Source organism: Devosia sp. MDV22-iso42, from assembly GCF_058629155.1.
Window position 1 is genome coordinate 7,559 of record NZ_JBZVWR010000014.1, and the last position, 55,804, is coordinate 63,362.

Consider the following 55,804-nt stretch of genomic DNA (forward strand, 5'->3'; position numbering starts at 1 on the left):
GTGGTGATACTGGCGGCGACACCGGTGGTGATACTGGCGGCGACACCGGTGGTGATACTGGCGGCGACACCGGTGGTGACACTGGCGATGATGCCGTTGGCTTTACCCCGCCAGGACAGGGCGGCTCTACCGACGGCGAGACCAACCCCAACCCGGGGCATGGCGGGACACCTCCTGGCCAGTCTGAAACTGACGCACCCGGCGGCGGCAATGGTGGCGGCAACGGCGGCGGCAACGGCGGCGGCAAGAAATAGCACCCACCGACTACGCCTGCGATTTGTGCCGGACCGGAAGGTCCGGCACATCCATGATTTATCACAATAATAAACCGGCGCCGACGCCCGACATCCATCGGGTCAGTCACGCTAAACAGTGAAGGGCATGGTTCATTGAGTCCAAAGCCCTGAACAAACAGGGAATATCAGAAAATGATCAAGTCTTTCGTCAAAACTGGTCTTTATGCCATCATGGCTTCGGCCCTGATCGCCAGTAGCGTCGTCCCAACCTATGCTGCCCCCGCCGCCAAGCCGCTCAACGCCGGCAAGAACGGTATCAAGTCAAATGCCGGTGCTGGCGACGGCGTCGAGCAAGGTGCGTTGCTCACAACGGCACCCACAACTACCACAACCTACAGCGACCCCTATACCGTCTATGGTCCAACCTCGACGGAGTACCTGCCCCTACCGCCAACGACGACCACCGTCACCAAGGTGGCGACCGGGACGCCCTACAGCGCGGGCGGCAACGGCAACAGTGCGCTCAAGCAGAACTATCTGGTGACCACAACGACGACAACGTGGAACGGTGAAAAGTACGTCGAGACCACCCAGACCGAAATCTGGCAGGAAAAGGTGACGTCGACCGTCATCACCTCCACCTACGCCGAAATCGATCCGGGTCAGTCGGGCGCGCACAATCAGTCACCTGAGGGTTCCACTGTCGTCGAAAGCAGCGCACCGGTCATCGAGACCGTCGACGAATTCGTCAGCGTGGGCGCTCCCGAAGTAAACACGGTTGACACCTCGGTTTCGACTGACGTTGACGTCACAAAAACGGTTACCGAGAACTACTCGCCCAACAGCCAGGGCGGCAGCACCCCCTAAGGCGACCGCTCCTGCGTCCGCCAGCCTCACAGCAGGCTGGCGTGTTCGCGCGGGGCCGTCAGACGCATGCGTCCATCCATACGCGTTCGCCTGGCGGAACCGGTCGTCACGAGGGTGCTCGACTAAACCGGCCGCGCTTGAGGTGCCGGGATGACGGGCGGCAACGGCGCGCCTCTTGATGTGCAGTTGATTGTGTTCCGGAGTGTAGAATGTACATGAAGATTGGGGGGCTTATCCCCCGAAAGATGCGCAGCGGTTCCGGGCCTGCGGCTTCGAGAGGCCTCACGATACTGTCGCTTGCGGCCGCCTCCTGGATCGTCTTCATCCTCGCTAGCTACGCCCTCTGGACGCTCTGGAAATTGCTGGCCGGCTGAAAACCGCAGACTCGAACACGCTCATTGTTCGCGTGGAAGGGAGGCTTCGGGACCGGCTGGAATGCCTGGTTTGCGGATTTGACTGTCGGCTCTCGGCGGTCCGAGCCTGAACAGCGCTCGCTCAATGCGACACCAGGACCGGTAGCCGCAGGTCGTCGAGGACGCCTTTTGTCACCCCGCCGAGAACGCAGCCGCTAATGGCCGTAGCCACCCAGGACCAGAAGTACGGCATTGGCGGACAGCGCCTCATCCTGAAGGGTCTGGCCGATCATTCGCCCATTGCTCGCAACTGCCCGAGCCTCAGAGCGGTTTTGACGGATGCGCCGATGGGCCGGATCGAAGCGTCACAGGTGCTGCCATTGCATTTGAAGTCGGCGCCTTGCTCGGGCTCAACGCGGCGCGGGCCACCCTTGTCATGCAGGCCGTTTTCACCGTCATCGCCAAGACGGTATCTGCTGGTCAGATCAGTGAAGTCCGCGGACAATTGCCAGACGACATGAAGCAGCTTTTCCCTGAGGACCTCAGGAGATAGCTCGCCAGATCAGGCGCCCGCGTCGTCGGGGTTGGGAATGCTGGTGCGGCGAGACGCCAGCCCACCGCATAGCAGGTAAACTGCCTGGTCGGCGGCGTCCTGGAACGGCTCGAGCACCATGTCGGCACCCGCGGCCAGCAGCGACGCGGTTTCGTGTGAGGCGTGGGAGGTGACGGCGATCTTTCCGCCAAAGCCCGCGGTGCGCAGCAGCTGCAGCAGGGTGCCGCGCGCGTCTTCATGGCTCAGGCCCATGGCCTGCTGGGGCACGGTCAACACGATCCAGGCGGCATGGTGCAGCGGCAGGTCGCGCACGAATTCAGGATCGGTGGCATCGCCGAATTGTGCCTCGAGGCCCAGTTCCTGCCAGCGCCGGACGGCAAGCGGGTTGAAATCGAGACCCAGAACCTTGACCCCGCGATCCTTGAGGCGCAGGCCGATGGCAGTGCCAAAGCGCCCCAGGCCGAACAGGATGATCTGCTCGGACAGGTCCGGATGGGCCCCGGCCTCGTTGGCCTCGCGCGGCGTGCCCTTGCGCTCGAACATGCCCAGCCAGGGTTCGCAGAACGCATAGAGCTGGTGTGACCAGGTGATCATGTAGGTGGAGGCGGCAATCGTCACCAGGCCCACCATGGTGACCAGACCCAGGGCATTCTCCTGCAGGTGGCCAAGGCTGATGCCCATAGCCACAAAGATCAGGGAAAACTCGCTGATCTGGGCGACGGTCAGGCCGGCCAGGAAGCCGGTCCGCTTGCGGTAGCCCATGGCCCCCATAATGGCCATGACGATCAGCGGATTGCCGATCAGCACGAAGAGCGACAGCACGATGGCGGCGGTCACATTCGCCCCCAGCAGGGACAGGTCCAGCGTCGCCCCCAGCGCGATGAAGAAGAACAGCAGCAGGAAATCCCGCAAGGGCGCCAGGCGCGCCGAGATGGTTTCGCGATAGGGGGTGGATGCCAGCGAGATACCGGCCAGCAGTCCGCCCACCTCCTTGCCGAGCCCGACATATTCGCCCAAAGCGGCAAACATGGTGGCCTGGGCAATGGCAAAGATCACCAGCAGTTCGGGCGCGAAAGCCAGCCGCGCGGTGAGTGGGGTGGCGATGAAGCGCACGAAGACCACTACCAGCGCCACCATGGCCAGCCCGGAGGCAAGCACCGTCACCGCAGAGGCGCCGGCCTGGCCATCGGCCGCGGCGCCAATGCCGATGGCCGACAATACGATCATGGCCAGCACCACGACGAGATCCTGCACGATCAGGAAGCCGAGCGCGATCTGGCCATGCAGCGCGTCGATCTCGCGCTTGTCGGACAGCAGCTTGACGATGATGATGGTGGAGGAAAAGGTCAGCGCCACGGCGACATAGAGGCTGGTGACGTGATCGAGCCCCAGCGCCAGGCCGATCAGGTATCCAAAGGCGGAGGTAAAGGCGACCTGCCCCAGGCCGGTCAGCAGAGACACGGCACCCAGGGAGCGGATCAGTTTGACGTCCAACTTGATGCCGACGAGGAACAGCAGAACCGCGATCCCCAGCTCGGCCAGCAGGTCGATCTGCGCATCGGAATGCACCACATCAAGCGCCGAGGGGCCGGCCAGCAGGCCGACGGCGATGAAGCTGACAATCAGCGGCTGGCGCAGCAGGATGCCGATCAGGCCGATCATCGCGGCCATAGCCAGCAGCAGGGCTATTTCGGCAAAGGGGGTGAGTACGGGCAGGGCCATCGCGTTTCCTAAGGAATGTCCAGATCGGTCTTGAATATCGACGCGACCGTCGGTGCGCTGAGTTGAGCTATTGCTGGATGCGCGTCTTTCTCCGGCATTTGGCGACATAGCGCTGATGTTGGGATCGCACGGACTGTTCCCCAGCAAGAGGGTAGCGAACGCTTCTTTGTCATTGGTTGATTAAGGTCAATTCGGCAGGGCATTGAGATGCCTATTTTGCTCCAAGCACAGAGGAGGCACGAATGATCAGGCACATCATGTTGGCGACCGACTTCTCGGAGCGGTCGGACCGCGCATTGCGCAGGGCGACACTGTTGGCGCGCGAGACGGGCGCCGCCCTGACCTTGGTTCATGCCGTCGATGATGACAAGCCAAGGCGCAGTGTCGACCGTGAGCAGCAAGATGCCGAGGGGCTGCTGAGCCAGTTGGTGGCCACCTTGCAGGGTGTCGACGGGGTGAAGAGCGAGATGCAGATGATGCTGGGAGAGCCATCTGAGGCTATCCTGCTGGCCGCCCGGCAGGCAACGCCCGACCTGCTGGTCATCGGCCCCCATCGCCGGCAGATATTCCGCGATGTCTTCATGGGAACAACAGCCGAGCGAACATTACGGGCCGCCGGATGTCCGGTCCTGATGGCCAACGCGGCCCCGGTGGGGGCCTATCGGCACGTGCTCCTGACCACCGACCTCAGTGATCAATCCAAGGAATCAATAGCCGCCTACCTTGAGCTTGAGCTGGCCAAATCGGCGCGGCACTCGATCCTGCATGTTTTCGACGCCCCCATGCTGCGGCTCATGATGTCCCACGAAATCCCAGAGGACGAAAAAAGGGCGCATCTGTCTGACCAACGGGCGGAAGCCATGCGCCTGCTCAAGGCTTTCCTGGACTCCATACAGGCAACGGCGTTCGCCCCAATCCTGCGCCAAGAAGCCACCAATGCCAGTCGCGAGATCCTGACGGCGGCCGAAGAGGCGGGCGCAGACCTTGTCGTTCTCGGCACCCAGAGCAAACACGGCATTGAGCGCTATCTGCTCGGCAGCGTGGCAGAACATGTGCTGCGGGATTCTCCGGTCGATGTGCTGGCCATCCCTCCCGCCCGGTGATGGGGCGCGACCACAAGCCGGTGGTCGGACTTGCTTTAGCGCGCAAATCGGCAATCGTCCTGGTGTCCCGGAAGCGAAGCTGGTGCCATCGGCTTGTACCGCTTAGCCCCGGCCGCCAGGTGGCTGCGGGCCCGAGGGGTATTCGCCCGCATCGTGGGTCCGCGGAAGGTATCGGCTACGGTTGCCACCAAGGGCCCGCCCACCAGAAATCCCGGCGCATGCGGCAAGGCCTGACCTCGTTACTTATCATCATGGGCAAGGTCTCGCCGTGTGTATCGCTGTCCATCAACTGCGAGGCGACACGCTCGGGCGGCACCTGCGCTTGTCGAGAATCCCCCCGCCCCCGCACTGACTCCGCCATCATGGCGGGTGGACAGCATGCCGCACCCCGGCGACACCGCGATTTATGACGTTATAACAATGGGTTATAGCCGGTAAGGTTGTCTTGACACTCTCGGACCCCACTACTATGTTGCGCGCGACTAAAAAGGGCGTCCCGAAAAGCACGGGGCAAAGCCGACCGAGGAGCGAGCGGATGGCAAAACCGCAAGATACCAAAGGTCGGCCTGACAACGTCCAAGGGGTGACGCACGATCTCGCATCGCGCATCGCCTCAGCCAAGCGGGACCGCGATATCGAGGACAACAGAGCCTCGAGAGAAGCTTCCCCGGAGATGAGCGGTATGGCGCGCGGCATGCGCATCGGTACCGAGTTCATCGCCGCGATCCTGGTGGGTGCCGTTATCGGCTACCTCATCGATCTTGGCCTGGGAACCAGCCCCTGGGGCTTGCTCATCATGCTACTGGTGGGCTTTGCTGCTGGAATACTCAATGTCACCCGCGTGGTGGCGCAAATGAATGCCGCTTCGCCTCCCCCGCCGGGGTCCGATCTCGGGCCAGACGTGGAAGACGAGACAGACAAATGATGACGCTTAGAGGGCTCTATCTTGGCCGGTACTGATCCGATCCACCAATTCGTCATCCAGGACATGTTCCCGCTGTTCACCCTGGGCGGTGACGGCACCGAAGGCAGCGGGATGAGCTTTGCCTTCACCAATTCGGCCCTGTTCATGGTCGCCACGGTGGCCATTATCGGGCTCTATCTGATCCTGTCGACAGGATCCAAGAGCGTGATCCCGGGCCGGGCGCAATTGCTGAGCGAACTGGTCTACGGCTTTGTCGCCAATATGGTGCGAAGTGCCGCCGGCACGGCCGGCATGACCTTCTTCCCGCTGGTGTTCAGCCTGTTCACCTTCATCTTCGTGGCCAATATGCTGGGCATGGTGCCGTATTTCTTCACCGTCACCAGCCACATCATCGTCACCTTCGCGCTGTCGATGCTGGTCTTCCTGACCGTGGTGATCTACGGCTTTGCCAAGAACGGCCCGAAATTCCTCAAGCTGTTCGTCCCCGCCGGCGTGCCCGGCTACATCCTTCCCATCGTGGCGCCCATCGAGTTCATCTCGTTCATGAGCCGCCCGATCTCGCTTTCCGTGCGTCTGTTCGGCAATATCCTGGCCGGTCACATCACGCTCAAAGTCTTCACCGGCTTCATCGTCACCATGGGCAGCCTGGGTTTCCTGGGCATCCTTGGTTCGGCGCTGCCGCTGATCATGGCCGTCGCGCTGACCGGTCTCGAATTTCTCGTCGGTGCGGTTCAGGCCTATGTCTTCGCGGTCCTGACCTGCATGTATCTCAACGACGCGATCCACCCGTCTCACTAACTACCAGTCACGGCGGGCTGTTCCGCCAGAACCCCCGCTTAAAAGTCGCTTGAAAGGACTAATATTATGGAAGCTGAAGCCGCAAAGTACATCGGTGCCGGTATTGCTTGTTTCGGTATGGCTGGTGCCGCCATTGGCGTGGCCAACATTTTCGGCAACTTCCTGTCGGGCGCCCTGCGCAACCCGTCGGCAGCACCGAGCCAGTTCTCGAACCTGATCTTCGGCTTCGCCGTGACCGAAGCCCTGGGCATCTTCTCGTTCCTGGTCGCCCTGATCCTGCTGTTCGTGGTCTAAGACCCAAAGCAGCGACCCAATCTTCCGCAGCCGGGCTCGGTCCGGCTGCGTGCTCTTTTCCGGCCTCGTGCCGGCTGACCGGATTTAACGGGACCTGACCTGATGGCAACGCAAGCCTACGCCCAAGAAGCGGTTGTACCGGCCGAAGAACCCGTCGCGGCACCTGCCGTTGACGCAATTCACGCCGATCCCACTGCCGATACCCATGCCACGACCGAAGCCCATGGCGGCGAGCATGATACTGGCGTGTTCCCGCCGTTCGACCCCGCAACATTTCCATCGCAGCTGCTGTGGCTCGCCATTACCTTTGGTGCCCTCTACCTGGTGATGAGCCGGATTGCCCTGCCCCGCATTGGCGGCATCCTGGAAAACCGCAAATCCATCATCGATGCCGATCTGGCCGCTGCCGACGCCTCGCGTCAGCAGACCGATGCCGCCATCGCTGCCTATGAAGCCGCGCTGGCAGCCGCCAAGGCCAAGGCCCAGGGCATTGCCAATGAGAGCCGCGAAGCCATCCAGGCCGACCTGGCTGCCAAGCGCAGCGCCGTCGAGGCCGACCTGACCGCCAAGGTCAGCGCCGCCGAGGCCCGCATCATGGCGACCAAGACCGAAGCGTTGACCCATGTCGACGAGATCGCCACCGAAACCGCCCAGACCGTTGTCACGCAGCTGGTTGGCGACGTGTCGGCTGACAGCGTGCGCGCTGCGGTCGCCAAGACCAAGGAGTAAGCGAGATGGAATTCGACAACAGCTTTTTTGCCTTTGTAGCGCTGGTCATCTTCCTCGGCCTGGCGATGTATTTCGGCATTCACACGATCATCGCCAAGATGCTCGACGCGCAGATCAAGAAGATCGCCGACGACCTGGCCGAAGCCAAGAAGCTGCGCGAAGAAGCCGCCGCCCTGCTCGTCGAGTATGAGCAGAAGCGCGTTGCTGCCGAGAGCGAAGCCGAGGGCATCATCGCTGCCGCCAAGGAAGAGGCCACCCGCCTCACCGCCGAGGCACAGACCTCGCTGGCCGAGCTGATCACCCGCCGCACCAAGTCGGTGGAAGACAAGATCGCCCAGGCCGAATCGCAGGCCGTCGCCGAAGTGCGCGCCCGCTCAGCCGATATCGCCATCGAAGCGGCCCGTCTGGTGCTGACCGACGAAATGAACCGCAAGGGCGGCCAGGTCGTCGACAAGGCCATAGCCGATGTCGGCAATCGCCTGAACTAGGCGTCGCGTCGATTTAGGATTTAAGGGCGGGCATTTATGCCCGCCCTTTTCGTTTGGGTTAAGCGCGTCTGGCACAAATCACTGTGGCCATGCGCGCGGCGCAATTGACGCCTCCCGCTTTCTCCACCATGGTGCCGCCACTGCGGGAGAGACTGGTTCTTTCCAGCGCCGAAGGAGCAACCGCCCCGGAAACTCTCAGGCAAAAGGACCGCAGCAGGCTACAACTCTGGAAAGCGGACCGCCCTCATGGGCTGGGTCCCACCGAAGGAGCAACCGGCGCTCAGCCGGGAAATCTCTCAGGTGATCAGGACAGAGGGGGCACGGAATTCGCCGCAGGGCGAGTATAGTCGTGTCACCGTGTTCATTTCCGGGAAGTGTTGATGGCCCAGAGCCCAGCCGAAACTCTCAAGACAACGCCGCTGATCGCGCGCCATATCGCTGCCGGCGGCCGCATGGTCCCCTTTGGCGGCTATAACCTGCCGGTGCAATATCCATCCGGCATCATGGCCGAGCACAAGTGGACGCGCGAACATGCGGGCCTGTTCGATGTCAGCCATATGGGCCCGAGCTTTCTCACCCTCAACAATCCCAGCGGCGATGCCGAGGCCGATCATGCCGCCGTCGCCGCGCTCATAGAGCCGCTGATCTGCGGCGACATTGCCGGCCTCAAGCCGGGCCAGATCCGCTACACCATGCTGCTCAACGACCAGGGCGGCGTCATCGATGACCTGATGGTGGCGCGCTCGCCGAAAATGGCCGGCTCGCTCTATGTAGTGGTCAATGCCGGCACCAAGGACAATGACTTTGCGCTGATCGCTGCGGCCGCCGGCGACAAGGCCATGCTGACCCGCGCCGATAATGGTGCGCTGCTGGCATTGCAGGGCCCCGAAGCCGTGCTGGCCATCGCCGCTCTGGCGCCGGGCGCTGCCGAACTCGGCTTCATGAATTACGGCGCCTTCGACTGGCAGGGCACAACCCTGGTCATTGGCCGCTGCGGCTATACCGGCGAGGATGGCTTCGAGATACTCTGCGACGCGGACAGGGCCGAAGCGGTCTGGGATGCGCTGGTCGCCGACGAGCGCGTCAAGCCGATCGGCCTGGGCGCGCGTGACAGCCTGCGCCTCGAGGCCGGCCTGCCGCTTTATGGCCATGACCTGGATGAAACGGTTTCCCCGATCGAGGCCGGCCTGGGCTCTGCTCTCTCCAAGCGCCGCCGCGAGGCCGGTGATTTCCCGGGCGCCGCCCGTATCCTGGCCGAACGCGATGGCGCGCCGAGCCGGGTGCGCGTCGGGCTGATCGTCGAGGGGGCTCCGGCCCGCGAAGGCGCCGAGATCCTCGATGCGTCCGGCAAGGCCATTGGCGTGGTCACCAGCGGCGGCTTCGCGCCAACGCTGGGCAAAGCCATTGCCCTGGGCTTCGTGCCGCCAGCACATGCCGCCGTGGGCAGCAGCCTACAGGTGAGCGTGCGCGGCCGGGCCCAGGCCGCCGCGGTCGTCGAGACCCCCTTCGTACCCCACAATTATTTCCGCAAGCCCAAAGCCAGTTGAGAGATCAGCCATGACCACCAAGTTCACCCCTGACCACGAATATATCCGCGTCGAGGGTTCGACCGGCATTGTCGGCATCACCCCCTATGCCCAGGAAGCCCTGGGCGACATCGTCTTTGTCGAGCTGCCGGCCGTCGGCAAGGTGCTCAAGAAGGGCGACGAAGCCGCCGTCGTTGAATCGGTCAAGGCCGCCTCGGAAATCTATGCGCCGGTGTCGGGCACCGTCACCGAGGTCAATGACGCCCTCTCCGGCGAGCCCGGCCTGATCAATGCCGATCCCGAGGCCAAGGGCTGGATCTACAAGATCGCCATCGCCGATGCCGGCGAGCTCGACGGTCTGCTCGATTCCGACGCCTATGCCGAACTGACCCTTTAAGAGTACCCCATGCGCTATCTCCCCCATTCCGAACACGAACGCGCCGAAATGCTGGGCGTCATCGGTGCGACCCATATCGACGAGCTGTTCAGCGCCGTCCCGGCGAGCGCGCTCAACAGCTTCGATCTGGGCCTGCCCGCCCATAGCCCAGAATTCCTGGTGGAAGCGCATATGAAGGCGCTGGCCGGGCAGAACCATGCGGGGGCCGACGGCCCGTTCTTTGTCGGCGCCGGCGCCTATCGCCACCATGTGCCGGCGACGGTGGATCACCTGATCCAGCGCTCGGAATTTTTGACCGCCTATACGCCCTACCAGCCGGAAATCTCGCAGGGCACGCTGCAGATGCTGTTCGAGTTCCAGACCCAGGTGGCCAAGCTCACCGGCATGGATGTGGCCAATGCGAGCCTCTATGACGGCTCGACCGGCACGGCCGAAGCGGTGCTGATGGCGCGGCGGCTGACCAAGCGCAACAAGATCGTGCTGTCAGGCGGGCTACATCCCCACTACCGCGACGTGGTGAAGGCCTATCTCAAGGACGATGCCGATCTCGAATGCCTCTCGGCGTCGCCCGAAGGCCAGGGCGACATTCTCGATCATATCGACGAGCAGACCGCCGCCATCGTGGTGCAGACGCCGGATTTCTACGGCCATCTGCGCAATATCAAGAAGGCCGCCGACGCGGCCCATGCCAAGGGCGCGCTGCTAATCGTGGTGATCACCGAGGTGGTGTCGCTCGGCCTGCTCGAAGCCCCCGGCGCCCTGGGTGCCGATATCGTGGTGGCCGAGGGCCAGTCGATCGGCAATGCACTCAATTTTGGCGGGCCTTATCTGGGGCTCCTCGCCACGCGCAAGGAATTCATCCGGCAGATGCCCGGCCGCATCTGCGGCGAGACTGTGGATGCCGAGGGCCAGCGCGGGTTCGTTTTGACGCTCTCCACCCGCGAGCAGCATATCCGCCGCGAGAAGGCGACCAGCAATATCTGCACCAATTCAGGGCTCTGTGCGCTGGCCTTCTCGATCCATATGGCGCTGCTGGGCGAGGCCGGGTTCACCCGGCTGGCCCGGCTCAACCACGCCAATGCCTGCACGCTGGCCGACGCGCTGGCAGCGGTGCCCGGGGTCGAGGTGCTCAACAAGACCTTCTTCAACGAGATGACCATCCGTACCGGCAAGCCGGCTGCGGCGCTGATCGAGGCCCTGGCCAGGCGCGGCATCCTGGGCGGCGTTCCGGTCAGTCGGCTGGAGCCGACCGATGCCAGCGTCAACAACCTGATCGTTCTGGCGGCCACTGAACTAACGACCGAGACTGACATCGCCGCGCTCTGCGCCGCCCTGACAGAGGAACTGGCATGAGCATGAACAATCAAGGCCGCCCCACCGGCACCGGCACATCGGGCTTTGCCTCCACCTCCGGCTCGGCGCTGCTGCCCAATGAACCGCTGCTGTTCGAGATCGGCGATACCGAGCATTCGGGCGTCGATCTGCCGGATGCAGAGATTTCCAATGCCCGCCTCGGCGGCTTCGAGCGCAAGTTGCCGCTCGATCTGGCCGGGCTGACTGAGCCGGAGGCGATGCGCCACTATGTGCGCCTCAGCCGTCTCAACCACTCGATTGACAGCGGCATGTATCCGCTGGGTTCGTGCACGATGAAGCACAATCCGCGGCTCAACGAAAAGATGGCCCGCCTGCCCGGCTTTGCCGATATCCATCCGCTGCAGCCGGTCTCGACCGTGCAGGGCGCGCTCAAGCTGATGAACGAGCTCAGTCACTGGCTGATGACGCTGACCAATACCTCGGCCGTGGCGCTGACGCCCAAGGCCGGCGCGCATGGCGAACTGCTCGGCATGATGGCGATCAAGGCGGCGCAGGAAGCTGCCGGCCAGGGTCATCGCACGATCGTGCTGGTGCCCGAAAGCGCGCATGGCACCAATCCGGCAACGGCGGCATTCCTGGGCTATTCGGTCAAGTCGATCCCGGCCCGGGCCGATGGCACGGTGGACGTGCAGGCAGTCAAGGATGCGCTGTCGCCTGAAGTCGCGGCGATCATGCTGACCAATCCCAATACCTGCGGCCTGTTTGAACCCCAAGTGATCGAGATCGCCAAGGCGATCCACGACGCCGGGGCGTTCTTTTACTGCGATGGCGCCAATTTCAACGCCATCATGGGCGTGGTGCGGCCAGGGGATTTGGGCATCGACGCCATGCATATCAACCTGCACAAGACCTTCTCGACGCCGCATGGCGGCGGGGGGCCGGGTGCCGGTCCGGTTGTGCTGTCGGCAGCGCTGGCGCCGTTCGCACCGGTGCCCTTCGTCCGCAAGGGCGCGGACGGGCTGGAACTGGTCGAGCATACCGAAGCGGGTGCGCTGGGGCGCATCACCGCCTTCCAGGGCCAGATGGGCATGTATGTCCGCGCGCTGACCTATATGCTCAGCCATGGCGGTGACGGCCTGGCCCAGGCGGCGCAGGATGCGGTGCTCAATGCCAACTATATCAAGGCGCGGCTGGGCCATGTGTTCTCGGTGCCGTTCCCCGATTACCCGACCATGCACGAGGCGCTGTTCGATGACAGCTTCCTTGCCGGCACCGGCGTCACCACGCTCGATTTCGCCAAGGCGCTGATCGACGAGGGCTTCCACCCGATGACCATGTATTTCCCGCTGGTGGTGCATGGGGCCATGCTGATCGAGCCGACCGAGAGCGAGAGCAAGCAGACGCTGGACCGCTTCTGCGACGTGATGGAAGAGCTGGCACTTGACGCCAAGGCGGGCAATGCGGCGCGCTTCACCGCCGCCCCGTTCAACGCGCCGCGCCGACGTCTCGACGAAACGCGGGCAGCCCGCTCGCCGATCCTGAAATGGGAACGGCCGGCCGAAGCTCTGAAGGCCGCGGAATAAAGCAGAGGGCCCGTGGAGTGATCCACGGGCCCTTGATCAAACTGAAATCGCGCAGAGTTAGTTGCGGGTGTCGAAGCCGACCCAGATGACGATGTCTTCGCCGCCCAGATAGGGGATGGCGACATTGTCGACCACCTGGACGAATTCGGCCGAGCGGGCCGGTGCCACGACCGGGACGGCTACGGTATATTTTTCGGAATAGACGGCCTGGCCGTCACGCTCCACCGCAAAGCGGATCGGGGCATTGACGGAGCTCTGGTTGCCCTGGGGGCCGAGTAGCACCCGGCCGGTGACGCCCATATTGACGGTGATCAGCCCGTTGGAGACCACGCAATTGCGCGTCGTCTCGTCGATCACGCCCTGATATTGCAGCGCGCGGGCATCGCCCGTTTTGCCGCTACCATAGTAGAACATGGCCTCGCTGCCCGGACGCACGCGGATCGGCGGGCACTGGGTGGCGATGGCCGGCAGGGCATTGCTCTGGGCCGCGGCGACCGCAGCGGGCGTCGGGGTAGCATTCTGCAGGGTCTGTGTCTGGGTGGCATTGCCGCCGCCAAACATGCCGCCCATCGAGCAGCCGGCCAGAACGGTCACAGCAGCGGCGGCGGCGGACAAGCGCAGGGCCAGGGGCGTGAAAAAGGTCATCGACAAGTCTCCTGACGCAATACTAGCTGTTGGCGGCTTCAAGGGCCATCAGAATAGCGGGTGCCCCGCTGGCGCCGACGCCCGGACCATCCTCGACAAACACGTCCTGCACTACGCCATCGCGGATCAGTATAGCCGAGCGCGCAAAGCGCGGCCCCATGCCGGCGACCGTCAGGTCCAGCTGCAGGCCGAACGCCTTGGCCATGGCGCCATTGCCATCGGCAAGAAAATCGATGTGGCCCAGGGCGCCAGTATTCTCCGCCCACGCCTTCATGACGTGATGATCGTTGACCGAAGCGCAGACGATGCGCGTCACGCCGGCAGTCCTGAGCTTGGCCTCATTCGCCAGAAAGCCGGGCAAATGGTTGACGTGGCAGGTGGGGGTAAAGGCGCCCGGCACGGTGAACAGCACGACCAGCCCCTGCCCCAGCACGTCGGTCGTAGTGGTGTCGGCAATGCCGTCGGTGGTGACGAGCTTGGTGGGCACGGACGGAAGTGCACTGCCGCGTTCAATCATAGTTCGATAGCCCCGTGGATTGGGCCGCCCGCAGGCAGCGCTTCGCCTTGCTCAACATATGTCCGGAATATGCGGCTTTGCCTCCGCAGACAAGGCCCTGCGGGCCTTTCCAGTGCACTCTCTAGTCGGTCGGGGTCACCGTGACGGGACGGTCGATTTCAAAGGCGCCCTGGTCCGTCATGAAGGTGAGTTCAACCGGCTGGTCCGCCAGATCGGTCTCGTCAACCTTCCCCAGAACCGGAATGAGTACTAGGTTTGGTTCCGGGCTTTTTTGCGGCGCGCCAAACAGGGGCAGTCCGCTGGCCGTGGCGGCAATCAGCGAGGTTGGATCGAGGGAAGGATCGCTCAGCGGAACCTCGAGCATGCCGGAGGCGGCATCATAGACGACAGTGCCGATGGGTGTCGTGGCATGGTCCCAGTCGATGGGGGTCAGTGCCATGGCCTGACGCAGGCGCAGGCCATTGGCACGGTCCGGCGTGGCTTCTGCCAAAGCCAGCGAGAATTGCACCTGGGCGGGCACGCAGATGTCCGAGCAGATGCCTAGCACCGCCGTCATGTCGGCATGCGGGGCATGGGGCGACACCGTCACCGCGATGGGCAGGACGGTGGGACCATAATAGACGTAGTCGGCATAGCCATTGCTGGTGTCCAGCGTGGGAAAGGGCCAGAGAATCTCGTGTGCGGTGACCGCCGACGAGCCGCCGAAATCGAGTTCGGTGGGCAGCCCAGTTTCGCCGGGCACGCGCCAATAGGTCTTGGTGCCAGCCGGCATGTCGATCTCGAGGCCCAGCAGCGTCGTGCCATCGGGCTTGACCTCGCCGGTACTGATCAACCGCAGCTTCACACCGGGGGCAACTTCCTGCCACGGCGTTTCGCCCGCAAAAGCAGGCTGGGCGAATAGCACTAGGGCAAGGGCAGGCAAAATGGGACGCATGGCACTGCCAATAGCGCAGGACAAGGTGAAGAAACAGCTGCGCCGCCATCATGCCTTCGTGAAGCCAGCATGGCGCGATCGGCCAATGAGGAACTTGGCAGCGCCGGCACAAGTGCTAAACTACCCCTATGAACACGCTCGAAGGACAATTCCTGGTCGCCATGCCCGACATGGATGATGAACGCTTCGCGCAAAGCGTCATCCTGGTGGTTGGCCATGGCGGTGAAGGCGCGGTGGGCCTAGTGGTCAACCATGAGCTCGAAGAATTGCGCTTTGCCGACATCATCGACGAGCTTGACCTGGGCGACCCGGACAGCGTCATTCGCCTGCCCGACGCCATCCGTCAACGCGCCGTGATGCGGGGCGGCCCGGTCGAGCGGGGCCGCGGCTTCGTGCTGCATTCGCAGGATTATCACAGTTGCAACAGCTATCGCGTGGCCGAAGGCACCAGCCTGACGGCAACGCTGGATGTGCTCAAGGCCATGGCCTTCGGTCCGGCCCCCAAGGCGGCGCTGTTCGCGCTGGGCTGCTGCGGCTGGGGCGCCGGCCAGCTGGAAGACGAGATCGCCCGCAATGGCTGGCTCACGGCCCCGTTCTCGCGCGCCCTGCTGTTCGATACGCCGGTCAAGGATCGCTACGCCGCCGCCCTGGCCAGCCTGCATATCACGCGGGCAACGCTCAGCCCGGATGCCGGGCACGCCTAGCGCGCTTTGCGTAGGATGGCTTAGCGCTTGAGCTGGAAGGCCAGCTGCTTGCCGAATTCGGTGCCCGTCATGGCCGCGCCGAAGACAAAGCCCTGGGCATAGCGACAATTCAGCGTGCGCAACCGCTCCAGCTCGTCCTGGTTTTCCACACCCTCGGCAATCACCATCAGATCGAGATCGCTGGCCAGCGTGACGATCGACTTGATGATCGGCACCTGGGTATGGGCGATGCCATGGCCTTCGCTCAGCCGCACGAAAGGCTGGGGAATCTTGATGGTGTCGAAGGGGAAGCGGTGCAGGTAGCTCAGTGAAGAATGGCCGGTGCCGAAGTCGTCGAGCGCCAGCCCGAGGCCGAGATTGCGCAGTGCCTGCAGCATATAGGCGGAATGCTCGGGATTGGTCATCACCTGGCTCTCGGTGATTTCGAGTTTGAGATGGCGCGCCAGTTCCTTGTCCTGGCTGACCAGGCTGCGCATGTCGTTGAGCAGGGTCTCGGTGGCCAGCTGGGTGGGCGACAGATTGACCGAGATGAAGAAGTCCTCGGGCAAGCCAAAGGCGGTCATCCAGTCCTTGGCCTGGGCGGCCGACTGCTCGAAAGCCAAGCGGCCGAGCTTTTCGATCTGGCCGGAGCGCTCGGCCAAAGGCACGAACTCATCAGGGCTGACGGTGCCGCGGGTGGGATGGGTCCAGCGCATCAGCGCCTCGGCCCCGACCATCTGGTTGGTCTGGATATCCATCACAGGCTGGAACTGCACATGCAGCTCGCCATGCTTCATGCCGCGTTCGAGATCTTCCTCGCTGGCGCGGTTATAGGCGGCAATCGAGCGCGCCGAGGCGCGATAGGCCTCGATGCGGTCGCCGCCCAGGCGCTTGGCGTAATACATGGCCAGCTCGGCATCGCGCAGCACGTCGACGGCCTCGGCGGGGTTGCTGTCATAGATGGTGACGCCGATCGAGGCGGTCAGCGTCAGGTCGCGATCGCCGAAGTTGAACGGGGCCTTGAGCGCCTTGCGGATCTGCTCGGCGGTCTCGGCAATCTTGCCCGCGGCCTGCTCGGAGGCGAGGATGACGGCGAACTGGTCGCCGGTGATGCGCGCCACGGTGTCGAGCGGGCGCATGATGCGGGCAATGCGCCGGGAGATGGCCAGCAGCACGGAATCGGCTGCGGCGTGGCCGATGCGCTCCTCGAGCTCCATGAAGCGGTCGATATCGATGAGGAAGACAGCCGGCTTGGTGCCGCCCGGCAGCCGGGCGCGCAGCAAAGCCCGCTCCAGCCGGTCGAGGAACAGCTGGCGATTGGGCAGGCCAGTCAGGCTGTCATGGACTGCATCGTGCAGCAGGCGCTCGCGCGCAGCGCGGTCCTCGGTGACATCCTGCAGGGTGCCGACGATGCGGTTGACCTGGCCGTCGCCGCCCAACACCGGCTTCACCCGCATGCGGAAGGCGCGGTAATTGCCGTCATGGCTGGCAATGCGCATGTCGGCGGAAACCTTGCCGCGGCGCAGCTCGACCAGGGTATCGAAGGCGGTGCGGAAGCGATCACGATCATCGGGATGCACCCGATCGAGCCAGAGCTTGATGGCGCCGCGCAGGGCGCCGCGCCGTTCACCCAGGCGCACGGCCAATTCGTCGCTGACGGCGACGCGGTCGCGCTCGATATTCCAGTCAAAGACGAAATCGCCCGAACCGGTCAGCGCCAGCGCGCGGCGCTCGACTTCGCTCAGCGTGCCGATGCTGACCTGGCCCTCGGAGAAGGCGTGCTGGACGGCGGTGAAGCCGAGCAGCATGACGATCAGCACCAGGCCGCCGCCAACCGCCGGCTGGGCTACATCGTTGGAGACCTGACCGGATACGACGAGCCAGGAATAGAACAGCCAGGCGATGACGATGATCCAGGTGGGCACCAGCAGCACGGCGCGGTCATAGCCGCGCAAGGCCAGCAGCAGGATCAGGAAGAAGCCCGACAGACCGAGCAGCGCCAGCACCAGCCGCGCAATGGTGGCGGCGATGGCGGGTTCGAAAAAGGCAAAGCCGAACAGCGCCAGGAACAAAGCCGCCAGCCCGAGCGCCAGGTGGACAAAGCGCAGATGCCAGCGGTGCAGGTTGAGATAGATGAAGAGAAAGCCAGCCAGAGTTGTGGCTATGCCCGCCTCGGCCGCAGCGCGCAGCGGCGGCACCCCAGAGGCCGAAAGCCCCAGCAGGCGGCCCAGCACGCCGAAATCGATCAGCAGGTAGATCAGCACGGCCCAGGCTACGGCAGCGGTGGCGGGGAAAACGCCGCGGCCCTTGACCACGAACATGATGGACAGGAAGACCGCCGCCAGCGAGGCGACGCCCAGCACTACGCCACGGAACAGGGTGAAGGAGTTGACATAGTCGCGATAGGCATTGGGCTGCCACAGATAGAGCTCGGGCAGGCCGGCGCCGGTCAGTTCGGCGACAAAGGTGACGGTGGCGCCCGGATCGAGGGTGACCTCGAAGACGTCTGCCTCGGAATCGGTCAGCCTTACCGGGCGAATACCGGCGCTGGGGGTGAGCGCGGTTATGCGATCGCTGCCCAGATCGGGCTGCACGATGCCCGAGCCCGGCAGGCGATAGAAGGGCGCCACCAGAAGACGCTCGATCTGCTGATCGCTGTCATTGCGCAGGGCAAACAGGGCAAAGCCGGGATCGGTACCCTTTTCGGAGGCCAGCACCTCGATGCGGCGGATAATGCCGTCTGCGCCGGGGGCGGTGGACAGTTCGACGCGACCGCCGTCGCCGGGCCGGATCTCCAGCACCTGGGACAGGTTGACCGCGTTGACATCGTCGGGGACCGAGATGACTTCCAGGGCTTGGGCGGGAGCGAGGGATGCCAGCGCTAAGGCAAGACACATCGCGAGTGCATAAAAGTGACGCATCAGGGGCGAGTATATCCTGCGGTAGGCTTCATTGTGGCAGCGATCCGGCGACACGCCGAATAATGGCGGGGCACGGAACGGCGTCCTCTTGAGGGGAGCGCCCTTTGGTAGCGGGGATTGGCGCGAGCGACAAGCTTGGCGGACTGTGGCTAAAACGCCACACCGCTAGACCAGCCGTCTGGCGAAGCAGGCCAGTTCGTAGCGTTCGCGATTGAGGCCGAACAGCACATGGTCTTCCCAGCGACCATTGATCTGCAGATATTTCTCCGCGAAGCCCTCTTCAACGAAGCCATTCTTTTCCAGCACCCGGCGCGAGGCCATGTTTCCGGGCAGGAAGGCGGCGTGGATCCGGTGCAGGTCCAGCGTATCGAAGACGAAGGGCAGAGAAGCCGCCACGGCCTCGGTCATCAGGCCCTTGCCGGCATATTGCTGGCCCATCCAGTAGCCCAGATTGACGAACTGGGCGGCGCGCCGACGGACATTGGAGAGCGTTATGCCCCCCACAAGCGTTTCTTCCTGCCCATTGGGCAGGAAAATGAACAGGGCGTAGTCACTCCCCTCCTCCGCCTCTTCGCGGGCGCGCTTGACCCGGCTGACGAAGACGCGGCGCGCCAGGTCCGCCTCGGTCCAGCGCGGCTCGAAGGGCATGAGGAATTCGCGGCTCGACCGGCGCAGGGTCTGCCATTGCTCATAGTCCGACAGTTGCGGCAGGCGCAGGTGCACGCTGGGGCCGCGCAGGCTGATCAGCGATGGCGGCGACGACCAGGGCCAGAGGACGGCTTTGGCCATTCAGCGCTTGAGATGGTCGCCAATGGCCTGGACGTCCGCCAGATTGCCGATGGGGCCGATGCCAGCCAGGGTGGGTGTGCCCTGGGTGAAAATCTGCTCGGCAATGTCCTGCACGCGGCGGGCGGTGATAGCATTGATGCGATCCACCGTCTCCTGCATGGGAATGGGTCGTCCCCACAGAATCTGTTGGCGCGCCAGCTGGCCGGCGCGGGCCGAGGGGCTTTCGAGCGACATCAGCAGGCCGGCGCGGATCTGGTTACGCACGCGGATCACCTCTTCGTCGGTGATGTTCTCGGTGGCGCGCTTGAGCTCGTCGAGCACGACGGGGACGAGGTCGGCGACTTCGTCGGCGCCGGTGGCCGCCGCGACGCCGAAGACGCCGCTATCGGCGAAGGCCCAGTGGAAGGAATAGACCGAGTAGCAGAGGCCGCGCTTTTCGCGAATTTCCTGGAACAGGCGCGAGCTCATGCCACCACCCAAAATGGAGGCCAGTACCTGGGCGGCATAGAACCCGTCGGCATTGTAGGCCCGGCCCTCGAAGCCGACCACGATATGGGCCTGCTCATGGTCGGAAACCAGGCGCTCCTGACCGCCCTGGTATTCGGCGCGCTGCGGCGCCGGGGCGCCATTGGGCTTTAGGGTGGCAAAGCGCTCGCGCGCCACGTCGACCAGGTTGTCGTGGCTGACATTGCCCGCCGCAGCCAGCACCATGTGGTCGCCGACATAGTTGCGGTTCATATATTTGCGAATGGTGTCGGAGTTGACCGCGCGCACCGAATCCACCGTGCCCAGAATGGTGCGGCCGATCGGCTGGCTGGGAAAGGCCGCTTCCTGGAACAGGTCGAATACCTGATCATCGGGATTGTCGCGGGCCGCGCCGATTTCCTGGACGATGACCTGCTTTTCGCGGGTCAGCTCGTCCTCGTCGAACAGCGAATTCTGCAGGATGTCGGAGAGGATATCGGCGGCCAGCACGACATCTTCCTTGAGCACGCGGGCGAAATAACCGGTGTGCTCTATGGAGGTCGCGGCATTGAGATCGCCGCCGACATTCTCGATGGCTTCGGCGATCTGCAGGGCATTGCGTGAGCTGGTGCCCTTGAACGCCATGTGCTCGAGCAGGTGGGAAATGCCGTGTTCGGTCTTGCGCTCGGAGCGGGCGCCTGCCTTGACCCAGACCCCCAGAGAGGCACTTTCGAGATGGGACATGTGATCGGTCAGGATCACCATGCCATTGTCCAGGGTCGTCGTTTCTACGCTCACTCGGGATTCTCCTCAGGCCCAGCGATCCGGTGACCGCTGGCCCCTCTTGTCGCTAGGCAGCGCGCGTGCGCGCTGAAATGAAATCTTCGACCGCCTGCGGGTCATTGGCAAGCACGCTGAGGCGTTCGGGCCGATCATAAAGGTCCGCCAGCCAGCTCGGCAGCGCCGGATCGACGCCCGAGGCGGCCTTGACGGCAGCGGGAAATTTGGCGGGATGGGCTGTCGCCAGGGTGACCATGGGGATGGTCCCCGGCGGCTGCAGTTTTGCGACATGCAGGCCCACGGCGGTATGGGGATCGAGCAGGTAGCCGGTGGCCTGCAACGTCTCGGCAATGGTGGCGCGGGTGGCCGCCTCGTCGGTCGTGGCGGCGGCAAAGCCGGCGCGGATGGCCTTGAGCGCCGTTTCGGGCACGGCAAAGCCCCCCGACTGCTTGAGACTATCCATCATGGCCAGCACAGCCGGTGCGTTGCGCCCGGCCGCCTCGAACAGCAGACGTTCGAAATTGGATGAAATCTCGATATCCATCGACGGGCTGATAGTGGCAGACACCCCGGCCATGTCGTAGCGACCAGTCTCGATGGTGCGGCGCAGGATGTCGTTGGCATTGGTGGCAATGACCAGGGTTTCGATTGGCAGGCCCATGGCGCGCGCGCAATAGCCGGCAAAGATATCGCCGAAATTGCCTGTCGGCACGGTAAAGCTGACCTTGCGGTGCGGCGCGCCGAGGGACACCGCCGCGGTGAAGTAGTAGACGATCTGGGCGACGATGCGGCCCCAGTTGATCGAGTTCACGCCCGACAGGCGCACCCGCTCGCGGAAGGCGTGGTTGTTGAACATGGCCTTGACGATATTCTGGCAGTCGTCAAACGTGCCCTCGACCGCGATATTGTGCACATTGGCGTCGAGCACGGTGGTCATCTGCAGGCGCTGCACCGGCGAGGTGCGGCCCTGGGGATGCAGGATGAAGATGTCGGTGGTGTCGCGGCCGCGAAAAGCCTCGATGGCGGCCGAGCCGGTATCGCCCGAGGTGGCGCCGACAATGGTGGCCCGCAGGCCGCGCTCGAGCAGGATGTGATCCATTACCCGGCTGAGGAACTGCATGGCCACGTCCTTGAAGGCCAGCGTCGGCCCATGGAACAGTTCGAGCAGGAAATGACCCGGCGCCAGTTCGACCAGCGGCGCAACCGAGGGGTGGCGGAACACGGCGTAGGAATCGTCGAGGATCTGCTTGAGCTTGGCCGGCGCGATCTCGTCGCCGGTGAAGCGGCTGATGATGGCATAGGCGACATCGGCATAGGGCTTGCCGGCAAAGCCTGCGATCTCGGCAGCGCTCAGCTGCGGCCAGGACTGCGGTACATAGAGGCCGCCATCGGCCGCCAAGCCAGCCAGTACGGTGTCAGAGAAGCCGAGCACGGGTGCCTGACCGCGCGTTGAGACAAACTGCATTGGGGGGAAGCGCCCTTTTAGAATTGTTGCAACGTAGTGAAACCGTCACCGAACCGCAAGTTCGCTGGCTCAGTTGGCGTCGGGCTTCTTGGCTGCGGCCCGCTGCCGCGCCAGCCAGAAGCCCAGCATGACGACGGCGACAATGGCAAAGCCGAACCAAGTATAGGCATAGCCGAGATGGTTGTTGGGAAACTCGATCACCGTCTCGCCGCCCTGGGGCAGCTCGCCGGGCGCGCCGGCCGGCAGGTCGACATAGAAGGGCGCGATGGGCGCCAGCATGGGGTCGACCATGGCCCCCAATCGCACCGGATCACGCACCCATTCGATGCGGTTGGAGGTGTCGGGCGCCGGGGTCATGAAGCCGGCTGCTTCGCCAGGACGCAGCAGGCCGGTAATGGTCACTGGGGTGACGTCGGCTTCGGCATCGGTCACGGCGGCTTCCTGCAGCGCTGCGGGAACAAAGCCGCGATTGACGAAGACGGTGCCGCCCTGGGCCAGCACAAAGGGGGTGACCACCCAGTAACCGGGGCCGGAGGCCTGGCCGCGGGCGTCACCGAGGCTGGTGAAGACGGTGACGGTCTGGTTGTAGCGGAAGGCGCCCGTCAGCGTGACGGGGCGGAAGTTGAGATCGGCGAGATCCAGGCTCAACCACTGGTCGGCACTTGGTACCGGCACGGAGGCGGCGTCGAGACGCTGGTCGACGGCAAGGATCAGCGCCTCCTTCTCGGCCAGGCGCTCGAGCTGCCAGAAACCGAGCCAGGTGCAGGTGACGGCCAGCGCCAGCATCAGCACCACAAAGGTGGCGGTCCTGATACGACCCATGACCGGCGCCTGGCTCATTGATGCCCCTCATGGGCGTCGTGGCGATATTGCACCGCCACCAGCACGCCCTTGAAGGGCGGCAGCAAAGCCAGCGACAGTACGAGGGTAGCCGGGATCCAGAGCATCAGATGTACATAGGGGGGTGGGTTGAATGCCGCGCTGACCATGAGAGCCAGGATAATGATGATGGGCGCGACCAGAAAGATCACGAAGATGGCCGGGCCGTCGCCGCTATCGGCAAAGCCCAGATCGAGACCGCAGACGGTGCATGTCGGCGCGACCTTGAGATAGCCCTTGAACAGTTTGCCCTGACCACAGCGCGGGCAGCGGCAGAGCAGGCCAGCTACGAAGGGCGAGGGTGAGGGCTGGGCCAAAACAGGTCTCCAATAGGTTCGGGGCGCAGCATGATGCCGCGCCCCGTGCAATCATTCGGGCGAACCCTAGTGTGACAGTGGCACACCCCAGGCGCCCCAGACATAGATCGAGGCAAACAGGAACAGCCAGACCACGTCGACGAAATGCCAGTACCAGGCGGCAAACTCGAAGCCGAGATGGCGTTCCGGCGTGAAGTCGCCGCGTTCGGCCCGGATCAGGCAGACGGCGAGGAATACCGTACCGATGAAGACGTGGAAACCATGCAGGCCGGTGGCCATGAAGAAGGTGGCGCCATACATCGAACCGGCAAAGGCAAAGCCGGCCTCGGAATATTCCAGCAGTTGGGTAGCGGTGAACAGCGCGCCCAGGGCGACGGTCAGCACCAGACCCCAGCGCAGGCCCTGGCGATCATTCTCGAGCAGGGCGTGATGCGCCCAGGTCACGGTGGTGCCGGAGGTCAGCAGGATCAGCGTGTTGAACAGCGGCAGGTGGAAGGGGTCGAACAGCTCGATGCCGGTGGGCGGCCAGACGCCGCCGGTGGCGGCGACGCGGGCATATTGCTCGACGTCATCGAGGCGGAAGAAGCCGTCGAAATAGGCCCAGAAAAAGCCGAAGAACACCATCACTTCGGAGGCGATGAACAGCATCATGCCATAGCGGTGGTGCATCTGCACGACCGGCGTATGGTCAACGCCATTGGCTTCGCGGATGACGTCGCTCCACCAGGCATACATGGTGTAGAGCACGCCAATCAGGCCCACGAAGAACACCCAAGGGGTCCAGTCATGCATCCAGAAGACGCCGCCAATGGCCAGGATCAGCACGGAAACCGAGCCGACGAAGGGCCACGGGCTCGGTTCGACCATGTGATAGTCGTGGTTCTTTTCAATGGCGGACATGGTCAGCTTCCCTCGTTGTCTGAAGCGTAGAAGGTGTAAGAGAGAGTGATCTCTTTGATGGTGTCGAGTTCCTGATTGGCATCAAGCTCGGGATCGACGAAGAAGACGATCGGCATGTCCACGGTCTCGCCGGGCTGCAGCGTCTGCTCGGTGAAGCAGAAGCACTCGATTTTGTTGAAGTAGATGCCAGCCTTTTCGGGCGTCACATTGAAGATCGCCTGGCCGGTGACCGGCTTGTCCGAATAGTTGGTGGCCACGAAGTTGACCGTGTCGACGGCACCGATCCGGTCGGTGATCGGGCTGGCTGCCGTCACTTTCCAGGACAGGTCGTTGGATACGTTGGAATCAAAGCGCACCTTCATTTCCCGGGCGATGAGGCCCTTGGGATTGTCGGTGGCGGTCTGTGTCGTCCCGCCAAAGCCGGTGGCCTGGCAGAACATCTGGTAAAGCGGCACCGAGGCATAGGCTAGGCCCACCATGCCGATGGCGAGGCCGAGGCCGGCCAGGGCGGTGCGGTTGTTGCGCCGGGCGGCCGAGGCGGGGCTGTGGGAAATATCGGCCATCAGAGCGCCCGATCAAATAGAGCCGGGCCCATCTTGACGATGGTCAGCGTGTAGAAGGTGACGGCAAACAGTGCCAGCGCAATCGCCAGGGCGATGGAGCGGCGGCGGCGCACCCTGGCGCGCGCGGCAGCAATTTCGGGGGTCTCAAGTTCGACGGCCCGGACTTCGTCTGGTGCGCTCATGACAGGACTCCCGGCAGGACGCCAAATCGGGCGAGCATGTTATCGACCAGCAGGGCGAAGAACAGCACGAAGAGGTAGCCAAGCGAATAATTGAACAGCGTCCGTGCCGATTTGCGCATGGCAACATCGGCACCGGTGGCTAGCAGGCGCCAGGCCAGCAGCAGGAAGCCGGCACCGGAGAGAACGGCTACGACCGAATAGACCAGGCCGGCGAAGCCGAGCATGGTGGGCAGCATGGCGGCGGCCGCCAGCAGCACCGAATAGACAAAGATCTGCACCTTGGTATGGGGCACGCCCTTGACGTTGGGCAGCATGGGGATGCCGGCCGCGCCATAATCGCTCTGCTTGTAGAGGGCGAGCGCCCAGAAATGCGGTGGCGTCCACAGGAAGATGATGAGGAACAGCGCCAGGCTTTCCACGGTGATGGTGCCGGTCACCGCAGCCCAGCCCACCATGGGGGGAAAGGCGCCGGCGGCGCCACCAATGACGATGTTCTGCGGCGTCGAGCGCTTGAGCCAGACGGTGTAGACGACAGCATAAAAGAAGATGGTGAAGGCCAGCAGGCCGCCGGCCACCCAATTGGTGGCCAGGCCCAGCAGGGCAACGGAAAACACCGACAGCACGACACCAAAGATCAGCGCCTCGCCGCCCGAGATGCGACCGGCCGGAATCGGCCGGTTCTGGGTACGGCTCATGATGGCGTCGATATCGGCATCGTACCACATGTTGAGCGCACCCGAGGCCCCTGCCCCGATGGCGATGCAGAGCACGGCGATGAAGCCGACCAGGGGATTGATGCCGCCGGGGGCGACGAGCAGGCCGACAATGGCCGTGAACACCACCAGCTGCATGACATTGGGCTTGAGCAGCGCGAGGTAATCCTCGACGCGTGCTTCGCCCGTCATGGCGGAGAGGTGTCTGCTATCGTCAACTAAAGCCACTGGCTTTGCTTTCCTTGCGTCGTTGGACGGGCCGCGCGGACGCGGCCCGGATGCACTCAATGCGCGTTGGTCGATTCGATCTTGGGCAGCGTGGTGAACTGGTGGAACGGCGGCGGGCTGGAGAGCGTCCATTCCAGCGTCGTTGCCCCGTCGCCCCAGGGGCTGTCACCGGCGGGCCGCTTCTTCTTGAAGGCTTCCCAGGTGGCATAGAAGAAGATCGCCATGGCCACGAAGGTTATGTAGTAGCCGATCGAGGAGATGCGGTTGAAGAAGCCGAAGGCGTCCGGATAGTCGATGTAGCGGCGCGGCATGCCGGCAAGGCCGAGGAAGTGCTGGGGGAAGAAGATCAGGTTCACGCCAACGAACATCACCCAGAAGTGCCATGCTGCCAGGGCTTCGTTGTACATGTAGCCGAACATCTTGGGGTACCAGTAGTACCAGGCCGCAAAGATCGAGAACACGGCACCCAGCGACAGCACATAGTGGAAGTGGGCCACCACATAATAGGTGTCGTGCAGGGCACGGTCGGCGCCGGCATTGGCCAGCACCACGCCGGTCACACCGCCAACGGTGAACAGGAAGATGAAGCCGATGGCCCAGAGCATGGGCGACTTGAAGGTGATCGAGCCGCCCCACATGGTGGCGATCCAGCTGAAGATCTTGACGCCGGTGGGCACCGCGATGACCATGGTGGCGGCCACGAAGTAGCGCTGCACGTCAAGGCTGAGGCCGGTTGTGTACATGTGATGCGCCCACACCACGAAGCCGACAAAGCCGATGGCAACCATGGCATAGGCCATGGCCATATAGCCAAAGATCGGCTTGCGGCTGAAGGTGGAGACGATGTGGCTGATGATGCCGAAGCCCGGCAGGATCATGATGTACACTTCGGGATGGCCGAAGAACCAGAACAGGTGCTGGAACAGGATCGGATCGCCGCCCTCGGCAGGCTTGAAGAAGGCGGTACCGAAATTGCGGTCGGTCAGCAACATGGTGATGGCGCCGGCCAGCACAGGCAGAGCCAGCAGCAGCAGGAAGGCGGTCACCAGCACGGACCAGGCAAACAGCGGCATCTTGTGCAGCGTCATGCCGGGAGCGCGCATGTTGAAGATGGTGGTGATCAGGTTGATCGCGCCCAGGATCGAACTGATGCCGGCCACGTGCAGCGAAAGGATGGCAAAATCCATGGCCGGGCCGGGATGGCCGGTGGTCGAAAGCGGCGGATAGACCGTCCAGCCGCCACCAAAGCCGAGGGCGCCGGGGCCGGTGCCCTCAAAGAACAGGCTCATCAGCAGCAGGATGAAGGCCGGCGGCAGCAGCCAGAAGGCGATGTTGTTGATGCGCGGGAAGGCGGTATCGGGCGCGCCGATCATCAGCGGCGCGAAATAGTTGGCAAAGCCACCCATGGTGGCCGGCATGACCACGAAGAACACCATGATCAGGGCATGGGCGGTGGTGAACACATTGTACATGTGCTTGCCCGCGTCGATGGCGGCATCGCCGTCAACACCGTAGACCATGGCGGCAAGGCCGTGGAAAATCTGGATGCCGGGTTCCTGCAGCTCCATGCGCATGACGCCGGAAAGCAGGCCGCCGATCACGCCGGTGATGATGGCAAACACCAGGTACATCACGCCGATGTCCTTGTGATTGGTCGAGTAGACCCAGCGGCGCCAGCCGGTCGGCGTATGGTTGTCGTGGGCAGTGTCGTGTCCGGTGGCGTGGGCCTGGAGGTGAGCGGTGTCAGTCATGTGGTTATCCCCTGAGCCCTGGTCTACTGCACTGCGGCCAGCGTGGCATTGGCGGCGGCATAGTCGCCACCCTCAAACGCCGCGATGTAGGTGGCAAATTCTGCTTTGGTGACGACGCGGACGGCAATCGGCATGAAGGCATGGTCCTTGCCGCAGAGCTCGGAGCACTGGCCATAGAAAATGCCGGTTTCGCGCGAATTGAACCACGTCTCGTTGAGCCGGCCGGGAACGGCATCGATCTTGATACCGAAGGATGGAACGGCAAAGGCATGGATCACGCCCAGCGGATCGGCGGTAACCTGCAGGCGGACCGTGGTGTCGACGGGAACGACGAGCTCATTGTCGACCGCCAGCAGGCGCGGCTGGTTCGGCTTTTCGGTCTGTTCGTAGTTGTCGCCGGGCGCGCCCAGGATCAGCGAGGAGAACTCGACGCCCTGATCGACATACTGATAGTCCCAGTACCACTGCTGGCCGGTGGCCTTGATGGTGAGCTCGGGAGCCGGAACTTCGACTTCGCCGAAGGAGAAGATGTTGGAGCCAAGGTATTTGCGCTCGCCATCGGGCACGGTCAGCTGGTCGGACAGCACGCCGAAGGAGGGAATGGCGATGACGATCAGCACGACGATGGGCAGCACCGTCCAGGCAATCTCGACCATGGTATTATGGGTGAAGCCGGCCGGAACCGGGTTGCGCCTGGCATTGAAGCGGATGACGATCCACACCAGCAGTGCCAGCACAAGGACGACGATCAGGCTGATGGTCCACATCAGGATGCCATCGTGAAAGCTGACGATGGAGTCCATGATCGGGGTAACCGAGCGCTGCAGGTGATACTGCCCGGGCAGCGGATGGCCGGCGGCCTCCAGCGGCGCATCCTGGGCCACAGCAAGAGCCGGGGCCAGCGCCATTGCGGCCGCTGCTGCAGCGCCCATCTTTCTCAAGAACTGACCGGTCACCATAAACCCCTGTGTCGACTTCAATTGGTGCATCCGCACCGGGATTGAGTGGCATTACAGCGGCATAGATAACGCCGCCCCGACTCAACCTCGGAGCGAAAACTCTTCCGGTGACCTAAATCATATCGAAGCAGGCAAGTCCATTGCGGCCTGACTGTGTCATGCTGCGTCATATTGCGCCGCGCCGGGCCACAAACCGCCTCATCCCCGCCGCACTCTGCGGCGCATATCCCCGGCAGAGGGGCGGTTTGCGGGCGGTTTGGTTGACTTGAGCCACGGCGTAGCGGAAACACAGAGTGCCTGGAACAGACCCACGATTCGGCGGGAGTATTGATCGAGTGAAGCGGATTTTGAATCGTCATCTGGCCGGCCTCGGCCTGGCTGTCCTGGCCCTTGCCGCCGGCGGCAGTGCCGTGCTGGGTCAGGGCGTGGTACGCGCCCAGTATGGTGACTGGCAGATGAGCTGCGACACGCCGCCAGGCGCCAGCTTTGAACAATGCGCCATCATCCAGAACGTGCTGGCCGAAGATCAGCCCAATGTGGGCCTGTCGGTGATCATCCTGCGCACGGCCGACCGCGAGGCACGCCTGCTGCGTGTGCTGGCGCCGCTCGGCGTGCTGTTGCCCAATGGGCTCGGGCTCAATGTGGATGGCGAAGACATGGGCCGGGTGGCCTTCGTGCGCTGCCTACCCAATGGCTGCGTCGCAGAAGTCGTGCTCGACGACGCGCTGGTCGAGACGCTGACCAATGGCACCAGCGCGATCTTTGTGGTGTTCAAGACGCCTGAAGAAGGCATCGGCATTCCGGTGTCGCTGAACGGCCTCAAGGACGGCTTCGCGCAGCTTCCTTAGCGCGCTGTTCCACACGAAAAAAAGCCGGACAGGTGCAAGCACCGTCCGGCAAGTCATCAGGAAACGGGATCGGCGGCAAAACCGACCCGGGAGATGGCACGCGCTCGCAAAAGCAAAACGTACCAACCTTGGAGGTGCCGACCGCAGCTATGCGGCCGACGCAATTCATATGAACGGCCTAGAGCCTGGCGTTGCGGGCGCGGGCGGCGTTGAGCAGGTGCTCGGTGCCGCCATAGGAGCGGGTCGCCAGGGCGGCATTGATATCGGCCCGTGTGATGCCCAGATCATCGAGACGACTGGAGTCGAGCGCCAGCAAGGCGGTCAGCGCGGTCCGGCGGGTACGGGCGGCGTTGGCCTCGGCGATCCAGCGCGCAAGCGCAGCAAGGGGACTGGACGAGGCGGCCGCTGGTGACCGCTCGCCGGAAAGCGAGATAGCCATGGGAATTCTCCACTCATGGGTTGCGCCAACGGAGGTCGGCGACGCGGCGCCAGAGGTGCTGGAACCGATGAGACCAAATTACCGCTCTGGACATTCATTCGTCCAACAAATAGATTTCATCTACTTCATCAATTTGAGTGATGTGAGGAGCCATGGCCGCACCGCTTGATCTGGACCAGTTGCAGAGTTTCTGCGCCATTGCCGATTGCGGCAGCTTCACCGAGGCGGCGCGGCGGGTGAACAAGACGCAATCGGCCGTGTCGATGCAGATCAAGCGGCTCGAGGAGCGCCTGGGGCAGTCGCTATTGGCGCGCGACGGGCGCAGCGTGACGCTGACCGCCCATGGCGAGGCGCTCTATGCCCGGGCGCGCAAGATGCTGCGCACTAATGCCGAGATCATGGACCATTTTTCCGACGGCGTGCTGGCCGGCTCGATCCGCTTCGGCGTGCCGGACGATTATGCGGTGCGGCTGCTGCCCGTCATCCTGTCGAGCTTTCAGCGCACGCATCCGCGGATTGCGGTCGACGTGGCCTGCATGGCCTCGGAGGAACTGCTCAACGGCATGCGGGCGGGGCGTTATGACCTGATCGTCTTCACGCAAGGGACCGAGCAGAACTACGGCGAATTGTTCCGCACCGAGAAGATGCATTGGGTGACGTCGCATGGCGGGCGGGCGCTGGCCAGCGAGCCGGTGGCCATCGCCTGCGGCCCGTCATGCTGCATCTGGCGCAAGGATGCGCTGGCAGCCCTCGATCGCACCGGCAAGGACTATCGTGTCGCCTATACCTCGTCGAACGCCACGGCGATTTCGAGCGCGGTGCTGTCGGACCTGGCGATCGGCTTTCTGCCCGAGAGTGCGCTGCAGCCGGGCATGCGGGTGATCAGCGATGATTACGGGCTGCCGCGGCTGGGCGATGCGCAGATCGCGCTGATGCGGGCCAGCCACGCCTATGGTGGCATCTATGACGCGCTGGCCAGCCATATCGTGCAGTCGATGGGGAACCTGCAAACCGCCCTGCCCGACGCGGAAGCTGCGGAGTAAGCTGGCGCGGCTCTTGACCTGTACCGGCCGATGTCGCACCAACGGGACATGGCCGACATCCTTACCAATGCCACCGAATTCAGCGTCAGCGAAATTGCCCAGGCGGTCAAACGCACCGTCGAGGACGAGTTTGGCCATGTGCGCGTGCGCGGCGAGATTTCCGGCTTTCGCGGCCAGCATTCGTCGGGCCACGCCTATTTCACCCTCAAGGACGAGGGCGCGGCCATCGACGCCGTGGTTTGGAAAGGCAACTACGCCAAGCTCAGCTTCAAGCCGCAGGAAGGGCTCGAGGTCATCGCCACCGGGCGGCTGACCACCTTCCCGCGCTCGAGCAAATACCAGATCGTCATCGATAATATCGAGCCAGCCGGCGCCGGGGCGCTGATGGCGCTGCTCGAGGAGCGCAAGCGCAAGCTGGCGGCCGAGGGGCTGTTCGACCGCGAGCGCAAGCGGGCCCTGCCCTATCTGCCACGGGTGATCGGCGTCATCACCTCGCCCACCGGGGCGGTGATCCGCGATATCCTGCATCGCCTGGCCGACCGCTTTCCCAGCCATGTCATGGTATGGCCGGTGCGGGTGCAGGGCGATACCTGTGCGGCCGAAGTGGTCAATGCCATCGAGGGCTTCAATGCCATGGTGCCGGGCGGGGCCATGCCGCGGCCCGACCTGCTGATCGTGGCCCGCGGCGGCGGCTCGATCGAAGACCTGTGGGGGTTTAACGAGGAAGCGGTGGTGCGCGCCGTTGCCGCCAGCGGCATCCCTATTATTTCCGCGGTGGGCCACGAGACCGATACGACGCTGATCGACTATGTCGCCGACATGCGGGCGCCGACACCGACGGCAGCAGCCGAGGCGGCCGTGCCGGTGCGCATCGAACTGGTGGGCTATGTCGACGACCTTGGCGGCCGACAGCGCCAGGCGACAAGACGAGTGGCGGGCAGTGCGCGCGACCGGTTGCGGGCGGCGGTGGCCGGCATGCCCCGCCCGGGAGACCTGGTGGCGCTGCAGCGCCAGCAGCTCGACCATGCCGCCGCCAATCTCCTGGGCAATCTGCGCCATTCGGTGCAATCGCTGCGGCTGCGCTATGCGCGCACCGATTCCAAGCTGACGCCGCGCCTGCTGCAGGGGCAGCGCCAGGAAGCCGCCGAGCGGCTGCGCAACCTGTCGTTGCGCGCCGAGACCGGGCTGCGCAAGACCGTCGACCGGACCCGCCTGACCTATGATCCGCGCGCCGCGCTGCTGGGCACTTCCATGGTCCGGCTGGTGGAGCGCAAACGGGCGCAGCTGGCCCGCATCGCGCCGCAGCTGTCGCCGACCGCGCTCAAGGCCGAGTTGCGCCATGCGCACAGCCAGCTCAGCCCGATGGCGGCCCGGATGCGCGCCGGCATGGCGCTGGGTCTGGGTGAAAGCCGTACCGCGCTGGGCCAATGGGGCAAGCTGCTGGCCTCGCTTAGTTACAAAAGCGTACTTGCGCGCGGATATGCGGTGATCAAGGATGTGGACGGCAACCTGGTCCAGCAGCGGGCCAATCTGTCTGCGGGTGATATGGTAGCCATCGAATTTGCCGATGGCGCGGTAGGCGCAACAATTGCAGGCAGTCCGGTGATCAAGAAGAAACCACGCGACCAACAGGATGGCGGCGCGCAGGAAAGCCTCTTCTGAACGACATGAATGCCCGCTATATCACTCAGGCCAAAGGATTTTCAGCATGAACATTTTTGACAAGAATATTGCCCCTGCCGAAGCCGTGATCCGCTACCTGGATGGCGACTATGTCGTGCTCAAGCCGGGCAGCTTTGCCCGCTGCGCCATTACCGGCAAGCCGATCCCGCTCGACGAGCTGTTTTACTGGAATGTCGACCGGCAGGAGGCCTATGCCGATGCCACGGTGGCGAACACCGCGTTCGAACGGTTCGGCCTGGGCGCCTGATGGTCGAGGAAGCGTCTGCCTCACGTCGTCGTTTCCTTTTCATATCCAACGGCCACGGCGAAGACTGGATTGCCGCGGCCATCGTCGCCCGCCTGCCGCGATCGATCGAGGTGGAAGCCTATCCGATGATCGGCGCAGGCAATGCCTATACCGGGGTCTGCCCGATGGTAGGCCCGCGCGCCACGCTGGCCTCGGAGGGCTGGCGCAACGTCAAGGGATCGCTGCGGCGCGACCTGGCCAATGGCGGGCTGATGACCGTGCCACCCGCCCTGCGCTTCCTGCGCAGCATCCGCGGCAAGTATGAGCGCATTGTCGTGGTAGGCGATGTGACCGGCGTGCTGGCGGCCTATGCTACCGGCCACCGGGACCTGATCTATCTTGATGTCTACAAGACCGGGGCAGCCCGGCTCTACTCGGCTGCCGAGCGCTTCATCATCAAGCGCGCCTGCGCCACGGTGTTCTGCCGCGCCGACAGCCTGGCGCAGACCCTGCAAGACGCGGGCGTCGACGCCCGCTCGCCGGGCAATGTGATGATGGATACCATTCCCCATGGTGGTTATGACGCGGCGACGCGGCGCAGCCGCAAGCTGGCCGTGACGCTGCTGCCGGGCAGCCGGGCGCTGACCGCGGAAAGCTTCGAGCTGCAGATCGATGCGCTGCGCACGCTCCCGGAAGCGGAACGGCCCGACATCTTCCTCGCTGTGGCGGGCGGCATCAATATCGATGACCTGGCCAAAAAGACCGGCCTGCGGCGCACGCATATGCTGAGCGTGGAACCGGACGATCTTGGCGAGCTCACCGATGGCACGCTGACGGTCCACATGGCGCGGGGCGGGGCAATGGGCAATCTGCTGGAAGCCTCGGACGTGGTGCTGTCACAGGCCGGCACGGCGACAGTGCAGGCCTTGGGCCTTGGCCGGCCGGTCATAACGTTCGTCAATCCGCGCGACCGGCGCTCGCGCTTCAGCGACGAGCAGAAGCTGTTCGGCGACGCCCGCACGGTGGTGCCGGCCGATGCTGCCGCGATCGGCGCGGCCCTGCGGCAGCTGCTGGGCAATGACGAGGAGCGGCGCCGGCTGGCCAATCTGGGCCGCCAGCGCATCGGCGGTCCGGGCGCCATGCAGGCGATACTGGAGGCGCTGGAGGCCCCTTAGGCCCCCGGCGCGACCGGCCTATTTCTTGTCGGACTGCGGATCGAGCAGGCGGTGCAGGTGTACGATGAAATAGCGCGTCTGCGCGCTGTCCACCGTCATCTGTGCCTTCTGCTTCCAGGCGACCAGCGCGCTGGCATAATTGGGATATAGGCCGACGATATCGACCTTGTCGAGATCGGCGAAGGTTACGCCCTCGATGCTGGAGAGTTCGCCCCCGATCACCAGGTGCAGCAATTGTTCCTTGGGGACGTTGTTTTCAGCCATCGGTCATATCCGTTCATCGGTCGGTTGAGAATGTGCGGTCGGCGCCGCTTCATCCGCGGGGCAGCCATAGACCTCGATCAGCGCCGCATGCAGCAGCGGTTTTAGGCTCATGTCGCCCAAAGCCGCAAGCGCCCCGTGGCGCACATCACGTCTGTTGAATTGCGGGAAACCGCGGCAGACATCGGCAATGTCGATGCCGCACTCATTCAGGATGACCGTGGCGGCGGCGATATCCCAATCCTGGCTGCCGCGGCGGCTGACCACGGCGTCGAGCTTGCCGGTGGCCACCTGGACCAGGCGATAGGCCAACGAAGGATAATGCGGGCCGCGGGTATAGTTGAGGCCGGCCTGCTGCAATTGCTGGTGCACGGCGCCGGCGGCGGGAATGACAGGCGGCGCGCCGGGGCGCCGGCGGCGCTGGATCGGCTTGCCATTGAGCCGGCTGCCCTCGCCCTTGACCGCCTCATAGAGTTCGTCGCGCATCGGCGCGTAGACGACGCCGGCGACGGGAACACCATTCTCGACCACGGCCAGGCAGACGGTCCAGCTGTCCTCGCCGCGCAGGAAGCCGCGTGTGCCGTCGATGGGGTCGACGATGAACACGCGTTCGCAATCCAGCCGTGAAGGATTGTCGACGGTTTCCTCGCTCAGCCAGCCATAGGTGGGGCGCGCCTGCAGCAAGGCGGAGGCCAGATACCGATCCACCAGGATGTCGGCTTCGCTGACCGGGGAGGCATTTTCCTTGTTCCAGCTCTTGACCTCGCGGCGGAAGAAGCTGCTGGCAATGATGCCCGCTGCCACCGCCGAGGAGCGGAGCAGTTCGAGATCGTCGGCATAGGTGGTGGGCGGAATGGGCATATTCGGGGCCTTTTAGGCTCGCCCCGGCTTTTGGACAAGAGGCCCCGGCCACAGCAACCCCATCGGGCCGCAAAGGGCAGCGTTAACAGGCTGCCAAGGGGCGCGGTTAACCGGGTGCTACCTAGTGCAAGACACTGCTAACCCTCTCGAAAAACAAGATAAACTTAACCCAACCGATTAAGGTGGCGGGTAAGTCCTGGCGCTATGTTGAGCCTACAAAGAGGGCACCAAAAACCAGCTCTCGAAGTTGACAGGAAGGCATATTCAGATGGTTCATGGCGTTGCAATGGAAGGGTCCTCGGTCGTTTTGGCGTTCGGCAGGCCCGCAGTGGCGGAGCGCCGGTTCGTTGCGGCAAACGACAACGGCCCCAAGGACCCGATCAAGACCGTTACCATTCGTCGCATGCTCGAGCAGAGCGGCGTGGCGATCAAGATCAAAGTGCCGGTCACCGAATTCATCGGCGTCGCCGTGGCGACCGCCATCTCGGAAGAGGGCGTGCTGACCAGCTCGATCGAGCTGGTGCATTCCGATCATGAGCTCAACTACCGGGTGTTCGAGGAAGACGGCAATCACAACGTCGTCGCCGAATGGCAGAACTGGGGCAAGAAGCTCCGCCTGCCGCTGTTCATCAAGGCCGGCGACGGCGCCTATATGCCCTATAGCCAGCAGGTCGACGGCGTCATGGTCGGCTCGAGCCAGGCCCGCCGCAAGCTGGTGGCCGAGGCCGGCCGCCGCCCCCGCTTCCTCAACCGCCGCAAGCCCGGCCAGCTCGACGCGTAAAGTTTACCTGCCTCCAAAGCACGTCTGAAGGGTTGACCGGTGGTGCGGTCAGCCCTTTTGGCGTTTGGGGGGAATGCGCTAGCAGGCTGTTGGCATCGGGTTCGCCTTTGGGCCGCCAATCGAGGGCCAACGCCAACGCGAACTACCAGACCCAGTCGGCCAGAAGCGCCAGCGACAGGGCCACCCCGACATAATGGTTGCTGTAAAAGCGCGAACGCGGATTGTCCGGCTGGGCGGGATCGACGGTCCAGACCTGCCAGGCCAGCAGCGCCACCGCTGCCAGCGACAGCACCGCAAAGATCAGACCGCCGCTGACCAGCACCACCGCCGCTGCCCAGAGCATATAGGCGGCGAGATAGAGCACGGCGACGATAGGGCGGACGTGCTCGCCGAACAGCCGGGCGGTCGACTTGACGCCGATCAGCGCGTCGTCCTCGATATCCTGCAGCGCATAGAGCGTATCATAGCCGATGACCCAGAGGATGGTGCCGGCATAAAGCAGCACCGGCGCCCAGTTCAGACTGCCGGTCTGGGAACTCCAGCCAACCAGGGCACCATAGGAAAAGGCCAGGCCCAAAAAGGCCTGCGGCCACCAGGTGATGCGCTTCATGAAAGGATAGATAGCCACCAGCACCAGCGAGGCCACTGCGGCCCAGACGGTGAAGCGGTTGAACTGGAACAGGACGGCCGAGGCCAGCAGGGCCTGGGCGACCATGAAATAGAGGGCGTCGCGGGCGGTGACCTGGCCGGAGGGAATCGGGCGCGAACGGGTGCGGGCCACCTTGTCATCGATATCGCGGTCGACAATGTCGTTGAAGGTGCAGCCGGCGCCGCGCATCAGCACCGCGCCCACCAGCATGAGCAGGGCGGCGGGAAAGTCGAAGCCGCGCTCGGGCACCGCAATGGCGGCCAGCGCCAGGCCCCAGATACAGGGCCAGAACAGCAGCCAGAAGCCGATGGGCCGGTCCCAGCGGGCCAGGCGTGCATAGGGCTTGAGCCAGTCGGGGGCATGGCGATCGACCCAGTTGTCGGCCTGGGCATCGGCGACAGTGCTGGGCTGGTTGGCATCGGACATGGGGACTGCTCCTTGGCGCAAACTCCCCGCCAAATGCGGAGAATCTTGAGGTCATTGATTAGCAGAAATTCTCGACGAGGCAGAAATGGCACGGTGGAAAGATGACAATGGGGTGGGCGCGATGGTATCAGCGGGCATGCCCCGCACCCATGCCACCCTGCCCCGCCTTTATGTCGATGCCGATCTGCGTGCCGGTGGGCAGCTGACCCTGGGCAAGGAGCAGTCGCTCTATCTGGCGGCGGTGCTGCGCAAGAGCGTCGGCGACGCGGTCGTGCTGTTCAATGGAAGGGACGGCGCCTGGCGATGCGTGCTGACGGCCGACTCGAAAAAATCCGTCCAGCTCGACCTGCTTGAGCAGATCGCGCCACAGACCCCCGCATCGGACCTCTGGTATGGCTTTGCCCCGCTCAAGAGCGAGCGGCTGGACTATGTGATCCAGAAGGCCGTCGAGATGGGCGTGGGCACCATCCAGCCGGTGATCACCCAGCGCACGCAGGTGAGCCGCCTCAAGCATGAGCGGCTGGTGGCCAATGCGATCGAGGCCGCCGAGCAGTGCGAGGTGCTGAGCGTGCCGGTTGTGGCGCCGGAGGTGACGCTGGAAAAGCTGCTCGACGGCTGGCCGGAAGGTCGAGTGCTCGTCGTGGCCGACGAAGCGGCAGAATCGGCGTCGCCGTTGGCAGCGCTTGCCGCGCTCAAGGGACGATCGATCGGCCTGTTGATCGGACCGGAAGGTGGTTTTTCGGACGCGGAACGCAGCAAATTGCTGGCGCTGCCCTTTGTCGTGCCGATCAGCCTGGGGCCGCGCATCCTGCGCGCCGATACGGCGGCGGTGGCAGGGCTGGCGGTGATTCAGGCAATCATCGGTGATTGGCGATAAAAGGCGATTGCTTTCGGCTTGCGCAACGTTATGTTCCGGCCAACATTGACCCCCCTCTCCATCCGAGGACTCCGCATGGCCGGCGCCGATACCGATAGCCCTCTGATTGAATCGCGTGCCGACCTGATCGAGGCGATGGCGCGCGGGTGCAAACCCGAGAGCGAGTGGCGCATCGGCACCGAGCACGAGAAGCACGTGTTCCACACCAATCCGCTGCGCCCGGTGTCCTATGACGGCCCCAATGGCATTCGCGCCTTGCTCGACGGCGTGCAGGCCGAGACCGGCTGGCATCCGTTCTATGACGGCGACAATGTCATCGGCCTGCGCAATGACGCCGAAGCCGGCGGCATTTCGCTCGAACCCGGCGGGCAGTTCGAACTGTCCGGCGCGCCGCAGATTGACATGCATGCCAGCGGGGCCGAACTGGCCGAGCATATGCGGATTGCCAAGCAGGTCGCCGGCCCGCTCGACATCAATTTCCTCGGGCTTGGCGTGACGCCGCTATGGAGCGTCGACGAGATCCCTGCGATGCCGAAATCGCGCTATGGCATCATGAAGCCCTATATGGAAAAGGTCGGCACACTCGGGACCTCGATGATGTTCCGCTCCTGCACCGTGCAGGCCAATCTCGATTTCTCCAGCGAAGCCGACATGGTCAAGAAGCTGCGCGTGGCCGTGGCGCTGCAGCCGATCGCCACCGCCCTGTTTGCCAATTCGCCCTTTGTGGACGGCAAGGAAAGCGGCTTTCTGAGCTTCCGCAGCCATATCTGGCTCAATACCGACGACGCCCGCACCGGCATGCTGCCCTTTGCCTTCGACGAGGGGTTCGGGTTCGAGCAATATGCCGATTACGCGCTCGATGTGCCGATGTATTTCGTCATCCGTGACGGCGCCTATGTGAACGTTGCCGGCGAGAGCTTCCGGGACTTCCTGCGCGGCGAGCTGCCGCAACTGCCGGGCGACAAGCCCACCATCAAGGACTGGGAAGATCACCTCTCGACGATTTTCCCCGAAGTGCGGCTCAAGCAGTTCCTTGAAATGCGCGGCGCCGATATGGGCGACGAGAAATCGGTGACGGCGCTGTCGGCCTTCTGGACCGGGCTGCTCTATGACAGCGTGTCGCTCGAGGCGGCCTATGAGATGATAACGCCCTGGACCCAGGACGAGCGCGAGGACATGCGCCGTGAGGTGCCGCGGCTGGGCATGGAAACGCCGGTCGGCCGCACCAATGTCTATGATTTCGCGGCGCAGGCGGTGGGCATTGCCGAGGCGGGCCTGGTCCGCCGCAACCGGCTGAACGCGGCTGGGCAGGACGAGACCATCCATATGGCGCCGCTGGAAGAGACCATCCGCCTCGCCAAGACCCCCGCCGAACGCTGGCTGGAAAAACTCCACGGCGACTGGGCGGGCGATCTCAGCCGGATTTTTGTCGACGCCCGGATGTAGGCGAGGCGCCAACAAATCCTTGCCTCTCCACCCGCTCTGGTGCATCACCCCGGCAACGGGTGCGGAGGCAGGCTGATGCGGGTATTGGTGATTGGTTCGGGTGGCCGCGAGCATGCGCTGGCGTGGAAGATCGCCCAGTCGCCCAAGCTGAGCAAGCTGTTCGTTGCCCCCGGCAATGGTGGCACCGGCGCGGTGGCGGAAAACCTCGCGGTTGATATCACCGACCATGAAGCCGTGGTTGCGCTATGCCGGCAGCACCAGATCGACTTCGTGGTTGTCGGCCCCGATGCGCAGGTTGTGGCGGGGCTGGGTGACGATGTGCGCGCCGCCGGGTTTACCTGCTTCTGCCCGTCGAAGGCCGCCGGCCAGCTCGAAGGCTCCAAGGGCTTCACCAAGGCGCTGTGCGACGAGATGGGCATTCCCACCGCCGCTTATGGCCGCTTTGACAATGAGGCAGCGGCTTTGGCCTATCTCTATACCCAGGGCGCACCCATCGTGATCAAGGCCGATGGCCTGGCGGCCGGCAAGGGCGTCACCGTGGCCATGAGCGTGGATGAGGCCGAGGAGGCGATCATCGACTGCTTTGCCGGCGCCTTTGGGGAATCGGGCGCCGAAGTGGTTATCGAGGAATTCATGATGGGCGAGGAGGTCAGCCTCTTCGTGCTGTGCGACGGTACCGATATCCTGCCGCTGACCACGGCGCAGGACCACAAGCGCGCCTTTGACGGCGATACAGGCCCCAATACCGGTGGCATGGGGGCCTATTCGCCGGCGCCGGTGATGACGCCCGAGATCTACCAGGAAACCCTCGAACGGGTGATCTGGCCGACAGTGCGAGGCCTCGCCGCGCGCGGCACGCCCTATCAGGGCGTGCTCTATGCCGGGCTGATGCTGACCGAGACCGGGCCGAGGCTGGTGGAATACAATGCCCGCTTCGGCGACCCGGAAACCCAAGTCATGGTGATGCGGCTCGACAGCGACCTGCTCGAACTGCTGCATGCCACCGCCACCGGCACGCTGGCCGGGCATGAAGTGGCCTGGAAAGACCAGTTTGCCCTGACGGTGATCATGGCGACGAAGGGTTATCCCGGCAGCTATGGCAAGGGTTCGGAAATCGCCGGTGCCGATGCCGTCAACTCCGAGACACTGCAAGTTTTCCATGCGGGAACGCGGCGCGAGGGCGGGCGTTTACTGGCCGACGGTGGTCGCGTGCTCAACGTGACCGCGCTAGGGGCCAGTGCGCGGGAGGCGCAGCAGCGTGCCTATGCCGGGGTGGACAGCATTGTCTGGCCGGAGGGCTTCTGCCGTCGCGATATCGGCTGGCGCGAACTGGCTCGCAGCGTCTGAACCTTTCCTCAACCTCAGGGGTTTAGGGTGACGCCAGGCAGTCGCTTGCCAGACGCCGTCGCACCGTCCGCCGACCCCGCAGCAACAGCGCGGCAAGGCCCTCGCCGACCGCCTGCGCAATGGGGCAAGGAGCGGCAGGATGAGCACGATTTCTGGTCCGAGAATTGGCGTGGCGCTGGGCGGCGGCTCGGCGCGTGGGCTGACGCATATTCCCTATATCGAAGCCATGGACGAGCTGGGGCTGCGGCCCGCGGTGATTTCCGGCACCTCGATCGGCGCGCTGATCGGGGCCGGCTGGGCCGCCGGCATGACCGGAGCGGAGCTGCGCGAGCATTCCTATGCGGTGCTGGGTACGATGCGGACGATCGCCACCAAACTCTGGGCCATCCAGCTGCGCGGCCTGGGCGGCATTCTCAAGAACGGCATTTCGATGCAGCTCGATGCCTCCAGCATCGTCGACAGCTTCATTCCCGACGGCTTTCCGCTCGAGTTCAAGGATCTCAAGATCCCGCTCTACGTGGTGGCCACCGATTTCCAGAGTTGGCACCAGGTGGTGTTCAATAGTGGGGCGCTGCGGCCGGCCATTGCCGGCTCGATCGCCATACCGAGCCTGTTCAAGCCGGTCACCTATGCCAATCACATCCTGGTTGATGGCGGTGTGGTCAATCCGCTGCCGCTCGACCAGGCCGATATCGGCACCGACTTTCTGATCGGCATCGACGTCAATGGCGACCCCTCCGAGGGGATAGCCAAGACCGACCACAAGGCGCTCGACCTGTGGTTCGGCTCGGCGCAGATCATGATGCATTCGCTGACCGCCCATATGATGGCGGCCTATCCGCCCGACATCTATATCCGGCCGCATGTCGCCAATTTCGGGGCGCTGGAATTCTGGCGGGTGCGCGAGATCGTCTCGCATGCCGAGGCCGAGAAGGAGCGCTTCAAGCGCATCCTGGCGCAGAAGATCGAGGACTATATCCAGGGCCGCCTGCCCGCCGTGGGCAGCCCGGACGGACGTCGCAGCGGCGCCGCGAAATAATCGTCAGCGCCGTCGAAACCGGCTCCCCCTCATCCGTCATGGTGCTGAGGCAGCAATCGGGCTGCAGAACGGGGACGATAATGGTACTAGCCGGCTGGATTTTGAGTGGATTGCTGATCGTGTTTATCCTGGGGGCCTCGGTGGCGCCCAAACTGCTGGGCCTGCAGGCGGCCGTCGAGCCGCTGACCGTGGTCGGCTGGCCGCTCAGATACATGATGCTGATCGGCGGCATCGAGCTGGCCTGCATGGTGCTCTATGCCTTTCCCCGTACCTCCCTGCTGGGCGCGGTGCTGATGACCGGGCTGCTGGCGGCGGCGCTGGCTGCCAATCTGCGGGTCGATAATCCGCTCTGGAGCCATACGCTGTTCAGCGTGTATTTCGGCGTGGCCATGTGGGCCGCGCTGTGGCTGCGCGAGCCGAAGATCCGGGATGTGTTTCCCCTGACCTAGGGCCGGTCCGCAAAATTACGAGGAGCGCTCCGACTGCATGGCGGCCAGATCGGCCGTGAGCTGGCAGCGCAGGCCCTGGGGGTGGAATTCGAGGTCGACGCTGGCCGGGGCGCCCGGCAGGCCGGCGCGGATCAGCCTGGTGCCGAAACCCTTGCTGACCGGCTCAATCACGGGCGGGCCACCCTCCTCGCGCCAGCGCAGCATGAAGCTGGGCTGGCCGTCGATGTCCTCGATGCTCCAGTCGACGCGGACCACGCCATCGGGCGCGGACAGCGCGCCATATTTGGTAGCATTGGTGCCCAGCTCGTGCAGGATCATCGACAGCGACAGTGCCGGGCGGGAGGCCAGCTTGACCGGCGGGCCATCAACGAGGAAGCGGGACTGCAGCTGATTGCCGTGCAGGTCGACCACCTTGCGCACGATGTCGCCGACGCCGGCCTGGCCCACCGTGCCGACGATCACCATGTCCTGCGCCTCCGCCAGCACGGTGATGCGGTCGGTGATCGCCTTGGCGATGGTGGGCAGGTCGGACTGGCTGCGCATGGACTGGCTGACAATGGCCTGGACGATGGACAGCTGATTCTTGAGGCGATGGCCGATCTCGTGCGACAGCACCTGCTGTTCGCGCTCGCTCTGGGCCAGCGTCAGATTGGACTGCTGCAGCGACTCGGCCAGCTCGGACATGGATTCGCGTTCAGCCTGCAGATGCTGGGCCGTCACGGTAATGCCGTGGATGATGAAGATGTCGACGGTAACGATGAAGGCGTAAAAGCCCAGCGCCGTCAGCGCACCCGGATTGAGCTCAAAGGAATAGGCCGGCGCAATGAAGAAGAACCAGGCCGCCAGGCCGCACAGGGTTGCCGAGACGATGCCCGGCCAAAGACCGGCCAGCAGGGTCGTGACAATGACAGCGGGAAAGAAGGTCAGGTAGGGGAAGCCCGGCGGCAGCGCGTCATTGATGGCGTAACGCACGGCGAGGGCCACCACCACCAGACCCAAGGCGAGCAACCAACGGAATTGCGGCGAGCGTTCGCGGGTGACGATACGCTGCAGTGCTGCCGTAAAACTGCCTTGGTCGCTCAAGCATCACCTCGCAGGGCTCAATTTCGTTCAACCCATGGCAGGCTAATTCACGCCGAGCAACACCATTAACGCGCTTGGCACGGCTTTGATCCATGGCCCGGGGTGTTTCCGCGTCAGCGCAGGCGCAGACCGCTGAAGAAATCCTTGAGCAGGGTTTCCGCCCGCTCGGCGCCAACACCGGAGATCACTTCTGGCTGGTGATGGCAGCTGGGCTGCCGGAAGAGGCGTACACCATTTTCGACCGCCCCGGCCTTGGGGTCCTCGGCGGCAAAATAGACGCGGCGCAGCCTTGTATGGGCGATGGCGCCGGCACACATGGCGCAGGGCTCGAGCGTCACATAGAGATCGCAGCCGTCGAGCCGGCCGGTGCCGCGTTTGGCCAGAGCCGCCCGCATGGCCAGCAGTTCGGCATGGGCCGTGGGATCGTTGAGCGCCTGCATGCGGTTGCGCTCGGCGGCCAGCACCACATCGCCCTCCATGATCACCGCCCCGACCGGGGCCTCGCCCAGGGCAGCGGCCTCCTCGGCCAGCGCCAGCGCGTGGTTCATCGGTGTGGTGAAAGGGCTCGCCATGGCGTGGTGATAGCGGCCGGGGGCAAATTGCACAAGCGGGTCGGAAAGGCCGGCCAGACCGCCTATATTGGGCCTCCAGGAGAATCGCCCTTGCCCATCCGCCAGCTACCCGAAGACCTGATCAACCGCATCGCCGCCGGCGAGGTGGTGGAGCGGCCCGCCAGCGTGGTCAAGGAGCTGGTGGAAAACGCCATCGACGCGGGCGCCAGCCGGATCGTCGTGACCACGGCGGGCGGCGGCAAGAGCCTGCTGCGCATCGAGGATGACGGGCACGGCATGGATGCGGCGGACCTCGTGCTGTCGGTGGAACGGCATGCCACCTCAAAGCTCTCGACCGACGATCTCGACGATATCCGCAGCCTCGGCTTTCGCGGCGAGGCGCTGGCCTCGATCGGCTCGGTGGCCGAGCTCAGCATTGCCTCGCGCCCGGCCGATGCCGAGAGCGGCTTGCGGATCGACGTGCGCAACGGGGTGCGCTTGGGGCCGGTGCCGCAGGCGCTCAACCGCGGCACCGTGGTGGAGGTGAAGAACCTCTTTGCCAATGTCCCTGCCCGGCTCAAATTCCTCAAGACCGACCGCGGCGAGGCCGGTGCCATAACCGATGTGCTCAAGCGGCTGGCCATGGCCAATCCGGGCGTGCATTTCGTGCTCAATGGCAGCGACCGCTCTCCGGCCAACTGGCCGGCGGTGAGCGGCATGGGCGCGCTGCCGGCGCGGCTGGCGCAGGTGATCGGCGATGATTTCGCCCAGAATGCCGTGGCGCTCGGGCATAGCCGGCACGGCGTGGTGGTGGCTGGGCTGGCGGGCCTGCCGACCTATACGAGGGCCAACAGCCTCAGCCAGTTCTTCTTCGTCAATGGCCGCTCGGTGCGCGACAAGGTGCTGGTGGGCGCAGTGCGCGCGGCCTATGCAGACTATATCTTCCGCGACCGCTTCCCGGTGGTGGCGCTCTATGTCGCCATCGATCCGGCCGAGGTTGACGTCAATGTGCACCCGGCCAAGGCGGAGCTGCGCTTCCGCGATGGCGGCGCGGTGCGCAGCGCGGTGATCCGCGCCATCGGCGAGGCGCTGGCGGCGGCCGGTTTCAAGGCCTCGAGCAGCGTGGCCGACGATGTGCTGGGGGCGTTTACGGCGCCTGGCCAGCAATCTGCCACGACGCCGCAGGCGCCGACCGGTTCCGCGTCCCCCTTCCCCTATCGCTCGGCCCAGCCCCTGCCCTTTGCCGGCTATGAGCGGGTTACCGGCACGGGCCGCAGCAACCCATTCTCGCCGGCCTATGGCGAGGGTGGTCTGGACGGCCTCAACGAGCCGAGCGCCCGCGTCGAGGCCGAGCCTGATCCCGGCTTGATCGACTTTCCTCTCGGCACGGCGCGGGCGCAGATGTTCGACAATTTCATCATCGCCCAGAATGGCGAGGGCCTGCTGCTGGTGGATCAACATGCCGCCCATGAGCGGCTGGTCTATGAGCGGTTCAAGACACAGCTGGCATCGGGGCCGGTGCCGAGCCAGGCGCAACTGATCCCCATCGTGATCGAACTGCCCGAAGAAGACTGCGCCCGGCTCGAAGACGCCGCGCCCGAGCTCGAGCGATTCGGGCTTTACCTCGAACGCTTCGGCCTCCGCGCCATTGCCGTGCGCGAGACCCCGGCTCTGCTGGGGAGTTCGGATATTGATGGCCTGGTGCGCGACGTGGCCGACGGGCTGGCTGAATGGAATTCCATCGCCGCGGTCAATGACCGCATGGAGGCCATCATCGCCCGCATGGCCTGCCACGGCTCGGTGCGCTCGGGCCGGCGGCTGCGCGTGGACGAAATGAACGCCCTGCTGCGCGATATGGAGCAGACGCCCCATTCCGGCCAGTGCATCCATGGCCGGCCGACCTATGTCGAGCTCAAGCAGAAGGATATCGAGCGGCTGTTCGGCAGAAGTCGTTAACGAATCACTCTCGACTCCCGGTATTTGTTCATGCAATGTTCTCTTGAACAAAAGGGGAACAATCATGCGTGAAGGCGTTGTTGGACTTGTTTGCCTGTTATTGTCGATCCTGCCTGGCTGGATAGGGTGACGGGCGGCATGACCGAGCGGCCCGGCGCCTAGCCTGGCCACGGCGGGGAGTGCCGCGATCGCGGACGTAGCCCGCGTTCTCCCCGCATCACTGACTGAACGTCGTCAACCTGCTCGCCAGTGCATCCGGCGGCACGGGAAAACACGCCCATTCGATCCTTGCACCCAGTCTGCCAACAACCGGTAAAAGCCATGCGCATCAGCCTGCTTATCCTGGTCTGCATTCTGTCAGCGACCAGGCCCAGCCTTGCCCAATTTTACACCGTGCCCGCGCCCCATGATCCGGGCCGTCCGGCAACAGGCGTGGTTCACGTTCCGGTGGGGAGCGCAGAGGGGCTGCACCAGCTCGAAAGCGCCGCCTGGCGGGGAGACCGTCGCGCCTCGGCGCTGCTGGCGGTGTTGCTGCAGGATATGCCGGAAATCGAAGGCGGTCTCGTCAAATCCGCCTTGCACTTTGAGGTTGCGATCGCCGCCGGATGTACTGATCTGGAGGCGCTGAGCGCCCAAGCGGTGGCGCGCCTGTCAGCCGAGCAAAGCGTGGCCTACCGGAAGGCGCTGCCGCTCTGGGTTCCAGAAGACGGCAGCACCGTGATTGCGGGCCTCAAAGGGCGTTGCCTGACCTGGTAGGCACCCTGCCTGCAGCCTGAGCCATTCGGCCATAGGCCTCATGGCCTTCTCGCCTCAAATCGCTCCCCAGGAGCGATTTGACCCTACGGGTCGGTTCGACGCTACTGAAACACGCTCGCGCCCTTGTCGGCGACGCCGACCATGGCGCGGAAGCCGGCGAAGAGTTCGCGGCCCATGCCGAAGTGCTGGCTGGTGAGGTCTTCGGTGGCCAAGGGCCGGGCGAAGAATTCGGCTTCGTCGCCGAGGAAGGTCAGCGTGCCGGCATTGGCGTCGAGCCGGATCATGTCGCCGTCGCGAATGCGGGCGATGGGGCCGCCATTGACCGCCTCGGGCGTCATATGGATAGCGGCAGGCACCTTGCCCGAGGCGCCCGACATGCGGCCATCGGTGAGCAGGGCCACCTGGAAGCCGCGATCCTGCAGGATGCCCAGGGGGGGCGTCAGCTTGTGCAGCTCGGGCATGCCGAGCGCCTTGGGACCGGAAAAGCGCACCACCGCGATCATGTCGCCATTGAGCTCGCCGGCCTTGAAGGCGACCTGCAGCGCTTCCTGGCCGTGGAACACCTTGGCGGGGGCCTCGATGATGCGGTGCTCGGGCTTGACGGCAGACACCTTGATCACCGAGCGGCCCAGGTTGCCGCTGAGCAGCTTGAGACCACCGGTTTCCTGGAAGGGCGTCGCCACCTTGGTCAGCACCTTGGGCAGCGCCGATTCCTTGGGCGAAGCCTCATAGGCAAGCTTGTCCTCGATCAGCTTGGCTTCCACCGTGTAGTTGGAGAGGCCATTGCCCCAAACGGTCTTGACGTCCTCGTGCAGGTGGCCGCTTTCGAGCAGTTCCTGGATCAGAAAACCCATGCCGCCGGCGGCGTGGAAATGGTTCACGTCGGCCACACCATTGGGATAGACGCGGGCCAGCAGCGGCGTGGCGTCGGATAGATCGCTCATGTCGTCCCAGGTCACCTGCAGGCCGGCTGCGGCCGCGATGGCGATCAGGTGCATGGTGTGGTTGGTCGAGCCACCGGTGGCGTGCAGGCCAACCAGGCCATTGACGATGGCCTTTTCGTCCACGATGTGGCCGACCGGGGTATAGTTGTTGCCCATGGCGCTGAGCGAGAGCGCGCGCACGCTGGCCTCGCGGGTCAGGGCATCGCGCAGGGGCGTACCGGGATTGACGAAGCTCGCGCCGGGCAGGTGCAGGCCCATGATTTCCATGAGCATCTGGTTGGAATTGGCGGTGCCGTAAAAGGTGCAGGTGCCGGCCGAATGGTAGGACTTGGACTCGGCCTCGAGCAGTTCCGCGCGGCCGACCTTGCCCTCCATATAGAGCTGGCGGACCTTGGATTTTTCGTCATTGGGCAGGCCCGAGGGCATGGGGCCGGCAGGCACGAAGACGGCCGGCAGGTGGCCAAAGGTCAGCGCACCGATCAGCAGGCCCGGGACGATCTTGTCGCAGATGCCCAGATAGACGGCGGCATCGAACATGTTGTGGCTGAGCGAGATGGCCGTGGCCATGGCGATGACGTCTCGGCTGAACAGGCTCAGGTCCATGCCCGGCTGGCCCTGGGTGACGCCGTCGCACATGGCGGGCACCCCGCCGGCAACCTGGGCGGTGGCGCCAATGCTGCGCGCGGCTTCCTTGATGATATCGGGATAGAATTGATAGGGCTGATGGGCGCTCAGCATGTCGTTATAGCTGGTGACAATACCCAGGTTGAGCGCCTTGCTGCCGGCCAGCTGCGCCTTTTCGGTAGGCGTGCAGGCGGCAAAGGCGTGGGCGAGATTGCCGCAGGACAGCACGGTGCGGTTCACCCCTGCTTCGCGGGCGCCTTCGAGACGGCGGAGATAATCGGCACGGCTGTCGCGGCTGCGCGCGGCGATGCGATCGGTAACATCCTGGATGGCCTGACGGACAGACATAGGCGAGCTCCTGGTTTAGCTGGAGCCCTTCGTGGCCAGAGCGGTCGATTGGGGAGCGCTGAGGGGACTTAGGGGCACCAGTAGACATTGACGGCGTGACCGGAGCGCAGGACGGCGCGAATGGGCATGTCCGCGACCGGACCATCCCCCAAAGCAGCGTCCAGCACGGCGGCCTTTTCCTCCCCCTCGATATGAAGGTACAGCCCATCCGCGCGGAGGAGTCGCGGCAGGGTAAAGGTGATGCGCGGTTCGCCCGCGCCCGGCGCGCGGATGGCGAGGGTCGGACCCTCAGCGGTCAGCGCCTGGTCCAGCGTGTCGCCGCCGGGGAAGAAAGAGGCCGTATGGCCATCGTTGCCCATGCCCAGCACCACGGCGGCAAACTGCTCGGGCAGGCCGGCCAAAAGAGCATTGGTGCGGCCGACAGCGGCCGCGTCGGGTTCGTCGCCGCCCGAATAGAGCGGGAAGAAGCGGGCCACGGCGGCGGGACCCTGCAGCATGCGTTCATTGACCAGCAACGCATTGGAGCGCTCGCTGGTCTCGTCGACCCAGCGCTCGTCGACCAGGGTGACGATAACCTTGGACCAGTCGATATCCTTGGTCTTGCCCAGATTGAGGAAGAAGCGGCCCGGGGTGGAGCCACCGCTGACGGCGATGGCGGCCTCGCCGCGTTCGGCGATCGCGGTGCGAATGCGGTCGGCTACGGCCTCGGCCAGTTCCATGGCCAAAGTCGGCTTGTCGGCAAAGCTGCGGCGCTCGAGCACGGGCTGGGTCATTTAGTCTTCGCCCTCATACCAGGTGCGGCCGTCGCGTTCGATCAGGGCATAGGAACCGCTGGGACCCCACGTGCCGGCGACATAGGACTGTGGCGGCTCGGAAGCGCGCTCCCAGGCCTCGCGGATCGGATCGACCCACTTCCAGGCGGCCTCGAGTTCGTCGCGGCGCATGAACAGGGTCTGGCTGCCGCGGATGACATCAAGCAGCAGGCGCTCATAGGCTTCCGGCGTGCGCTCGGTGAAGGTATCGGCAAAGCTCAGATTGAGCGGCACTTCGCGCAGGCGCATGCCGCCCGGGCCCGGATCCTTGATCATCATCATCATCTTGACGCCCTCGCCGGGCTGCAGGCGGATGATCAGCTTGTTGGCCTTGGGCGCGCCCTCGGCATGATCGAAAATCGAGTGCGGGATCGGCTTGAACTGGATGCAGATTTCCGAGACGCGGCTGGCCATGCGCTTGCCTGTGCGGAAATAGAAGGGCACGCCGGCCCAGCGCCAGTTTTCGATCTCGACCTTGAGGGCGACAAAGGTCTCGGTGCGACTGCCCTTCTTGTCGGCGGGCAGCTCGTCCTGGTAGCTGGCCACCGAGGTGGTCTCCGAGCTGACGCCCTTATACTGGCCGCGGACGGTGTTTCTGGACACGTCGCCATTGGTGATGGGCTTGAGCGAGCGCAACACCTTGAGCTTTTCGTCGCGCAGCGCATCGGCATCGTCGCTCGCCGGCGGCTCCATGGCCACCAGGCACAGCAGCTGCAGCATGTGATTCTGGATCATGTCGCGCAGGGCGCCGGATTCGTCGTAATAGCCGCGCGTGCCGGCGCCGACGCTCTCGGCCACCGTGAGCTGGACGTGGTCGATATGGGCGGAGTTCCAGATCGGCTCGAACATGGTGTTGGCAAAGCGCAGGGCCAAGAGGTTCTGCACCGTCTCTTTGCCGAGATAGTGGTCGATACGGTAGACCTGATCTTCCTTGAAGATCTTGGCCACGCCATCGTTGATTTCCATCGACGAGGCCAGGTCATGGCCGAGCGGCTTTTCGATCACCACGCGGGAATCGCGACGATAGACCTTGGTCTTGGACAGCTGCTCGGCGATGGGCTCGAACAGGTCAGGCGCCACGGCCAGGTAGAAGGCGCGGATGATCTTGGGATCGTCGCGCAGGGCCTTCTTGATATCGCCCCAGCCGGCCGGATTGCTGACGTCGTTGATGATGTAGGAGAATATCTTGACGAAGCGGTCCACGGTCGCCTTGTGGTGATATTCCTCTTCGACGAACTCGGTGACGGCATCGCGCGCCAGTTCCTGGAATTCGGCGTCGCTCAGCTTGGTGCGCGAGACGCCGATGATGCGGCTGGTCTCGTCGAACTGACCATCCATGAAGCGGTGATACAGCGCCGGGATCAGCTTGCGCTTGGTCAGGTCGCCGGTGGCGCCAAAGACCACATAGTCGAAGGGCTGAACGGGAATGATGCGGCTGGACACTGGAATAAGTCCCTGGTTTGTCGGTCGGGTCACGAGAAATTCTGCCTGGCGAGGATCACCGCGCCATGCAGCGGCTCGAAGCGCGGCAGCATGACGAAGGTGCCATAGCGCTGCTGCAGGAGGGGAAAGAGCCGCTGGCCGAAGCCGCCGACAATGGCCATGACCCTGGCATTGCGCGCCTTGAACCATTGCACATAGGTTTCGATATAGCCCAGCTGCAGTTCGAGCAGTTTCTGGGCCACCGGATCGCCCTGTTCGAGATGCTCGATGAACAGCGGCATCAGCTTGCCATATTCGGCGGGCGCGCGGCCGATCAACACGTCGTCGCATCCCTCGGAGCCGTCGCGGCTGATGATCTTGAGGTCCATGTCGGTGGCGAAGGACCAGGTCATCACACCCTGGTTGTTGCCGCCCAGGGCGGCGATGACCGCGCGGGTCAGCGGCGAGGCCGCGACCAGGCCGTCTTCGGCCTCCACCGCATAACGCACAAGTTCGCGCCCCAGGATGGCGCCGCTCATCTGGTCGCCGATCTGGAAGCCCCAACCGCCGGCCTGGTGGCGCTGGCCATCGACCACTGCCAGGGCGGCCGAGCCGGTGCCGACGATGATGACCGCACCCTCTTCGCCGCCCAGGGCGCCGGCATGGGCGATATCGATATCGTCATAGACCTTGACCCCGGCAAAGGGCCAGGCGCGGGCAGCGAACTCGTCGCGGGCGCTGTCCATGCGGCCACCGGCCATGCCGAAGCAGGCATAGGTATTGGCGGTTTCAGCATAATCGAGGCTGGCAGCGGCGAAGGCATCGCGCGTGCCATCGAGAATGGCCTTGTAGGCCGGTTCACCGTCGTCGATCTGCAGGTTGGAGCGGCCATTGCGGACCTCGGCAAGGGTCACCAGATTTTCATCGGCCAGACGCACGCGGCAATTGGTACCGCCGCCATCAACGCCAAGATAGTATCTGGTCACGCTCACAGTCTCCGACTTCAGCAAGAGGATTCTAGGGGGTCGTTTCGGCGCGGACCATAGTGCGAAAGCTGCTAAGACGAAAGTAGGATAAGCCAGAAAATGTCCCTGCCAAGGGCTCGGGCCGCATGGCTTGCCTGCGCGTGGCAAACCGATGGTTCTATGCGGGCGATTTTGCTGCAATATCGCGGCGACGAACAGATGGAGGCCGAAGATGACACGACATGTGCTGGTGCTGGGTGGCGCCCGATCGGGCAAGACCGCCTTTGGTGAAAGCCTGGCGCTGCGCAGCGGCAGCACGCCGGCCTATCTGGCGACGGCCGAAGTGCTCGATGGCGAGATGCGCGACCGGGTGGCCAGCCACCAGGCCGGGCGCGCCGGGCAGTTCGCCACCATCGAGGAGCCGCTGGCGCTGTCGCGGACCCTGATCAAGGCGGCCAAGAGCCATGACGTGATCCTGATCGACTGCCTGACGCTATGGATCACCAACCTGCTGATCGCTGGTGAGAATGTCTCCCACCAGGTCGAGAAGCTGGGTGAGACGCTGGGCCAGCTGCAGCAGACCCGGATCATCATGGTCAGCAATGAGGTGGGGCTGGGCATCGTGCCGGACAATGCCATGGCCCGAACCTTCCGCGACCTGGCGGGCAGCGCGCATCAGCGGCTGGCCGAGATCTGCGACGATGTCTATTTCGTGATTGCCGGCCTGCCGATGACGCTCAAGGGCGAGCCGCCGATCCCGACAATGGGGCTGACGCAGTAAAGCCTCAGCGGCCCGACAGCAGCGCCATGGCCAGCAGCACGCTGACCACCGCCAGCACGGTCAGGGTCATGCGGTAGAGGTCGAGGGCGCGGGAAATGTGGTAGGGGCCGAGGGTGGACGTGCCCCGCCCCATGGTCGGCAGGTCGACGACTTCGCCATCATAGCTTCTGGGTCCACCTAGCGAGAAGCCCAAGGCGCCGGCAAAGGCGGCCTCGGGCCAGCCGGAATTGGGCGAGCGGTGCTTGCCCGCATCGCGCATGGCGGCCTGCCAGGCCTTGCTGGGACTGGCCCCGGGCACGAAGAAGCAGGCCATGGTGATGAGCACTGCAGTGAGCCGGGCCGGCAGCAGGTTGACCAGATCGTCGAGCCGGGCGGCAGCCCAGCCGAAGTCGATATAGCGCTCATTCTTGTGGCCGATCATCGAGTCGGCGGTATTGATGGCCTTGTAGAGGGCGATGCCCGGCAGGCCGAGCAGGACCAGCCAGAACCAGGGGGCGACCACGCCGTCCGACGTGCTTTCGGCCAGGGTTTCGATGGCGGCGCGGGAGACGCCGGCCGTATCGAGGTGCTGGGGATCGCGGCCGACAATGTGGCTGACCATGTCGCGGCCGGCTTCAAGCGAGGTCAGCAGCGCATCGGCCACCGCCTGCACGGCACGGCCGAGTTCCTTTTGCGCCAGAAAGGAAGTGGCCAGCACGGCTTCGACCACAAAGCCCAAGGGAATGAGGCGCAGGAGCTGCTGTATCATCACCGCGATAACCAGGGTAACGCCGCAGAGCAGGAGCATCGCCACAATGCCGCGCCGACGCCGCTGCTGCGCTGTCTGCCCGGCGCGGTAGAGGCGCGCCTCGAGCCAGCTCAGCAGATTGCCCATCCACATGACCGGATGGCCGATGCGGGCGAGGATAAAGGGAGGATAACCCAGCCAGCGTTCGAGCAGCAGCGCGAGGGGTGCGATGAAGACGTGCATCAAGGTGACCTGATCGTTTGGGCGAGCCCGAGCAGGGTGTCGAGATCGAGATGGTGTTCGAGATGGGCGGCGAGGGCGTCCAGTGTCTGCTCGATGCTGGCCTCATAGGCGAAATCAGGCGCGGCGACATTGCCCAGGATCGCCTGGCGGAAAGCGTCGGCGGCAAACAGTCCATGCAGGTAGGTCCCGGACACGCGTCCATTGCTACTGACCGCACCCTCATTATGTTCACCAATTCGGGCAAACGGTCGTGAGAGATCGAATCCCATGCTAGTGCCCATATGCATGTGATAGCCGGCAATGGCGGTGCCCGAGGCCAGGTGAATGGCCTGCTCCACGCGCAGCTGCTTGACCGGGGTGAGCACGGTTTCAATGTCCAGGAGACCCAGGCCCGCGCTGGTACCCGGCGCGCCTTCTATCCCCTCGGGGTCGGCAATGGAGCGGCCCAGCATCTGGTAGCCGCCGCAAATGCCCAGGATCTTGCCCCCGGCCCGATAATGGGCGGCGATGTCGATGTCCCAGCCATTGGCGCGCAGGGCGGCCAGGTCACTGCGCGTGGCCTTGGAACCGGGCAGGATGACGAGATCGGCATGGCGCGGGATGGCCTCACCCGGCTGCACCAGTACCAGGCTCACCCCCGGCTCGGCCCGCAGCGGATCGAGATCGTCGAAATTGGCGATACGCGGCAGTTGCGGCACGGCGATGGTGAAGGCGCCGGCCTTGCCGGTGGCATAATCCGCAAGGGCCAGCACGTCCTCGGCGGGCAGTTTGCTGGCCTGGTCGAACCAGGGAACCGGGCCGAAACAGGGCATACCGGTACGCGCGGCGATGAACTCTATCCCCGCTACAAACAGGCTCGGATCACCCTGGAACTTGTTGATCAGGCTGGCGCGGATCAGGCCCGCATCGGCCGGGTCGATGACCGCGAATGTGCCGACCACCGACGCGATGACGCCGCCGCGTTGAATATCGCCCACCAGCACGACCGGCACGCCGGCGGCCTGGGCAAAGCCGAAATTGGCAATGTCATTGGACCGCAGATTGACCTCGGAGGCGCTGCCGGCGCCCTCGACGATGACGATATCCACGTCTGCCGCCAGCTCATGAAAGGCCGCCAAAACCTCGGGCATGAGCTTGCCGCGCTCGGCCCAGTAGGAGCGCGCGGTCATCGAGGCGCGACGCTGGCCGCGCACCACGACCTGGGCGCCGGTTTCCTGCTCAGGCTTGAGCAGGACCGGGTTCATGGCGGTGAACGGTTCGCGACGGGCGGCACGGGCCTGCAAGGCCTGGGCGCGGCCGATCTCGCCGCCGTCAACGGTGACGGCGGCATTGTTGCTCATGTTCTGCGGCTTGAACGGGGCGACCTTGAGCCCGCGATTGGCCAGGGCGCGGCACAGGCCGGCAACGATCATCGACTTGCCGACATCCGACCCGGTGCCCATGAACATCAGTGCCCTAGCCATATTATCCCCGATCCACCACGTGGGCGTATGATCCCATGACGCGACCGATGACAGCGCCCATGGGCGGCATGGCATCGCCGCGTGCATCGGTGGCAGCAAACAAAGGGGGCAGGCGCGACTGCTTGGCGGAGGAATAGTGGAATTCGTGGCCGTTCAGATGTGATGGCCAGGGCAGATCGCCCGACTGCACGAGGCGGCGGTAGCCGAGGATGCGTTTGGGGCGATCGATGCGGGTGGTGACCGGCAGGAGGCCAGCCATGGCGTGGCTGGTGCCCGCCTTGTCGACCAGCGCCTCGCCCAGCACCATGAAGCCACCGCATTCGCCATAGATCAGCGCGTTGCGGTCGCGGGCGGCGAGGAGGCCGGTCTTGAAGGCGCTAGCGGCGGCCAGGGTGGCGGCATGCAGTTCGGGATAGCCGCCGGGCAGGAAGACAGCGTCGGCATCGGCGGCGGGTCCCTCGTCGGCGAGCGGCGAGAAGAAATTCAGCTCGGCGCCCATGGCGCGCCAGCCGTCGAGCAAATGCGGATAGGCAAAGGCGAAGGCATCGTCGCGGGCAATGGCGATGCGCTGGCCGAGCGGAGCAAGGCCCGGCGTGTCGGTGTCGCTGTCGGCCAACGGGGCGGCGATGGCCTGGAAGCGGGCGAGATCGACATAGTCGCCCAGCGCGGTGGCGGCCTCGTCGAGAAAGCCGGCAAAGGCACTGACTTCGCCCGGCAGGACCAAGCCGAGATGCCGCTCGGGCAGGACCAGGGCCGGGTTGCGCGGAATGGCGCCAAGGCAGGGGATGCCGGTGGCGGCCAGGGCATCAGTCAGCATGCGTTCGTGCTTGGTGGAAGCGACGCGATTGAGGATCACGCCGGCAACGCGGACGCCGACACGCCAATTGGCGAAGCCGGCCACCAGCGGCGCCACCGACTGGCTCTGGCGATCGGCATCGACCACCATGACCACGGGTAGCTCGAGCAGTTCGGCGAGGTCGGCGGTGGAGCCATAGCCGTC

At 64.4% G+C, this 55,804-nt stretch carries 56 protein-coding genes and 2 riboswitches (1 of these 58 only partly in view); of the genes, 27 read left to right on the forward strand and 29 right to left on the reverse strand.

The window, feature by feature from the left end:
* The first annotated feature begins 428 nt into the window (after nucleotides 1-428).
* Nucleotides 429-1,103: a hypothetical protein gene (locus AC4NN3_RS17135; RefSeq protein WP_491928301.1), complete on the forward strand. Its 675-nt coding sequence runs from the start codon at nucleotides 429-431 to the stop codon at nucleotides 1,101-1,103.
* Nucleotides 1,104-1,766: 663 nt separating this feature from the next.
* Nucleotides 1,767-2,009, forward strand: a complete 243-nt coding sequence (locus AC4NN3_RS17140) for a DUF2267 domain-containing protein (RefSeq protein ID WP_491928427.1) — start codon at nucleotides 1,767-1,769, stop codon at nucleotides 2,007-2,009.
* Between the two features lie 9 nt (nucleotides 2,010-2,018).
* Here AC4NN3_RS17140 and AC4NN3_RS17145 read toward each other — a convergent pair whose 3' ends face one another.
* Nucleotides 2,019-3,731 (reverse strand): cation:proton antiporter, encoded by a 1,713-nt coding sequence (locus AC4NN3_RS17145; RefSeq protein ID WP_491928302.1) that lies wholly within the window; start codon nucleotides 3,729-3,731, stop codon nucleotides 2,019-2,021.
* 242 nt (nucleotides 3,732-3,973) lie between these two features.
* On the opposite strand from AC4NN3_RS17145, the gene AC4NN3_RS17150 reads away from it, so the two are divergent.
* The 10 genes from AC4NN3_RS17150 (at nucleotide 3,974) to gcvPB (ending at nucleotide 12,888) form a co-directional block, all read left to right on the forward strand.
* Entirely contained in the window at nucleotides 3,974-4,834 is an 861-nt protein-coding gene (locus tag AC4NN3_RS17150) for a universal stress protein (protein WP_491928303.1), read from the forward strand.
* A gap of 535 nt (nucleotides 4,835-5,369) precedes the next feature.
* The gene (locus AC4NN3_RS17155; RefSeq protein WP_491928304.1) at nucleotides 5,370-5,759 is read left to right on the forward strand and encodes an AtpZ/AtpI family protein; all 390 of its coding nucleotides are present in this window, start codon (nucleotides 5,370-5,372) and stop codon (nucleotides 5,757-5,759) included.
* A 21-nt stretch (nucleotides 5,760-5,780) separates the two neighbouring features.
* Nucleotides 5,781-6,557: a F0F1 ATP synthase subunit A gene (locus AC4NN3_RS17160; RefSeq protein ID WP_491928305.1), complete on the forward strand. Its 777-nt coding sequence runs from the start codon at nucleotides 5,781-5,783 to the stop codon at nucleotides 6,555-6,557.
* Nucleotides 6,558-6,623: 66 nt separating this feature from the next.
* Entirely contained in the window at nucleotides 6,624-6,851 is a 228-nt protein-coding gene (locus tag AC4NN3_RS17165) for a F0F1 ATP synthase subunit C (protein ID WP_108462026.1), read from the forward strand.
* Nucleotides 6,852-6,950: 99 nt separating this feature from the next.
* Entirely contained in the window at nucleotides 6,951-7,580 is a 630-nt protein-coding gene (locus tag AC4NN3_RS17170; protein ID WP_491928428.1) for a F0F1 ATP synthase subunit B, read from the forward strand.
* Between the two features lie 5 nt (nucleotides 7,581-7,585).
* Nucleotides 7,586-8,068: a F0F1 ATP synthase subunit B family protein gene (locus AC4NN3_RS17175; protein WP_491928306.1), complete on the forward strand. Its 483-nt coding sequence runs from the start codon at nucleotides 7,586-7,588 to the stop codon at nucleotides 8,066-8,068.
* Nucleotides 8,069-8,201: 133 nt separating this feature from the next.
* Nucleotides 8,202-8,289, forward strand: a riboswitch (glycine riboswitch).
* Nucleotides 8,290-8,391: riboswitch (glycine riboswitch) on the forward strand.
* Nucleotides 8,392-8,448: 57 nt separating this feature from the next.
* Nucleotides 8,449-9,615: a glycine cleavage system aminomethyltransferase GcvT gene (gene gcvT / locus AC4NN3_RS17180; RefSeq protein WP_491928307.1), complete on the forward strand. Its 1,167-nt coding sequence runs from the start codon at nucleotides 8,449-8,451 to the stop codon at nucleotides 9,613-9,615.
* Nucleotides 9,616-9,625: 10 nt separating this feature from the next.
* Entirely contained in the window at nucleotides 9,626-9,991 is a 366-nt protein-coding gene (gene gcvH / locus AC4NN3_RS17185; protein ID WP_491928308.1) for a glycine cleavage system protein GcvH, read from the forward strand.
* 9 nt (nucleotides 9,992-10,000) lie between these two features.
* A complete protein-coding gene (gene gcvPA / locus AC4NN3_RS17190; RefSeq protein ID WP_491928309.1) occupies nucleotides 10,001-11,344 on the forward strand; it encodes an aminomethyl-transferring glycine dehydrogenase subunit GcvPA in 1,344 nt (447 codons plus the stop codon).
* Entirely contained in the window at nucleotides 11,341-12,888 is a 1,548-nt protein-coding gene (gene gcvPB, locus AC4NN3_RS17195; protein WP_491928310.1) for an aminomethyl-transferring glycine dehydrogenase subunit GcvPB, read from the forward strand. The genes gcvPA and gcvPB overlap by 4 nt, the downstream gene beginning before the upstream one ends.
* A gap of 57 nt (nucleotides 12,889-12,945) precedes the next feature.
* Here the strand turns inward: gcvPB and AC4NN3_RS17200 are convergent, their stop codons facing one another.
* The 3 genes from AC4NN3_RS17200 to AC4NN3_RS17210 form a co-directional block, all read right to left on the reverse strand.
* Nucleotides 12,946-13,533: a hypothetical protein gene (locus tag AC4NN3_RS17200; RefSeq protein ID WP_491928311.1), complete on the reverse strand. Its 588-nt coding sequence runs from the start codon at nucleotides 13,531-13,533 to the stop codon at nucleotides 12,946-12,948.
* A 22-nt stretch (nucleotides 13,534-13,555) separates the two neighbouring features.
* A complete protein-coding gene (locus tag AC4NN3_RS17205; RefSeq protein WP_491928312.1) occupies nucleotides 13,556-14,050 on the reverse strand; it encodes a redoxin family protein in 495 nt (164 codons plus the stop codon).
* A 121-nt stretch (nucleotides 14,051-14,171) separates the two neighbouring features.
* Nucleotides 14,172-14,894 (reverse strand): protein-disulfide reductase DsbD domain-containing protein, encoded by a 723-nt coding sequence (locus tag AC4NN3_RS17210; protein WP_491928313.1) that lies wholly within the window; start codon nucleotides 14,892-14,894, stop codon nucleotides 14,172-14,174.
* Nucleotides 14,895-15,112: 218 nt separating this feature from the next.
* Here AC4NN3_RS17210 and AC4NN3_RS17215 point away from each other — a divergent pair, with 218 nt between their 5' ends.
* A complete protein-coding gene (locus AC4NN3_RS17215; protein ID WP_491928314.1) occupies nucleotides 15,113-15,688 on the forward strand; it encodes a YqgE/AlgH family protein in 576 nt (191 codons plus the stop codon).
* Nucleotides 15,689-15,708: 20 nt separating this feature from the next.
* On the opposite strand, the gene AC4NN3_RS17220 is transcribed toward AC4NN3_RS17215, so the two are convergent.
* The 12 genes from AC4NN3_RS17220 to coxB all read right to left on the reverse strand — a co-directional run bounded on the left by AC4NN3_RS17220 (nucleotide 15,709) and on the right by coxB (nucleotide 28,552).
* Nucleotides 15,709-18,588, reverse strand: a complete 2,880-nt coding sequence (locus AC4NN3_RS17220) for a putative bifunctional diguanylate cyclase/phosphodiesterase (protein ID WP_491928315.1) — start codon at nucleotides 18,586-18,588, stop codon at nucleotides 15,709-15,711.
* A 165-nt stretch (nucleotides 18,589-18,753) separates the two neighbouring features.
* Nucleotides 18,754-19,377 (reverse strand): GNAT family N-acetyltransferase, encoded by a 624-nt coding sequence (locus tag AC4NN3_RS17225; RefSeq protein WP_491928316.1) that lies wholly within the window; start codon nucleotides 19,375-19,377, stop codon nucleotides 18,754-18,756.
* Nucleotides 19,378-20,640 carry a M16 family metallopeptidase gene (locus AC4NN3_RS17230; RefSeq protein ID WP_491928317.1) on the reverse strand — a complete coding sequence of 421 codons (1,263 nt, stop codon included), beginning with the start codon at nucleotides 20,638-20,640 and terminating at the stop codon, nucleotides 19,378-19,380.
* Between the two features lie 52 nt (nucleotides 20,641-20,692).
* Complete coding sequence (gene thrC, locus AC4NN3_RS17235; protein WP_491928318.1) at nucleotides 20,693-22,087, reverse strand: threonine synthase; 1,395 nt, start codon at nucleotides 22,085-22,087, stop codon at nucleotides 20,693-20,695.
* Between the two features lie 69 nt (nucleotides 22,088-22,156).
* The gene (locus tag AC4NN3_RS17240) at nucleotides 22,157-22,927 is read right to left on the reverse strand and encodes an SURF1 family protein (RefSeq protein WP_491928319.1); all 771 of its coding nucleotides are present in this window, start codon (nucleotides 22,925-22,927) and stop codon (nucleotides 22,157-22,159) included.
* Nucleotides 22,924-23,283 (reverse strand): DUF983 domain-containing protein, encoded by a 360-nt coding sequence (locus AC4NN3_RS17245; RefSeq protein WP_491928320.1) that lies wholly within the window; start codon nucleotides 23,281-23,283, stop codon nucleotides 22,924-22,926. Before AC4NN3_RS17245 ends, AC4NN3_RS17240 begins: the two co-directional genes overlap by 4 nt.
* A 66-nt stretch (nucleotides 23,284-23,349) precedes the next feature.
* Entirely contained in the window at nucleotides 23,350-24,183 is an 834-nt protein-coding gene (locus tag AC4NN3_RS17250; protein ID WP_491928321.1) for a cytochrome c oxidase subunit 3, read from the reverse strand.
* 2 nt (nucleotides 24,184-24,185) lie between these two features.
* Entirely contained in the window at nucleotides 24,186-24,746 is a 561-nt protein-coding gene (locus tag AC4NN3_RS17255) for a cytochrome c oxidase assembly protein (protein WP_491928322.1), read from the reverse strand.
* Entirely contained in the window at nucleotides 24,746-24,928 is a 183-nt protein-coding gene (locus AC4NN3_RS17260) for a cytochrome c oxidase system small membrane protein (RefSeq protein WP_491928323.1), read from the reverse strand. Before AC4NN3_RS17260 ends, AC4NN3_RS17255 begins: the two co-directional genes overlap by 1 nt.
* A complete protein-coding gene (locus tag AC4NN3_RS17265) occupies nucleotides 24,925-25,833 on the reverse strand; it encodes a heme o synthase (protein WP_491928324.1) in 909 nt (302 codons plus the stop codon). Before AC4NN3_RS17265 ends, AC4NN3_RS17260 begins: the two co-directional genes overlap by 4 nt.
* 92 nt (nucleotides 25,834-25,925) lie before the next feature.
* Nucleotides 25,926-27,620 carry a cytochrome c oxidase subunit I gene (gene ctaD / locus AC4NN3_RS17270; RefSeq protein WP_491928325.1) on the reverse strand — a complete coding sequence of 565 codons (1,695 nt, stop codon included), beginning with the start codon at nucleotides 27,618-27,620 and terminating at the stop codon, nucleotides 25,926-25,928.
* Nucleotides 27,621-27,643: 23 nt separating this feature from the next.
* Nucleotides 27,644-28,552 (reverse strand): cytochrome c oxidase subunit II, encoded by a 909-nt coding sequence (gene coxB, locus AC4NN3_RS17275; RefSeq protein WP_491928326.1) that lies wholly within the window; start codon nucleotides 28,550-28,552, stop codon nucleotides 27,644-27,646.
* 362 nt (nucleotides 28,553-28,914) lie between these two features.
* On the opposite strand from coxB, the gene AC4NN3_RS17280 reads away from it, so the two are divergent.
* Nucleotides 28,915-29,427 carry an invasion associated locus B family protein gene (locus tag AC4NN3_RS17280; protein WP_408639784.1) on the forward strand — a complete coding sequence of 171 codons (513 nt, stop codon included), beginning with the start codon at nucleotides 28,915-28,917 and terminating at the stop codon, nucleotides 29,425-29,427.
* A gap of 178 nt (nucleotides 29,428-29,605) precedes the next feature.
* Here AC4NN3_RS17280 and AC4NN3_RS17285 read toward each other — a convergent pair whose 3' ends face one another.
* The gene (locus tag AC4NN3_RS17285) at nucleotides 29,606-29,866 is read right to left on the reverse strand and encodes a hypothetical protein (protein WP_491928327.1); all 261 of its coding nucleotides are present in this window, start codon (nucleotides 29,864-29,866) and stop codon (nucleotides 29,606-29,608) included.
* 152 nt (nucleotides 29,867-30,018) lie between these two features.
* On the opposite strand from AC4NN3_RS17285, the gene AC4NN3_RS17290 reads away from it, so the two are divergent.
* Genes AC4NN3_RS17290 through AC4NN3_RS17305 form a run of 4 tightly spaced genes read left to right on the forward strand, consistent with a single transcriptional unit; the run spans nucleotide 30,019 to nucleotide 33,993 of the window.
* On the forward strand, nucleotides 30,019-30,909 hold the full coding sequence (locus AC4NN3_RS17290; RefSeq protein ID WP_491928328.1) for a LysR family transcriptional regulator: 891 nt from the start codon (nucleotides 30,019-30,021) through the stop codon (nucleotides 30,907-30,909).
* A gap of 30 nt (nucleotides 30,910-30,939) precedes the next feature.
* The gene (gene xseA / locus AC4NN3_RS17295) at nucleotides 30,940-32,571 is read left to right on the forward strand and encodes an exodeoxyribonuclease VII large subunit (RefSeq protein ID WP_491928329.1); all 1,632 of its coding nucleotides are present in this window, start codon (nucleotides 30,940-30,942) and stop codon (nucleotides 32,569-32,571) included.
* 46 nt (nucleotides 32,572-32,617) lie between these two features.
* Entirely contained in the window at nucleotides 32,618-32,839 is a 222-nt protein-coding gene (locus AC4NN3_RS17300) for a DUF2093 domain-containing protein (RefSeq protein WP_193336770.1), read from the forward strand.
* Nucleotides 32,839-33,993, forward strand: coding sequence for a hypothetical protein (locus AC4NN3_RS17305; protein ID WP_491928330.1), 1,155 nt, complete (start codon nucleotides 32,839-32,841; stop codon nucleotides 33,991-33,993). Before AC4NN3_RS17300 ends, AC4NN3_RS17305 begins: the two co-directional genes overlap by 1 nt.
* Nucleotides 33,994-34,011: 18 nt before the next feature.
* Here AC4NN3_RS17305 and AC4NN3_RS17310 read toward each other — a convergent pair whose 3' ends face one another.
* Nucleotides 34,012-34,257, reverse strand: coding sequence for a DUF4170 domain-containing protein (locus AC4NN3_RS17310; RefSeq protein ID WP_491928331.1), 246 nt, complete (start codon nucleotides 34,255-34,257; stop codon nucleotides 34,012-34,014).
* A gap of 3 nt (nucleotides 34,258-34,260) precedes the next feature.
* The gene (locus tag AC4NN3_RS17315) at nucleotides 34,261-35,115 is read right to left on the reverse strand and encodes a 3'(2'),5'-bisphosphate nucleotidase CysQ (RefSeq protein WP_491928332.1); all 855 of its coding nucleotides are present in this window, start codon (nucleotides 35,113-35,115) and stop codon (nucleotides 34,261-34,263) included.
* 328 nt (nucleotides 35,116-35,443) lie between these two features.
* Here AC4NN3_RS17315 and AC4NN3_RS17320 point away from each other — a divergent pair, with 328 nt between their 5' ends.
* Entirely contained in the window at nucleotides 35,444-35,896 is a 453-nt protein-coding gene (locus tag AC4NN3_RS17320) for a DUF6101 family protein (RefSeq protein ID WP_491928333.1), read from the forward strand.
* Between the two features lie 142 nt (nucleotides 35,897-36,038).
* On the opposite strand, the gene ubiA is transcribed toward AC4NN3_RS17320, so the two are convergent.
* Nucleotides 36,039-36,971, reverse strand: coding sequence for a 4-hydroxybenzoate octaprenyltransferase (gene ubiA / locus AC4NN3_RS17325; protein ID WP_491928334.1), 933 nt, complete (start codon nucleotides 36,969-36,971; stop codon nucleotides 36,039-36,041).
* A gap of 85 nt (nucleotides 36,972-37,056) precedes the next feature.
* Here ubiA and AC4NN3_RS17330 point away from each other — a divergent pair, with 85 nt between their 5' ends.
* The 5 genes from AC4NN3_RS17330 (at nucleotide 37,057) to AC4NN3_RS17350 (ending at nucleotide 42,129) form a co-directional block, all read left to right on the forward strand.
* Complete coding sequence (locus AC4NN3_RS17330; RefSeq protein WP_491928335.1) at nucleotides 37,057-37,848, forward strand: 16S rRNA (uracil(1498)-N(3))-methyltransferase; 792 nt, start codon at nucleotides 37,057-37,059, stop codon at nucleotides 37,846-37,848.
* Nucleotides 37,849-37,923: 75 nt separating this feature from the next.
* Nucleotides 37,924-39,294 carry a glutamate--cysteine ligase gene (locus tag AC4NN3_RS17335; protein ID WP_491928336.1) on the forward strand — a complete coding sequence of 457 codons (1,371 nt, stop codon included), beginning with the start codon at nucleotides 37,924-37,926 and terminating at the stop codon, nucleotides 39,292-39,294.
* Nucleotides 39,295-39,369: 75 nt separating this feature from the next.
* A complete protein-coding gene (gene purD, locus AC4NN3_RS17340) occupies nucleotides 39,370-40,641 on the forward strand; it encodes a phosphoribosylamine--glycine ligase (RefSeq protein ID WP_491928337.1) in 1,272 nt (423 codons plus the stop codon).
* A 139-nt stretch (nucleotides 40,642-40,780) separates the two neighbouring features.
* Complete coding sequence (locus tag AC4NN3_RS17345; protein ID WP_491928338.1) at nucleotides 40,781-41,680, forward strand: patatin-like phospholipase family protein; 900 nt, start codon at nucleotides 40,781-40,783, stop codon at nucleotides 41,678-41,680.
* An 80-nt stretch (nucleotides 41,681-41,760) separates the two neighbouring features.
* Nucleotides 41,761-42,129: a DoxX family protein gene (locus AC4NN3_RS17350; RefSeq protein ID WP_491928339.1), complete on the forward strand. Its 369-nt coding sequence runs from the start codon at nucleotides 41,761-41,763 to the stop codon at nucleotides 42,127-42,129.
* Nucleotides 42,130-42,144: 15 nt separating this feature from the next.
* Here AC4NN3_RS17350 and AC4NN3_RS17355 read toward each other — a convergent pair whose 3' ends face one another.
* Complete coding sequence (locus tag AC4NN3_RS17355) at nucleotides 42,145-43,212, reverse strand: sensor histidine kinase (protein ID WP_491928340.1); 1,068 nt, start codon at nucleotides 43,210-43,212, stop codon at nucleotides 42,145-42,147.
* 113 nt (nucleotides 43,213-43,325) lie between these two features.
* Nucleotides 43,326-43,784, reverse strand: a complete 459-nt coding sequence (locus AC4NN3_RS17360; RefSeq protein WP_491928341.1) for a nucleoside deaminase — start codon at nucleotides 43,782-43,784, stop codon at nucleotides 43,326-43,328.
* 90 nt (nucleotides 43,785-43,874) lie between these two features.
* On the opposite strand from AC4NN3_RS17360, the gene mutL reads away from it, so the two are divergent.
* Nucleotides 43,875-45,719: a DNA mismatch repair endonuclease MutL gene (mutL, locus tag AC4NN3_RS17365; protein ID WP_491928342.1), complete on the forward strand. Its 1,845-nt coding sequence runs from the start codon at nucleotides 43,875-43,877 to the stop codon at nucleotides 45,717-45,719.
* A 321-nt stretch (nucleotides 45,720-46,040) separates the two neighbouring features.
* Nucleotides 46,041-46,475, forward strand: a complete 435-nt coding sequence (locus AC4NN3_RS17370) for a hypothetical protein (protein WP_491928343.1) — start codon at nucleotides 46,041-46,043, stop codon at nucleotides 46,473-46,475.
* 101 nt (nucleotides 46,476-46,576) lie between these two features.
* Here AC4NN3_RS17370 and edd read toward each other — a convergent pair whose 3' ends face one another.
* The 4 genes from edd to AC4NN3_RS17390 form a co-directional block, all read right to left on the reverse strand.
* Nucleotides 46,577-48,391, reverse strand: a complete 1,815-nt coding sequence (gene edd / locus AC4NN3_RS17375) for a phosphogluconate dehydratase (RefSeq protein ID WP_491928344.1) — start codon at nucleotides 48,389-48,391, stop codon at nucleotides 46,577-46,579.
* A gap of 68 nt (nucleotides 48,392-48,459) precedes the next feature.
* Nucleotides 48,460-49,164, reverse strand: a complete 705-nt coding sequence (pgl, locus tag AC4NN3_RS17380; RefSeq protein ID WP_491928345.1) for a 6-phosphogluconolactonase — start codon at nucleotides 49,162-49,164, stop codon at nucleotides 48,460-48,462.
* The gene (zwf, locus tag AC4NN3_RS17385; RefSeq protein WP_491928346.1) at nucleotides 49,165-50,646 is read right to left on the reverse strand and encodes a glucose-6-phosphate dehydrogenase; all 1,482 of its coding nucleotides are present in this window, start codon (nucleotides 50,644-50,646) and stop codon (nucleotides 49,165-49,167) included.
* A gap of 29 nt (nucleotides 50,647-50,675) precedes the next feature.
* Entirely contained in the window at nucleotides 50,676-51,611 is a 936-nt protein-coding gene (locus AC4NN3_RS17390) for a glucosamine kinase nucleotide-binding domain-containing protein (protein ID WP_491928347.1), read from the reverse strand.
* Nucleotides 51,612-51,822: 211 nt separating this feature from the next.
* Here AC4NN3_RS17390 and cobU point away from each other — a divergent pair, with 211 nt between their 5' ends.
* The gene (cobU, locus tag AC4NN3_RS17395; RefSeq protein ID WP_491928348.1) at nucleotides 51,823-52,371 is read left to right on the forward strand and encodes a bifunctional adenosylcobinamide kinase/adenosylcobinamide-phosphate guanylyltransferase; all 549 of its coding nucleotides are present in this window, start codon (nucleotides 51,823-51,825) and stop codon (nucleotides 52,369-52,371) included.
* 4 nt (nucleotides 52,372-52,375) lie between these two features.
* Here the strand turns inward: cobU and cbiB are convergent, their stop codons facing one another.
* The 3 genes in view from cbiB to AC4NN3_RS17410 are tightly spaced (at most 1 nt apart) and all read right to left on the reverse strand, a layout consistent with a single transcriptional unit that may run on beyond the window.
* Nucleotides 52,376-53,341, reverse strand: a complete 966-nt coding sequence (gene cbiB, locus AC4NN3_RS17400) for an adenosylcobinamide-phosphate synthase CbiB (protein WP_491928349.1) — start codon at nucleotides 53,339-53,341, stop codon at nucleotides 52,376-52,378.
* The gene (locus AC4NN3_RS17405; protein WP_491928350.1) at nucleotides 53,341-54,804 is read right to left on the reverse strand and encodes a cobyric acid synthase; all 1,464 of its coding nucleotides are present in this window, start codon (nucleotides 54,802-54,804) and stop codon (nucleotides 53,341-53,343) included. Before AC4NN3_RS17405 ends, cbiB begins: the two co-directional genes overlap by 1 nt.
* Nucleotide 54,805: 1 nt before the next feature.
* Nucleotides 54,806-55,804 carry the 3' portion of a cobyrinic acid a,c-diamide synthase CobB gene (locus AC4NN3_RS17410; RefSeq protein ID WP_491928351.1) on the reverse strand. Its footprint extends 318 nt past the window's final position, so only the last 999 of its 1,317 coding nucleotides appear in the window; its start codon lies beyond the right edge, outside the window; it ends in the stop codon at nucleotides 54,806-54,808.

Bases quoted from the DNA above. Each gene is read 5' to 3' on its own strand.
- AC4NN3_RS17135 (WP_491928301.1), top strand. From the start codon at position 429: ATGATCAAGTCTTTCGTCAAAACTGGTCTTTATGCCATCATGGCTTCG.
- AC4NN3_RS17145 (WP_491928302.1), bottom strand. From the start codon at position 3,731: ATGGCCCTGCCCGTACTCACCCCCTTTGCCGAAATAGCCCTGCTGCTG.
- AC4NN3_RS17150 (WP_491928303.1), top strand. From the start codon at position 3,974: ATGATCAGGCACATCATGTTGGCGACCGACTTCTCGGAGCGGTCGGAC.
- AC4NN3_RS17155 (WP_491928304.1), top strand. From the start codon at position 5,370: ATGGCAAAACCGCAAGATACCAAAGGTCGGCCTGACAACGTCCAAGGG.
- AC4NN3_RS17165 (WP_108462026.1), top strand. From the start codon at position 6,624: ATGGAAGCTGAAGCCGCAAAGTACATCGGTGCCGGTATTGCTTGTTTC.
- AC4NN3_RS17175 (WP_491928306.1), top strand. From the start codon at position 7,586: ATGGAATTCGACAACAGCTTTTTTGCCTTTGTAGCGCTGGTCATCTTC.
- gcvT (WP_491928307.1), top strand. From the start codon at position 8,449: ATGGCCCAGAGCCCAGCCGAAACTCTCAAGACAACGCCGCTGATCGCG.
- gcvH (WP_491928308.1), top strand. From the start codon at position 9,626: ATGACCACCAAGTTCACCCCTGACCACGAATATATCCGCGTCGAGGGT.
- gcvPA (WP_491928309.1), top strand. From the start codon at position 10,001: ATGCGCTATCTCCCCCATTCCGAACACGAACGCGCCGAAATGCTGGGC.
- gcvPB (WP_491928310.1), top strand. From the start codon at position 11,341: ATGAGCATGAACAATCAAGGCCGCCCCACCGGCACCGGCACATCGGGC.
- AC4NN3_RS17200 (WP_491928311.1), bottom strand. From the start codon at position 13,533: ATGACCTTTTTCACGCCCCTGGCCCTGCGCTTGTCCGCCGCCGCCGCT.
- AC4NN3_RS17205 (WP_491928312.1), bottom strand. From the start codon at position 14,050: ATGATTGAACGCGGCAGTGCACTTCCGTCCGTGCCCACCAAGCTCGTC.
- AC4NN3_RS17215 (WP_491928314.1), top strand. From the start codon at position 15,113: ATGAACACGCTCGAAGGACAATTCCTGGTCGCCATGCCCGACATGGAT.
- AC4NN3_RS17220 (WP_491928315.1), bottom strand. From the start codon at position 18,588: ATGCGTCACTTTTATGCACTCGCGATGTGTCTTGCCTTAGCGCTGGCA.
- AC4NN3_RS17225 (WP_491928316.1), bottom strand. From the start codon at position 19,377: ATGGCCAAAGCCGTCCTCTGGCCCTGGTCGTCGCCGCCATCGCTGATC.
- thrC (WP_491928318.1), bottom strand. From the start codon at position 22,087: ATGCAGTTTGTCTCAACGCGCGGTCAGGCACCCGTGCTCGGCTTCTCT.
- AC4NN3_RS17240 (WP_491928319.1), bottom strand. From the start codon at position 22,927: ATGAGCCAGGCGCCGGTCATGGGTCGTATCAGGACCGCCACCTTTGTG.
- AC4NN3_RS17250 (WP_491928321.1), bottom strand. From the start codon at position 24,183: ATGTCCGCCATTGAAAAGAACCACGACTATCACATGGTCGAACCGAGC.
- AC4NN3_RS17255 (WP_491928322.1), bottom strand. From the start codon at position 24,746: ATGGCCGATATTTCCCACAGCCCCGCCTCGGCCGCCCGGCGCAACAAC.
- AC4NN3_RS17260 (WP_491928323.1), bottom strand. From the start codon at position 24,928: ATGAGCGCACCAGACGAAGTCCGGGCCGTCGAACTTGAGACCCCCGAA.
- AC4NN3_RS17265 (WP_491928324.1), bottom strand. From the start codon at position 25,833: ATGACGGGCGAAGCACGCGTCGAGGATTACCTCGCGCTGCTCAAGCCC.
- ctaD (WP_491928325.1), bottom strand. From the start codon at position 27,620: ATGACTGACACCGCTCACCTCCAGGCCCACGCCACCGGACACGACACT.
- coxB (WP_491928326.1), bottom strand. From the start codon at position 28,552: ATGGGCGCTGCAGCAGCGGCCGCAATGGCGCTGGCCCCGGCTCTTGCT.
- AC4NN3_RS17285 (WP_491928327.1), bottom strand. From the start codon at position 29,866: ATGGCTATCTCGCTTTCCGGCGAGCGGTCACCAGCGGCCGCCTCGTCC.
- AC4NN3_RS17290 (WP_491928328.1), top strand. From the start codon at position 30,019: ATGGCCGCACCGCTTGATCTGGACCAGTTGCAGAGTTTCTGCGCCATT.
- xseA (WP_491928329.1), top strand. From the start codon at position 30,940: ATGTCGCACCAACGGGACATGGCCGACATCCTTACCAATGCCACCGAA.
- AC4NN3_RS17300 (WP_193336770.1), top strand. From the start codon at position 32,618: ATGAACATTTTTGACAAGAATATTGCCCCTGCCGAAGCCGTGATCCGC.
- AC4NN3_RS17305 (WP_491928330.1), top strand. From the start codon at position 32,839: ATGGTCGAGGAAGCGTCTGCCTCACGTCGTCGTTTCCTTTTCATATCC.
- AC4NN3_RS17310 (WP_491928331.1), bottom strand. From the start codon at position 34,257: ATGGCTGAAAACAACGTCCCCAAGGAACAATTGCTGCACCTGGTGATC.
- AC4NN3_RS17315 (WP_491928332.1), bottom strand. From the start codon at position 35,115: ATGCCCATTCCGCCCACCACCTATGCCGACGATCTCGAACTGCTCCGC.
- ubiA (WP_491928334.1), bottom strand. From the start codon at position 36,971: ATGTCCGATGCCAACCAGCCCAGCACTGTCGCCGATGCCCAGGCCGAC.
- AC4NN3_RS17330 (WP_491928335.1), top strand. From the start codon at position 37,057: ATGGCACGGTGGAAAGATGACAATGGGGTGGGCGCGATGGTATCAGCG.
- AC4NN3_RS17335 (WP_491928336.1), top strand. From the start codon at position 37,924: ATGGCCGGCGCCGATACCGATAGCCCTCTGATTGAATCGCGTGCCGAC.
- purD (WP_491928337.1), top strand. From the start codon at position 39,370: ATGCGGGTATTGGTGATTGGTTCGGGTGGCCGCGAGCATGCGCTGGCG.
- AC4NN3_RS17345 (WP_491928338.1), top strand. From the start codon at position 40,781: ATGAGCACGATTTCTGGTCCGAGAATTGGCGTGGCGCTGGGCGGCGGC.
- AC4NN3_RS17350 (WP_491928339.1), top strand. From the start codon at position 41,761: ATGGTACTAGCCGGCTGGATTTTGAGTGGATTGCTGATCGTGTTTATC.
- AC4NN3_RS17360 (WP_491928341.1), bottom strand. From the start codon at position 43,784: ATGGCGAGCCCTTTCACCACACCGATGAACCACGCGCTGGCGCTGGCC.
- AC4NN3_RS17370 (WP_491928343.1), top strand. From the start codon at position 46,041: ATGCGCATCAGCCTGCTTATCCTGGTCTGCATTCTGTCAGCGACCAGG.
- edd (WP_491928344.1), bottom strand. From the start codon at position 48,391: ATGTCTGTCCGTCAGGCCATCCAGGATGTTACCGATCGCATCGCCGCG.
- pgl (WP_491928345.1), bottom strand. From the start codon at position 49,164: ATGACCCAGCCCGTGCTCGAGCGCCGCAGCTTTGCCGACAAGCCGACT.
- cobU (WP_491928348.1), top strand. From the start codon at position 51,823: ATGACACGACATGTGCTGGTGCTGGGTGGCGCCCGATCGGGCAAGACC.
- cbiB (WP_491928349.1), bottom strand. From the start codon at position 53,341: ATGCACGTCTTCATCGCACCCCTCGCGCTGCTGCTCGAACGCTGGCTG.
- AC4NN3_RS17405 (WP_491928350.1), bottom strand. From the start codon at position 54,804: ATGGCTAGGGCACTGATGTTCATGGGCACCGGGTCGGATGTCGGCAAG.